The sequence below is a fragment of the Micromonospora sp. LOL_015 genome (assembly GCF_048060275.1).
Lineage (GTDB): Bacteria > Actinomycetota > Actinomycetes > Mycobacteriales > Micromonosporaceae > Micromonospora_E.
The window spans coordinates 112,258-169,928 of the sequence record NZ_JBHMIO010000002.1 but is presented as its reverse complement, the minus strand read 5'-3'; the positions used below and the strand labels follow the sequence as shown (position 1 = coordinate 169,928).

The 57,671-nt window shown below is 70.2% G+C and carries 52 protein-coding genes and 1 pseudogene (1 of these 53 running past the window's edge); 24 read left to right on the top strand and 29 right to left on the bottom strand.

Going from position 1 to position 57,671, the window contains the following annotated elements:
• The 5 genes from ACFHWU_RS03235 to dnaA all read right to left on the bottom strand — a co-directional run.
• Positions 1-283 carry the start of a DciA family protein gene (locus ACFHWU_RS03235; RefSeq protein WP_416550901.1) on the bottom strand. The gene continues 299 nt to the left of window position 1, outside the view, so only the first 283 of its 582 coding nucleotides appear in the window; the start codon lies at positions 281-283; the stop codon falls past the left edge of the window.
• A complete protein-coding gene (gene recF / locus ACFHWU_RS03230; RefSeq protein WP_416550900.1) occupies positions 273-1,421 on the bottom strand; it encodes a DNA replication/repair protein RecF in 1,149 nt (382 codons plus the stop codon). Before recF ends, ACFHWU_RS03235 begins: the two co-directional genes overlap by 11 nt.
• Before the next feature lie 5 nt (positions 1,422-1,426).
• Complete coding sequence (gene gnd / locus ACFHWU_RS03225; RefSeq protein ID WP_416589765.1) at positions 1,427-2,302, bottom strand: phosphogluconate dehydrogenase (NAD(+)-dependent, decarboxylating); 876 nt, start codon at positions 2,300-2,302, stop codon at positions 1,427-1,429.
• Positions 2,303-2,353: 51 nt separating this feature from the next.
• The gene (gene dnaN, locus ACFHWU_RS03220; protein ID WP_416550898.1) at positions 2,354-3,487 is read right to left on the bottom strand and encodes a DNA polymerase III subunit beta; all 1,134 of its coding nucleotides are present in this window, start codon (positions 3,485-3,487) and stop codon (positions 2,354-2,356) included.
• 732 nt (positions 3,488-4,219) lie between these two features.
• Positions 4,220-6,070: a chromosomal replication initiator protein DnaA gene (dnaA, locus tag ACFHWU_RS03215; protein WP_416589764.1), complete on the bottom strand. Its 1,851-nt coding sequence runs from the start codon at positions 6,068-6,070 to the stop codon at positions 4,220-4,222.
• 687 nt (positions 6,071-6,757) lie between these two features.
• Between dnaA and rpmH the strand changes: the two genes are divergently transcribed.
• From rpmH to ACFHWU_RS03170, 9 genes and pseudogenes are all read left to right on the top strand, one after another.
• Positions 6,758-6,895, top strand: coding sequence for a 50S ribosomal protein L34 (gene rpmH / locus ACFHWU_RS03210; RefSeq protein ID WP_123606641.1), 138 nt, complete (start codon positions 6,758-6,760; stop codon positions 6,893-6,895).
• A 34-nt stretch (positions 6,896-6,929) separates the two neighbouring features.
• Positions 6,930-7,313, top strand: a pseudogene (rnpA, locus tag ACFHWU_RS03205) (ribonuclease P protein component); the annotation flags it as partial.
• A 74-nt stretch (positions 7,314-7,387) separates the two neighbouring features.
• A complete protein-coding gene (gene yidD, locus ACFHWU_RS03200) occupies positions 7,388-7,678 on the top strand; it encodes a membrane protein insertion efficiency factor YidD (RefSeq protein ID WP_278172879.1) in 291 nt (96 codons plus the stop codon).
• Positions 7,675-8,745, top strand: a complete 1,071-nt coding sequence (gene yidC, locus ACFHWU_RS03195; RefSeq protein WP_416589763.1) for a membrane protein insertase YidC — start codon at positions 7,675-7,677, stop codon at positions 8,743-8,745. The genes yidD and yidC overlap by 4 nt, the downstream gene beginning before the upstream one ends.
• Positions 8,746-8,921: 176 nt before the next feature.
• Positions 8,922-9,557, top strand: coding sequence for a protein jag (locus tag ACFHWU_RS03190; protein ID WP_416568046.1), 636 nt, complete (start codon positions 8,922-8,924; stop codon positions 9,555-9,557).
• Between the two features lie 5 nt (positions 9,558-9,562).
• On the top strand, positions 9,563-10,405 hold the full coding sequence (rsmG, locus tag ACFHWU_RS03185) for a 16S rRNA (guanine(527)-N(7))-methyltransferase RsmG (RefSeq protein ID WP_416550894.1): 843 nt from the start codon (positions 9,563-9,565) through the stop codon (positions 10,403-10,405).
• 222 nt (positions 10,406-10,627) lie between these two features.
• Positions 10,628-11,824: a ParA family protein gene (locus tag ACFHWU_RS03180; protein WP_416550893.1), complete on the top strand. Its 1,197-nt coding sequence runs from the start codon at positions 10,628-10,630 to the stop codon at positions 11,822-11,824.
• Between the two features lie 27 nt (positions 11,825-11,851).
• Entirely contained in the window at positions 11,852-12,913 is a 1,062-nt protein-coding gene (locus ACFHWU_RS03175; protein WP_416550892.1) for a ParB/RepB/Spo0J family partition protein, read from the top strand.
• Positions 12,914-13,638: 725 nt separating this feature from the next.
• Positions 13,639-14,580, top strand: a complete 942-nt coding sequence (locus ACFHWU_RS03170) for a hypothetical protein (RefSeq protein WP_416550891.1) — start codon at positions 13,639-13,641, stop codon at positions 14,578-14,580.
• Here ACFHWU_RS03170 and ACFHWU_RS03165 read toward each other — a convergent pair whose 3' ends face one another.
• On the bottom strand, positions 14,581-15,594 hold the full coding sequence (locus ACFHWU_RS03165; RefSeq protein WP_416550890.1) for a D-alanine--D-alanine ligase family protein: 1,014 nt from the start codon (positions 15,592-15,594) through the stop codon (positions 14,581-14,583). It lies immediately after the preceding gene.
• 7 nt (positions 15,595-15,601) lie between these two features.
• Positions 15,602-16,915 (bottom strand): PLP-dependent aminotransferase family protein, encoded by a 1,314-nt coding sequence (locus tag ACFHWU_RS03160; RefSeq protein WP_416550889.1) that lies wholly within the window; start codon positions 16,913-16,915, stop codon positions 15,602-15,604.
• A 286-nt stretch (positions 16,916-17,201) separates the two neighbouring features.
• On the opposite strand from ACFHWU_RS03160, the gene ACFHWU_RS03155 reads away from it, so the two are divergent.
• Positions 17,202-17,852: a GNAT family N-acetyltransferase gene (locus ACFHWU_RS03155; RefSeq protein WP_416550888.1), complete on the top strand. Its 651-nt coding sequence runs from the start codon at positions 17,202-17,204 to the stop codon at positions 17,850-17,852.
• Between the two features lie 10 nt (positions 17,853-17,862).
• On the opposite strand, the gene ACFHWU_RS03150 is transcribed toward ACFHWU_RS03155, so the two are convergent.
• The 8 genes from ACFHWU_RS03150 to ACFHWU_RS03115 form a co-directional block, all read right to left on the bottom strand.
• A complete protein-coding gene (locus ACFHWU_RS03150) occupies positions 17,863-19,020 on the bottom strand; it encodes an N-acetylmuramoyl-L-alanine amidase (RefSeq protein ID WP_416550887.1) in 1,158 nt (385 codons plus the stop codon).
• A gap of 247 nt (positions 19,021-19,267) precedes the next feature.
• Positions 19,268-19,591, bottom strand: a complete 324-nt coding sequence (trxA, locus tag ACFHWU_RS03145) for a thioredoxin (RefSeq protein ID WP_123606654.1) — start codon at positions 19,589-19,591, stop codon at positions 19,268-19,270.
• A gap of 38 nt (positions 19,592-19,629) precedes the next feature.
• Entirely contained in the window at positions 19,630-20,586 is a 957-nt protein-coding gene (gene trxB, locus ACFHWU_RS03140; protein WP_416550886.1) for a thioredoxin-disulfide reductase, read from the bottom strand.
• A gap of 115 nt (positions 20,587-20,701) precedes the next feature.
• Positions 20,702-21,649, bottom strand: coding sequence for a hypothetical protein (locus tag ACFHWU_RS03135; RefSeq protein ID WP_416589762.1), 948 nt, complete (start codon positions 21,647-21,649; stop codon positions 20,702-20,704).
• A complete protein-coding gene (gene sigM, locus ACFHWU_RS03130; RefSeq protein WP_416550884.1) occupies positions 21,646-22,338 on the bottom strand; it encodes an RNA polymerase sigma factor SigM in 693 nt (230 codons plus the stop codon). The genes ACFHWU_RS03135 and sigM overlap by 4 nt, the downstream gene beginning before the upstream one ends.
• The gene (locus ACFHWU_RS03125) at positions 22,335-23,876 is read right to left on the bottom strand and encodes a protein kinase domain-containing protein (RefSeq protein WP_416550883.1); all 1,542 of its coding nucleotides are present in this window, start codon (positions 23,874-23,876) and stop codon (positions 22,335-22,337) included. The genes sigM and ACFHWU_RS03125 overlap by 4 nt, the downstream gene beginning before the upstream one ends.
• 737 nt (positions 23,877-24,613) lie before the next feature.
• Positions 24,614-26,353 carry a murein biosynthesis integral membrane protein MurJ gene (gene murJ / locus ACFHWU_RS03120; protein ID WP_416589761.1) on the bottom strand — a complete coding sequence of 580 codons (1,740 nt, stop codon included), beginning with the start codon at positions 26,351-26,353 and terminating at the stop codon, positions 24,614-24,616.
• A 260-nt stretch (positions 26,354-26,613) separates the two neighbouring features.
• Positions 26,614-27,657, bottom strand: a complete 1,044-nt coding sequence (locus tag ACFHWU_RS03115; protein WP_416550881.1) for a hypothetical protein — start codon at positions 27,655-27,657, stop codon at positions 26,614-26,616.
• Positions 27,658-27,716: 59 nt separating this feature from the next.
• Between ACFHWU_RS03115 and ACFHWU_RS03110 the strand changes: the two genes are divergently transcribed.
• Both ACFHWU_RS03110 and ACFHWU_RS03105 read left to right on the top strand, forming a co-directional pair.
• On the top strand, positions 27,717-29,240 hold the full coding sequence (locus ACFHWU_RS03110; protein ID WP_416550880.1) for a CCA tRNA nucleotidyltransferase: 1,524 nt from the start codon (positions 27,717-27,719) through the stop codon (positions 29,238-29,240).
• A 127-nt stretch (positions 29,241-29,367) separates the two neighbouring features.
• Positions 29,368-30,186: a hypothetical protein gene (locus ACFHWU_RS03105; protein ID WP_416550879.1), complete on the top strand. Its 819-nt coding sequence runs from the start codon at positions 29,368-29,370 to the stop codon at positions 30,184-30,186.
• Positions 30,187-30,206: 20 nt separating this feature from the next.
• Here ACFHWU_RS03105 and ACFHWU_RS03100 read toward each other — a convergent pair whose 3' ends face one another.
• Both ACFHWU_RS03100 and ACFHWU_RS03095 read right to left on the bottom strand, forming a co-directional pair.
• Positions 30,207-30,443 (bottom strand): hypothetical protein, encoded by a 237-nt coding sequence (locus ACFHWU_RS03100; RefSeq protein ID WP_416550878.1) that lies wholly within the window; start codon positions 30,441-30,443, stop codon positions 30,207-30,209.
• Positions 30,444-30,503: 60 nt separating this feature from the next.
• A complete protein-coding gene (locus tag ACFHWU_RS03095; protein WP_416550877.1) occupies positions 30,504-30,884 on the bottom strand; it encodes a hypothetical protein in 381 nt (126 codons plus the stop codon).
• 697 nt (positions 30,885-31,581) lie between these two features.
• Here ACFHWU_RS03095 and ACFHWU_RS03090 point away from each other — a divergent pair.
• The 3 genes from ACFHWU_RS03090 (at position 31,582) to ACFHWU_RS03080 (ending at position 32,962) form a co-directional block, all read left to right on the top strand.
• A complete protein-coding gene (locus ACFHWU_RS03090; RefSeq protein ID WP_416550876.1) occupies positions 31,582-31,779 on the top strand; it encodes a hypothetical protein in 198 nt (65 codons plus the stop codon).
• 120 nt (positions 31,780-31,899) lie between these two features.
• On the top strand, positions 31,900-32,514 hold the full coding sequence (locus ACFHWU_RS03085) for a GNAT family N-acetyltransferase (RefSeq protein WP_416550875.1): 615 nt from the start codon (positions 31,900-31,902) through the stop codon (positions 32,512-32,514).
• Positions 32,480-32,962 carry a methylated-DNA--[protein]-cysteine S-methyltransferase gene (locus ACFHWU_RS03080; RefSeq protein WP_416550874.1) on the top strand — a complete coding sequence of 161 codons (483 nt, stop codon included), beginning with the start codon at positions 32,480-32,482 and terminating at the stop codon, positions 32,960-32,962. The genes ACFHWU_RS03085 and ACFHWU_RS03080 overlap by 35 nt, the downstream gene beginning before the upstream one ends.
• A gap of 76 nt (positions 32,963-33,038) precedes the next feature.
• Here the strand turns inward: ACFHWU_RS03080 and ACFHWU_RS03075 are convergent, their stop codons facing one another.
• Together ACFHWU_RS03075 and ACFHWU_RS03070 are read right to left on the bottom strand one after the other, a co-directional pair.
• Complete coding sequence (locus ACFHWU_RS03075; RefSeq protein WP_123607432.1) at positions 33,039-34,118, bottom strand: inositol-3-phosphate synthase; 1,080 nt, start codon at positions 34,116-34,118, stop codon at positions 33,039-33,041.
• A gap of 23 nt (positions 34,119-34,141) precedes the next feature.
• Complete coding sequence (locus ACFHWU_RS03070) at positions 34,142-34,810, bottom strand: PadR family transcriptional regulator (RefSeq protein ID WP_416589760.1); 669 nt, start codon at positions 34,808-34,810, stop codon at positions 34,142-34,144.
• A 173-nt stretch (positions 34,811-34,983) separates the two neighbouring features.
• Here ACFHWU_RS03070 and ACFHWU_RS03065 point away from each other — a divergent pair, with 173 nt between their 5' ends.
• The 3 genes from ACFHWU_RS03065 (at position 34,984) to ACFHWU_RS03055 (ending at position 40,307) form a co-directional block, all read left to right on the top strand.
• Positions 34,984-35,445 carry a DUF5318 domain-containing protein gene (locus tag ACFHWU_RS03065; protein ID WP_416550872.1) on the top strand — a complete coding sequence of 154 codons (462 nt, stop codon included), beginning with the start codon at positions 34,984-34,986 and terminating at the stop codon, positions 35,443-35,445.
• 194 nt (positions 35,446-35,639) lie between these two features.
• Entirely contained in the window at positions 35,640-38,534 is a 2,895-nt protein-coding gene (locus ACFHWU_RS03060) for a transglycosylase domain-containing protein (RefSeq protein ID WP_416568042.1), read from the top strand.
• Between the two features lie 144 nt (positions 38,535-38,678).
• The gene (locus tag ACFHWU_RS03055; RefSeq protein ID WP_416589759.1) at positions 38,679-40,307 is read left to right on the top strand and encodes a glycosyltransferase family 87 protein; all 1,629 of its coding nucleotides are present in this window, start codon (positions 38,679-38,681) and stop codon (positions 40,305-40,307) included.
• Here ACFHWU_RS03055 and ACFHWU_RS03050 read toward each other — a convergent pair.
• Together ACFHWU_RS03050 and ACFHWU_RS03045 are read right to left on the bottom strand one after the other, a co-directional pair.
• Complete coding sequence (locus ACFHWU_RS03050) at positions 40,242-42,194, bottom strand: hypothetical protein (RefSeq protein WP_416550869.1); 1,953 nt, start codon at positions 42,192-42,194, stop codon at positions 40,242-40,244. The two genes, ACFHWU_RS03055 and ACFHWU_RS03050, sit on opposite strands and share 66 nt — an antisense overlap.
• Positions 42,191-42,982, bottom strand: coding sequence for a deoxyribonuclease IV (locus ACFHWU_RS03045; protein ID WP_416550868.1), 792 nt, complete (start codon positions 42,980-42,982; stop codon positions 42,191-42,193). Before ACFHWU_RS03045 ends, ACFHWU_RS03050 begins: the two co-directional genes overlap by 4 nt.
• Positions 42,983-43,134: 152 nt before the next feature.
• Between ACFHWU_RS03045 and ACFHWU_RS03040 the strand changes: the two genes are divergently transcribed.
• From ACFHWU_RS03040 to rplI, 5 genes are all read left to right on the top strand, one after another.
• On the top strand, positions 43,135-43,404 hold the full coding sequence (locus tag ACFHWU_RS03040) for a hypothetical protein (RefSeq protein WP_416589758.1): 270 nt from the start codon (positions 43,135-43,137) through the stop codon (positions 43,402-43,404).
• A gap of 241 nt (positions 43,405-43,645) precedes the next feature.
• Positions 43,646-43,936, top strand: coding sequence for a 30S ribosomal protein S6 (gene rpsF, locus ACFHWU_RS03035; RefSeq protein ID WP_363851323.1), 291 nt, complete (start codon positions 43,646-43,648; stop codon positions 43,934-43,936).
• 82 nt (positions 43,937-44,018) lie between these two features.
• Complete coding sequence (locus ACFHWU_RS03030; protein ID WP_416589757.1) at positions 44,019-44,546, top strand: single-stranded DNA-binding protein; 528 nt, start codon at positions 44,019-44,021, stop codon at positions 44,544-44,546.
• A 43-nt stretch (positions 44,547-44,589) separates the two neighbouring features.
• A complete protein-coding gene (gene rpsR, locus ACFHWU_RS03025) occupies positions 44,590-44,829 on the top strand; it encodes a 30S ribosomal protein S18 (protein WP_091551811.1) in 240 nt (79 codons plus the stop codon).
• 14 nt (positions 44,830-44,843) lie between these two features.
• Entirely contained in the window at positions 44,844-45,293 is a 450-nt protein-coding gene (gene rplI, locus ACFHWU_RS03020; protein ID WP_416550864.1) for a 50S ribosomal protein L9, read from the top strand.
• Between the two features lie 72 nt (positions 45,294-45,365).
• Here rplI and ACFHWU_RS03015 read toward each other — a convergent pair whose 3' ends face one another.
• On the bottom strand, positions 45,366-46,544 hold the full coding sequence (locus ACFHWU_RS03015; protein ID WP_416551097.1) for a hypothetical protein: 1,179 nt from the start codon (positions 46,542-46,544) through the stop codon (positions 45,366-45,368).
• A 152-nt stretch (positions 46,545-46,696) separates the two neighbouring features.
• Positions 46,697-48,691, bottom strand: a complete 1,995-nt coding sequence (locus ACFHWU_RS03010) for a hypothetical protein (RefSeq protein ID WP_416589756.1) — start codon at positions 48,689-48,691, stop codon at positions 46,697-46,699.
• A gap of 431 nt (positions 48,692-49,122) precedes the next feature.
• Here ACFHWU_RS03010 and dnaB point away from each other — a divergent pair, with 431 nt between their 5' ends.
• Positions 49,123-51,465, top strand: a complete 2,343-nt coding sequence (gene dnaB, locus ACFHWU_RS03005; RefSeq protein WP_416589755.1) for a replicative DNA helicase — start codon at positions 49,123-49,125, stop codon at positions 51,463-51,465.
• 84 nt (positions 51,466-51,549) lie between these two features.
• On the opposite strand, the gene ACFHWU_RS03000 is transcribed toward dnaB, so the two are convergent.
• The 6 genes from ACFHWU_RS03000 to ACFHWU_RS02975 form a co-directional block, all read right to left on the bottom strand.
• On the bottom strand, positions 51,550-51,939 hold the full coding sequence (locus tag ACFHWU_RS03000; RefSeq protein ID WP_416550861.1) for a zf-TFIIB domain-containing protein: 390 nt from the start codon (positions 51,937-51,939) through the stop codon (positions 51,550-51,552).
• 25 nt (positions 51,940-51,964) lie between these two features.
• Positions 51,965-52,591: a phosphoribosyltransferase gene (locus ACFHWU_RS02995; RefSeq protein ID WP_416568036.1), complete on the bottom strand. Its 627-nt coding sequence runs from the start codon at positions 52,589-52,591 to the stop codon at positions 51,965-51,967.
• Positions 52,592-52,667: 76 nt separating this feature from the next.
• Complete coding sequence (locus ACFHWU_RS02990; RefSeq protein ID WP_416550859.1) at positions 52,668-53,039, bottom strand: fluoride efflux transporter FluC; 372 nt, start codon at positions 53,037-53,039, stop codon at positions 52,668-52,670.
• A 37-nt stretch (positions 53,040-53,076) separates the two neighbouring features.
• The gene (locus ACFHWU_RS02985) at positions 53,077-53,502 is read right to left on the bottom strand and encodes a fluoride efflux transporter FluC (protein WP_416550858.1); all 426 of its coding nucleotides are present in this window, start codon (positions 53,500-53,502) and stop codon (positions 53,077-53,079) included.
• The gene (locus tag ACFHWU_RS02980; protein WP_416550857.1) at positions 53,499-54,890 is read right to left on the bottom strand and encodes a glycosyltransferase 87 family protein; all 1,392 of its coding nucleotides are present in this window, start codon (positions 54,888-54,890) and stop codon (positions 53,499-53,501) included. The genes ACFHWU_RS02985 and ACFHWU_RS02980 overlap by 4 nt, the downstream gene beginning before the upstream one ends.
• A 22-nt stretch (positions 54,891-54,912) precedes the next feature.
• On the bottom strand, positions 54,913-57,447 hold the full coding sequence (locus ACFHWU_RS02975) for a putative bifunctional diguanylate cyclase/phosphodiesterase (protein ID WP_416568035.1): 2,535 nt from the start codon (positions 57,445-57,447) through the stop codon (positions 54,913-54,915).
• Between the last annotated feature and the right edge of the window lie 224 nt (positions 57,448-57,671).

Genomic DNA, 57,671 nt, shown 5'->3' with positions numbered 1-57,671 from the left:
AGCCGCGCGCCTTGACCAGCCGGGCCAGCACGTCGCCGAACAGCTGGGGATCACGGGGGTCCGGCCCCGGACCCGAGTAGCCGCGCAGTCGTCGGCTGCCCGACCCGGCTCCCCCCGCGTCACTGCCGCCACCGGTCCGGCGGCGGGGCCGATTCGCCCCCCGACGGGCGCGGGCCGCGTCAAGCACCGCCCTGGCCAACTGCGGGCCGGTGGACGGCGGTGGCAGGATCGGTGGCTGGTTGGCAGCCTGCGCCGACTCACCGTGCTGCGGCTCATCCGACATGGCGTACCTCCCCGCGGCTGACCTCGAAGCGTGCCCCGCGCAACGCTACCGGGACGTCCTCGGCCACCGCGCAGGTCACCAGCAGTTGGCTGGCCCCGGCGACCAACTCGGCGAGCCGTTCCCGGCGGCCGCTGTCCAGTTCGGCGAACACGTCGTCGAGGACCAGGACCGGCTCGATGCCTTCCGCGCGGAGCAGGTCGTACGCGGCCAGCCGCAGCGCCAGCGCGCAGGACCAGGATTCGCCGTGGCTGGCGTACCCCTTCACCGGCAGGCTGCCGATCGTCAGATGCAGGTCGTCGCGGTGCGGACCGACCAGGGTGACGCCACGGTCGACCTCACTGCGGCGGGCCTCGCCCAGCGCGGCCAGCAGCGCTGACTCCAGCATGGACCGGTCCGCCGCCGGCGGCACCGTCCCGGCATCCGGCAGCTCGATCGACGGCCGGTAGCTGATGCCGGCCGCCGCGCTGGTGGCCGCCACCGCGTCGTACGCCTTGGCCACGTGCGGGGCAAGCGCGGTGACCAGCTCCAACCGGCCGGCAAGCAGCTCGGCTCCGTGCCGGGCCAGATGGGCGTCCCAGACACTTAGCGTGCTCAGGTCGCCGCCCCGGTCACCACCGGTCTTGCGGGCCAGGTACGCGCTGCGCAGCAGCGCGTTGCGCTGCTTGACCACCCGGTCGTAGTCGGCCCGCACGCCGGCGAACCGGGGCAGCCGGGTGACCAGCAGCTCGTCCAGGTAGCGGCGGCGTTCGGCCGGGTCGCCCCGGACGATCTCCAGATCCTCGGGGGCGAACAGCACCAGCCGCAGCGCACCGATCACCTCCCGTGCCCGGCGGGTCGGCGACCGGCCCAGCCTGGCCCGATTGGCCCGACCCGGCACGATCTCCAGTTCGACCAGCAGCTCCCGTTGGTCGTGCACGACCAGGCAGCGGATGATCGCCGAGTCGGCGCCGACCCGGACCAGCGGCGCGTCGGTGGCGACCCGGTGGCTACCCAGCGTCGCCAGGTAGCCGAGCGCCTCGACGAGGTTGGTCTTGCCGACCCCGTTCGGCCCGACCAGCACGCTGCCACCCGGTTCGAAGGTGAGCTCGACCCGCTGGTACGAGCGGAAGTCGATCAGTTCGAGACGGCGAACGTACACGGAGGTCAGGGGCTGGACTGCACGGCGTGCCCGCCGAACTGGTTGCGCAGGGCGGCGACCGCCTTCATCGCCGGAGAGTCGTCCTGCCGCGAGGTGAACCGGGCGAACAGCGACGCCGCGATCACGTTCAACGGCACCCCGAGCCGGATCGCCTCGTCGACCGTCCAGCGCCCTTCGCCGGTGTCCTCGGCGTACCCGCGCAGCGCCGCCAGTTGGGGGTCCTCGTCGAGCGCGGAGTCCAGCAGATCCAGCAGCCAGGACCGGACCACGGTGCCGTCCCGCCAGGACTTGATCACCCCGGGCACGTCGGTGATCAGCTCGCTCTGCAGCATCAGCTCGTAGCCCTCGGCGTAGGCGTGCATCAACGCGTACTCCACGCCGTTGTGGACCATCTTCGCGTAGTGTCCGGCACCGACCGGGCCGGCGTGCACGAAGCCGTGCTTCGCCGGCGGCTTGAGCGTCTCGAAGATCGGCATCATCCGCTGGACGTGCTCGGCGTCGCCGCCGACCATCAGCCCGTACCCAGCCTGCCGGCCCCACACCCCGCCGGACACCCCGACGTCGAGGTAGCCGACGCCGTGCTCGGCCAGCCGGGCCGCGCGCGGCCCGTCGTCGCTGAACCGCGAGTTGCCGCCGTCGATCACCAGATCGCCGGCGTCGAGCAGGCCGCACAGCTCGTCGACGACCGACGACGTCACCTGGGCCGGGACCATCATCCAGACGGCCCGCGGAGCGGCGAGCCGGTCGACCAGCTCGGCGAGGCTGGCGACGTCGCTGACCGCCGGGTCCCGGTCATAGCCGTACGCCTGGTGACCGGCGTCGCGTAGCCGGTCCCGCATGTTGCCGCCCATCCGGCCCAGGCCGATGATGCCCAACTGCACGGTGTGCCCCCTTCGTCGCTGCCCGATCGTCGCCCACCGGGTGTCCCGGTGTTACCGGGTTACCCGGATCGGCATGATCAAATAGCGGTAGCCGGGGATGATCTGATCGTCCTCACCGGCCGGCGAGATCACTGCGGGCTTGAACGCGTCGACGAAAGTGAACACCGCCGTGGCCGAGCCGAGGTTCTGCAGGCCGTCGATCAGGTACTGCGGATTGAACCCGATGGTCAGCGGCTCACCGGTGAACGCGGCCTCCATCGCCTCGCTGGCCCGCGCCTCCTCGGTGTTGCCGGCCTCCACGACGAGCCCGTCCGCGCTGAAACTGAGCAGCACCGGGGTGGTGCGCTCGGCGACCAGGGCGACCCGGCGTACCACCTCGACGAGAGTACTCACGCCCACCCGGGCCTCGGCGTTGTGGCTGCTCGGGAAGAGCGACCGGACCGGCGGGTAGTTGGCACCGTCCAGCAGCCGGCTGGTGGTCCGGCGGGTGCCGCCGGCAAACCCGATCATGCCTTCGCCGGCCCCGCCGTGTGCCAACGCGATGGTGACCTCGCCGCCGATCGGACCGAGCGTCTTGGCTGTGTCGGCGAGGGTACGGGCGGGCACCAGCGCGTTCAGGCTGATCTCCGGATCGTCCGGCTGCCAGTCGATCTCCCGGATGGCCAGCCGGTACCGATCGGTGGCGAGCATGGCGAGCCGGGTGCCCTCGAGTTCGACCCGGACCCCGGTCATCATCGGCAGCGTCTCGTCACGGCCGGCGGCCACCGCGACCTGGGCGACCGCGGCGGCGAACGTCGGGGCGTCGACCCGGCCGGCGCTGGCCGGCATTTCGGGCAGGGTCGGATAGTCCTCCACCGGCATGGTCGGCAGGGTGAACCGGGCGCTGCCGCAGACCAGCTCCAGATGCGCACCGACCGCCGCGATGTCGACCGGCTTGGCCGGCAGCGACTTGGTGATCTCGGCGAGCAGCCGACCGGAGACCAGGGCCGAGCCGTCCGCGTCGCCCTGCACGTCGACGGTCACCTGGCTGGAGACCTCGTAGTCGAATCCTGAGACCTGCAGGGAACCGTCGGTGACCCGGAGCATCGCGCCGGCCAGCACCGGCACCGACGGCCGGTTCGGCAGGCTCTTGGCCGTCCAGGCCACCGCGTCGGCGAGCGCATCGCGCTCCACCCGGAACTTCATCCCATGCCTCCGCACTTCATGCCGTGCCTCCGCGTCGACTCGATCGAACGATCTTTGGTGGTGCCGGACCGAGGCGGCCCCTGGGCGGCTCGACCGTCATCGGTCGACGGACCTCACCGAACGATAGGCCAGACCGCCGGGCCCGTGCGTCCGGCCCCGGACTTCTGCCGGTCGACCGGACCGGCAGGTGCAGCGGGTCGGCTGCATCCACACCTATCCCCAACGCCGGTGATTGGTTTTTGTTGTCTAGAAGATAGATCTCATCGTCTTCGTCGGGGCTGTGCACTCTGTGGATATCTCGCGTTTACGCAGGTCAGATGGGTTCGATGGCGGTGGATTACCTGTGGAGAGGGCTGGGTACAACCGGGGTCGTTATCCACAGGCTGCCCGGCCGTCCACAGCCGTGCCGAGTTATCCACCGGTTGTCCACCGGTTATCCCGAGGGTTCGTCCCCAGCTGTGGACAAGCTGCCGGCACCATGCCGGTCCGTCGTCCCCAGAACCTTCAACAGGATCCCCACAGGCACGGGTAGACCTGTGGACAGTTTGTGACTGTGAGTCATTGTCCACAGCGGTTTCCCCAGGAGTTGTCCACAGCCTGTGGACAACCGGTCGGCAGAATCCAGGCGCCATCCACCGCCGGGCGGCGGCGGCGGTGGAAAACCTGTGGATGAACCTGTGCGTGACTCGCCGGATCAACCGGTGGACGGCGCCGCCGGCAGGCGGCGGGGCATCAGGCGATCTGCTTGATCCGGTTGGTCAGCTCGGCGATCTGGTTGTAGAGGGACCGGCGTTCCGCCATCTGCTGTCGGATCTTGCGGTCGGCGTGCATCACTGTGGTGTGGTCCCGGCCACCGAACGCCTGTCCGATCCGGGGTAGCGACAGGTCGGTCAGCTCGCGACACAGGTACATGGCGACCTGGCGGGCGTTGACCAGCACCCGGGAGCGTGAGTTACCGCGCAGGTCCTCCAGGCTGACCCCGAAGTAGTCGGCGGTGGCCACCATGATCTGGTCGGCGGTGATCTCCGGGCCGGCGCCGTCCGGGATGAAGTCCCGCAGGACCTCCTCGGCCAGGCTCAGCTCGACCGGTGACCGGGTGAGACTGGCGAATGCGGTGACCCGGATCAACGCGCCCTCCAGCTCCCGGATCGAGTTGGCGATCCGGGACGCGATGAACTCCAGCACGTCCGGCGGCGCGTACAGCCGCTCCTGGGCCGCCTTCTTCTGCAGGATGGCGATCCGGGTCTCCAGGTCGGGCGGCTGGATGTCGGCGAGCAACCCCCACTCGAAGCGGGTCCGCAGCCGATCCTCGAGGGTGGCCAGCTGTTTGGGCGACCGGTCCGAGGTGATCACGATCTGCTTGTTCGCGTTGTGCAGCGTGTTGAAGGTGTGGAAAAACTCCTCCTGGGTCCGCTCCCGGTTCTCCAGGAACTGGATGTCGTCGATCAGGAGGATATCCACGTCACGGTAGCGGCGCTGGAAGGCGCTGGTCTTGTCATCACGCAGCGAGTTGATGAAGTCGTTGGTGAACTCTTCGGTCGACACGTACCGCACCGACCGGGCGTGTCCGAGGGTGGTGGCGTAGTGACCGATGGCATGCAGCAGGTGGGTCTTGCCCAACCCCGAGCTGCCGTAGATGAACAGCGGGTTGTACGCCTTCGCCGGTGACTCGGCCACCGCGACCGACGCGGCGTGCGCGAACCGGTTCGAGGAGCCGATGACGAACGTCTCGAACATGTACTTCGGGTTGAGCCGGTTCCCGCCGGTGTCCACCCCCGGTCCGGTCAGCCGGCGGTCGTCCCGGCCGGTGCCGCGGTGGTCCAGCCCACCCCGCCCCGGGCCGCTGTCGGGCGGGCTGGTCGGCAGGCTGTCGCCGACGCCGCCGTACCGTTGGTCCGGTGGGCGGTAGTCGGTCGGCGGCCGGGCCGGGCGTTGCTGCGTCGGCGGTTCGAGGTCGTGGTCGAGCCGTTGCGGACCTGGCGGTCCGGCGGCGTAGTCGTCACCGAAGAGCGCGCCCTGGTCGCCGGTCCGGGCCGCCGGCACCACCGGCAGCCGGCTGGTGGCGCCGTCCAGTGCCTCGGGTACGCCGACGCGGTGCTCCGGCGCACGGGGTCCGTCGGCTGTGTCCGGCCCGCCGCTGATCGGCTCCGGCGCCTCGGGTCCGGCGATGCCCTCGCGGTCCCAGCGGTGGTTGTCGGTGTCGCGGTGGTCCGGTCCGGGCGGGGGCGGGCCCAGCCGTGGGTCGGGCTCGTCCGGGTGGTGCAGCCGGGTCTCGACGGTCGCGGTGCCGTACACCGTGCCGACCGGTCGACCCTGACCGTCCTCCGGTGGACGGACGGTGACCGCCACCTGGATCGGTCGACCGAGCCGCCGCGACAGCGCCTCGGTGATCGCCGGGCGCAGTCGCGATTCGATGACGTCGCGGGTGAACGCGTCGGGTACGGACAACAGCGCGGTGTCCTCGACGATGGCGCGCAGCCGGGTGAGCCGCAGATAGGCCCGCTGCTGGGCGGAGACGATCTCGTCCGCCAGCTCGTCCGTGGTCGCCAACCAGACCGCGCCGAGGTCTATCGTCTCGGCCACCGTAGCGCCACCCCCATCGCATCCGAGTACCCGGCCGCCGGCACTGTCTCTGTGTCGGCCGCCGGTCGGGATCGGTCCCGCTCTCGAACAGGTACGACGAGCCATGCTGCGGGCCGCTGAACTGACCGTCATCCACAAGTTATCCACAACCTGTGTGTACTGCTGACTGCGGCTCCCCGTCGTCCGCCGAACCTGCCCCCTGCCGGCTCGGCGCCCGGTGTCGATCACCGTCGCGGGCGACCGGCCCGGCTGCCTGGTTCGTACCGATGAAGCGGTGCCAGGTGCTGTCTGATGCTTGACCGGCAATCGGGCACGCTAACAGCGTTGTCCACAACCGTTCAACCGGCGGTCGCCGGTCCCCGTTGTCGGTTTCGGTGAAAACCGTGCAGCGGCACAGGCCGCGTCGCTCCACGGTCCGATCACCGGCGGTGGCCGGCGGCGGGCCAGCCGTGGGCGCTGGTCCCCTCTGATAAGCTAGTCGGGTGCGTTGTGCCCTTACGGCGCACTGGCGCAGACCTGCACCGTCGGCCTGACCAACGGGCCGGATCAGATCTGCACCGCCGGTTCTGACCAACCGCCGGCCCGACCAACGGCCGGATCTGACCAACCGCCGGCCTGACCGACAGCCGGTCTGATCATCTGACTCCGGGCCGCCGGCCGGGAGCCACACCTGACGGAGAGTCTGACGTGAGCAAGCGCACCTTCCAGCCGAACAACCGCCGGCGTGCCAAGACCCACGGCTTCCGGCTGCGGATGCGTACGCGTGCCGGCCGTGCCATCCTCTCCACCCGCCGCGCCAAGGGCCGCGCCCGCCTGTCCGCCTGATGGTCTTCGCGGGCGTCGTGGAGATCTAACCGCCATGCTGGCCGCCGCTGAGCGCGTACGGAATCGTGCCGACTTCACCGAGGTCGTACGCAGGGGTCGGCGGGCCGGCCGTGGCTCACTCGTCGTACACCTGTTGCTGCCGTCTGCGGTGCCGGGCGACCAACCGGGGCCGACCGGTGGCTCCGGTGCCCGGGCCGGCTTCATCGTCTCCAAGGCGGTCGGCAACGCGGTGACCCGCAACCGGGTGCGTCGTCGGCTCCGACACCTTGTCCGGTCCCGGCTGGCAGCGTTACCGGGCGGTGCCCTGCTGGTCGTCCGAGCCCTCCCGCCGGCCGCCGCGGTCTCCTCAGCAGGGCTGGCCGTTGACCTTGACGCCGCGCTGTCCGCCGCGGTCCGCGCCGCCGACCGCCGTTCCCGCAGCACCTCCGGTGATCGCCCATCCGGCGTGCCGCGCACCGGACCCCGGACCCGGGCCAGCGCGGGGGACGCCCGATGACCGCCTCCGACGATCTACCTCGCCCCGCGACACCGGGTGGCCGCCTGCTGACAGGTGCGATCGTCGCGTACCGTCGTTGGATAAGCCCGGCTCTGCCGGCCCGCTGTCGGTTCTACCCGTCGTGCAGTGCGTACGCCCAGGAGGCGATCGCCCGGCGCGGAGCACTTCGGGGGGTGCTGTTGGCGGGTTGGCGCCTGCTGCGCTGTCATCCCTTCCACCCCGGTGGATATGACCCGGTACCGATGCCGGGCGGCCGCCGTGCCGATGCGACTGGAGCCCCGAATTGAGTCTCGACTGGATCTACTGGGCCATCTCGTGGATCCTCCTGTTCTGGCACTCGGCCTGGGACCGGATCGGTGTGCCGTCGACCGAGGTGCTCGGCACCAACTGGTCGTGGATCCTGGCCATCATCTTCCTGGTGGTCACGGTCCGGGTGATCCTGTTCCCGGTCTTCGTCAAGCAGATCAAGTCACAGCGGGCCATGCAGGCGCTGCAGCCGAAGGTCAAGGAGCTGCAGGAGAAGCACAAGGGTGACCGGGAGACGCTCCAGAAGGAAATGATGGAGCTGTACCGGAAGGAGAAGGCCAACCCGCTGATGGGCTGCCTTCCGATGTTCCTGCAGATCCCGGTCTTTCTCGGCCTGTTCCACATCCTGCGCCGGCTGAACCCGGAGCAGACCCGCAACGTCGACCTGTACGGCTGGACCGCGGACCAGTTCTACGAGGCATCCCGGGCCAGCCTGTTCACCGCGCCGATCGCCGGGCGGTTCGGCTCGACCGCCGACGAGCTGGCGGCGATGGGTGCCAGCGGCACCACGGTCAAGGTGATCGCCGGGATCCTGGTGATCGTCATGATCGTGACCACCTACCTGACCAGCCGACAGATGATCCTCAAGACCGGCTGGGCGGAGGACCCGCAGCAGAAGATGATCCAGCGGCTGATGCTCTACGGAATCCCGGCCTCGCTGCTCATCTCCGGCGCGATCTTCCCGATCGGCGTCATCATCTACTGGGTGGTGAACAACATGGTCACGCTTGGCCAGCAGCAGTGGGTACTGCGCAAGTTCCCGCCCCCGCCGATGCCGGCCGGCAAGGGGAAGCCGGCTGCGAAATCAACCTCGACCTCGACCTCGAAATCCGCCGGCCGGCCGGCGGCGAAGTCCGGTGCCGGCCAGTCACGCAAGCCCGGCACGACCGACGCCAAGCCCAAGCCGGCCGGTGTCTTCGCCCGGCGCGGCAACGGTGCCGAGGCCGCCGCCTCCGAGCCGGCCCCGGTCCGCGAGGGTCTCAAGCCCAAGCCTGGTGCCAAGCCGGTCAACCCGAAGAAGCGGCGGCCGGCGAAGCGTCCGGGTTGACCGGGCAGACGTGCCGGCGGCCGGCGACTGCTGGCGGGCTTCCCGGTGGCCGGCGGGGCGTCCCGCACAGCCGCAACGGCGGCAATGTAGACCTCCCGAGGGCACGGCGCCCGTCCGCCGGTCCTCGGTAACCAGCGGACCGACCGGTTCCGCCGAGCGAGTACGGAGATGACACCGTGACCGATACCAGCCTGCCCAGTGCCGACCCGTCTGTCGACGAGGAGGTTGTCCCGGCCCCGGCCGCCGACGGCGCTGACGACCGCCCCGGCGACGCCGACGACGCGGGCACCGACGAGGCTGACGAGGACGCGGCCGGCAAGGGCGCGTCAGCGCCCACTTCCGCCGCCACCGACAGCGACCTGTTCCAGCAGAGCGAAATTGCCGCCGACTACGTCGAGGGACTGCTGGACATCCTCGACTACGACGGCGACATCGACGAGCTGGTCTCCGCCGGACGCCCCGTGGTGGAGGTGGTCGGCGGGCAGCTCAGTGCCCTGGTCGGACAGCGGGGTGCGACCCTGGAGGCGCTCCAGGAGCTGACCAGGCTTGCGGTCTTCCGGCAGACCGGATCGCCCAGCCGGCTACTGCTGGACGTCGGTGGTTACCGGAACAACCGACGCAAGGAGCTGGCCGCGGTGGCGAAGAACGCGGTGGAGAAGGTCAAGGAGTACGGCGAGCCGGTGCGGCTGGAGCCGATGTCCGCCTTCGAGCGCAAGTGCGTGCACGACGTGGTGAATGCACTCGACGGCGTGCTGAGCGAGTCCGAGGGTGTCGAACCGACCCGGCGCATCGTCGTCCGTCCGGCCGACTGAGCACCATGACCGATTTGCCCGAGCAGACTGAGCGGGTGGCTACCGGCCCGGACGGGTTCCCGTCCGGGCCGGTTCCGTCTGGAGCGCCCGTTCCGTCAGGACCGGCCACGCTGGCGTCGCCCCCCGATTGTGCCCGCGAGATCTTCGGTGCCGAGCAGCTGCGGCTAGCGGTCCGGTACGCCGGCCTGCTGGCCTCGGAGGGACTGCTCCGTGGACTCATCGGGCCGCGCGAGGTACCCCGGCTCTGGGAGCGGCACCTGCTGAACTGCGCGGTCCTCGGCGAACTCGTCCCCGACGGGGCGACGGTGCTGGACGTCGGATCCGGAGCCGGTCTACCCGGGCTGGTCCTGGCCGTGGCGCGACCGGACCTCAACGTCATCCTGGTTGAGCCGTTGGCCCGGCGTACCGTTTTTCTCGTCGAGGCGGTGTCGGTCCTTGGCCTCACCGACCGGGTCCGCGTACTGCGTGGCCGGGCCGAGGAACTGCGCCGGGATTTCCCCGACGGTGCGGCACCGGTGGTCACCGCGCGGGCGGTGGCCCCACTCGACCGGCTGGCCGGCTGGTGTCTACCGCTGGTCGAGCCCGGTGGGCGGCTACTCGCCATGAAGGGCGATTCGGCCGGGGCGGAGATCACCGAGCACCGATCGGCGGTGGTTCGGTCGGGTGGCGGTGATCCGGTGCTGCGTCGCTGCGGCGAACGATGGCTCGACCCGCCGACCACCGTGGTGGAGATCGAACGGTCCGCTCCGGTGCCCGGGGCAGGTGGTCGACGCCGCTCGGGACGCGGCGACCGAGTACGGCCGCGTTCGTCGCGGCGGACCCGGGGCCGACCGCCGAACCCGCCCTGATCGCGGGGTGGAACGACGTGAAGGCTGCGACACGTCGGACAGTCGGCCGTGGCCACACCGGCCCTGTTCCCCGTAGGCTGACCGCGCGTCGATAGTCTGGACCGGGCGGCAACGCGAAGTTGCACGACTCCTGCCGCCCCGTGCCGGTCCGCACGCCACGCCCGAAGCGCGGTCGTGAGCGCTGGCGGTGCCGATCCATCCAACGCGGGCAGGGATGACACGGTGCATGACAACGGTAGTTTCGAGGATCCGCGGTTGACCGGCGAGCGCCACGGTGTCGGCGACCCCACGTTGGTTTCACGTGAAACGGCGTACCACCCGGGTTGGCCGGAGGGTGGGGCGGTGCCGGTCAGCGGGGCACCTCAGCCGCCCACGACGGCGCCGGTGCCCACCACGCCGGGCGTCCCGACCCGGGCCGGCGTGCCGCTCGTAGCGGACACGTCGGTCGGCGCCGCATCCCCGACGCCGGAGCAACCGGCGCCCAACCCGACCTCCCCGGCCGCCGACGAGCCGTACGTTTCACGTGAAACACCGAATCGGGAAGAGGATGATCCCCCCTTGGCTATGGAGGCTTTGCGCGCCGTGCAGATTCTGAACCCCAGCGGCGAGGTGACCATGCCCCGGCCGGACCGGACCCGGGTGATGTGCGTGGCCAACCAGAAGGGGGGCGTCGGTAAGACGACCACGACGGTGAATCTCGCGGTGGCCCTGGCACTGCACGGGAACCGGGTGATGGTTGTTGACCTCGACCCACAGGGCAACGCCTCGACCGGACTCAACGTCCCGCACCACGCGGGCGTACCGGACGTCTACGACTGCCTGATCGACAACGTGCCGCTGACCGAGGTGGCGCAGCCGGTCGAGGGGATACCCGACCTGTGGTGCGTCCCAGCGACGATAGATCTGGCCGGGGCCGAGATCGAGCTGGTCTCCGTGGTGGCCCGGGAGTCCCGGCTGTCCCGAGCCATCACGGCGTACCCGGTCGAGCTGGACTACGTGTTCATCGACTGCCCACCGTCGTTGGGTCTGCTGACGGTCAACGCGCTGGTCGCCGCGCAAGAGGTGCTGATCCCGATCCAGTGCGAGTACTACGCGCTGGAAGGACTCAACCAGTTGATCAACAACATCAACCTGGTCCGGCAGCATCTCAACCCGACGCTGGACGTCTCCACCATCCTGCTCACGATGTACGACCGGCGGACCCGGCTGGCCGACGCCGTCGAGCAGGACGTGCGCAACCACTTCGGGGACAAGGTGCTCCAGTCGGTCATCCCCCGCAACGTCCGAGTGTCGGAGGCGCCGAGCTACGGCCAGTCGGTGATGACCTACGATCCCGGATCGCGGGGTGCGACAAGCTACTTCGAAGCGGCCCAGGAGATCGCCGAGCGCGGTGTCGCTCGGCTCGGTCGCAATGTCTGACACGGTGGTTGGAGCGGGAGGCAGGGCATGAAGAACCGTCCGAAGGGCGGGCTCGGGCGCGGGCTCGGTGCCCTCATCCCCACCACCGCTCCGGTTCAGCCGGGTGTCGCACAGCCAGCCCCGGCTCCGGTGACTCCGTCCCCGGCCACTGCGGCCGTCTCCGGCAGCGGCGGGACCGCTGCTGCCGTCGCGACGGAACCGGCCGTCGCGACGCCCGTCGACCTGTCGCCGCCCGTCGACCTGTCGCCGGTGCCTGGTGCCCGGTTCGCCGAGCTGCCGGTCGCCGCGATCATCCCGAATCCGAAGCAGCCCCGCCAGGTCTTCGACGACGAGGCGCTCGAGGAGCTGAAGGTCTCGATCGAGCAGGTCGGGTTCCTGCAGCCGATCGTCGTACGACAGCTGGACGACGGTGAGCAGTACGAGCTGGTGATGGGGGAACGCCGCTGGCGTGCCGCGCAGGCGATCGGCCGGGAGTCCATCCCCGCGATCGTCCGGGACACCAGGGACGACGCGATGCTCCGGGACGCGCTGCTGGAGAACATCCACCGGGCCAACCTCAACCCGCTCGAGGAGGCGGCCGCGTACCAGCAGTTGCTCGACGAGTTCGGGGCGACCCACGAAGAACTCGCCAAGCGCATCGGCCGGAGCCGGCCGCAGATCTCCAACACGATCCGACTGTTGAATCTGCCGGCTCAGGTGCAGCGGAGGGTGGCCGCCGGCGTGCTGTCGGCCGGTCACGCCCGGGCGCTGCTGAGCCTCGACGATTCCGACGCCCAGGACGCCCTGGCGCTACGCATCGTCGCCGAAGGGCTCTCGGTCCGGGCCACCGAGGAACTGGTGGCGCTCGCCGGGACCGATGACTCGGCGAAGCGTACGGCCAGTCCGCAGCGTCGCCCGAAGGCCCACGCCCCGGCCCTCACCGATCTCGCCGATCGCCTGTCTGACCGATTCGACACCCGGGTCAAGGTCGACATCGGGCGGAGCAAGGGCAAGATCACGATTGAGTTCGCCACGGTCGACGACCTGGAGCGGATCGTCGGAATCATCGGAGTGGGCGACGGGGACGACACCTCAGGCGACGTCGACTGATTTGCCGGGCCGGTCCGTCGACCCGGCAGATGGCATGTCCTCGCAGGGGCTGGTGTTTCACGTGAAACACCAGCCCTTCTTCTGCGGTCCCGGCCCGCGCCGATTCAACGCCCCGGCCCCTGCCATTGCCGACCGGTCCACCCTTGCCGACCGGTCCACCCGGAGTCGGCACCCACGCACTCGCCAGTCGCCCGGTCGGAGGCGACCGCGCGGCTCGTTCCACGTGAAACGGTGGGCCGGCGGGGGCAGCTACCCGGCCCGGTAGCTGCCCGGTGGGGCCAGTGGGGCGCCCGGTAGCGATGTTTCACGTGGAACCGAACGACGGTCTCGCCCGGCCGCTCCGGAGGGCCGACCTACGGCTGTTCCGGGCGGCGCCAGACGGCTCGCCGAGCCCGGTTACCACTCGGTCGATGGATCGTTGAGAAGACCGGGCTACCGGAGGCACCAAGACGTATCCGCGGCCGACCGGGCGGCTCCCGGGTGTCCCCGGGATCGATCCGCTACGGGGCCGGGCGTTTTCCACAGGCGTTTTCCACAGGGTGCCTCGTTTCACGTGAAACAGCGGGTAGACCGGGCTGGCGCCCTGTGGATAACTCCTGTGGAGAACTGGGACGGCGAGCCCTGGCCGGCAGCCGACCAGGGACCGGTCGTCCCACCGGATGAGAGTCGCGGGCCGGCCGAAACGGGGAACGACAGGCGGCGCAGACTCGGTTAGGGTCAGCGTCGTGCCAGACACCCCTGCCTCGGTTCCCGACTTCGCGCGATGGCCATCCTTCCCCTTCGAGGGCGACCTGCGGGTCAAGCGACTCGATGACCCGGTTGACGTCGAACCGCCTCGCAAGGGTGAGGGCACGGCGGAATGCTCGTCCTGCTCCGCCCCGGACGACGCGTACATCTGGGTCAGCGAACGCTGGCGGGTCCGTGCGATGGACCGCCCGACCGGGCTACCGATGGTCCTCATCCTGGAGTCCCGGTCCCACTTCGACCTCGGCGATCTGCCGAACCTGCTCGCGGCCGAACTCGGCGTGATGACCGTCCGGCTCGAGCGGGCGATCCGGTCGCTCGACGGCGTGGCCCGGGTTCACGTGAACCGATGGGGGGACGGCTCGGCACACCTGCACCTGTGGTTCCTGGCTCGGCCGTACGGGCAGCTGCAGCTCCGTGGCACGTTCCTCTCCCTGTGGGACAGCATCCTGCCGCCGATCTCCGAGTCACGCTGGCGGGAGAACCTGGCGCTGGTCGCCGCGTGGCTGGCGGAGTTCGGCGGTCGTCAGCTCGCTGAGCCGCCGCGGATTCAGTGGCGGGCACCGTCGAACCTCACCGAACAGGCGAGCCATCCGGTCAGCGTCGACGACTTCGATGAGATCGACGGTGCAGGACCGGCCGTGGCCGAGCTCGTGGTGCCGATGGAGAGCATCGAACCAGCTGCTGATCTCGGCGAACTCGCCAGCGACGTCGCTACTACCCAGCAGGGTGAACCTCTTGCTGCCGACCCGGCCGACGTCGAGGATGCCGCTGCCCCCACCGACGACAGGGCCGCGGCAGGTGCCGGTACTGAGGCGGAGGAGGACGACGACCCGGACCCGGAGGGCGCTACGGACCAGGGCGGGCCCGAAGTCCCGGCTGCGGGCGATTCGGCGGGGTCGCCGACCGGCAGCGCCCGGTGATCAGTTTGCCGGGTCGTACGGTCGGGCCGCGGCCCGGACCACCAGCGTGGCGAGCAGCTCACCGAGGTCCAGCCCGCCAGCCTGGACCGCCAGCGGCAAGAGCGAGGTCTCGGTCATCCCGGGTGAGACGTTGACCTCCAGGACGTGCGGCCGGCCGTCGGCGTCGACGATCATGTCGACGCGGGAGAGATCCCGCAGCCCGAGTGCCCGGTGAGCGGCGACGGCGGTCGCCGCCACCTGCTCGGCAGCCGGCTCGTCCAGCCGGGCCGGCGCGTGCCACGTCGTCAGTCCGGCGGTGTAGCGGGCAGCGTAGTCGTAGACACCGTTGCGTGGCACGATCTCGACGGCCGGTAGCGCCTCCGGGCCGGCGCCCCGGTCGACGACCGATACGGCGACGTCCATCCCGGTGACGTACCGCTCCACCAACGCCGTCGAGTCGTACGCGAAGCAGCCAACCATCGCTGCGGAGAGTTCCGCCGCCTCGCGTACCACCGCCGCGCCCAGCCCGGAGCCACCCTGCGCCGGCTTGACCATCAGCGGCAGGCCGAGCCGTTCGACGATCCGCTCCAGCACGGCGACCGCACCCAGTTCGGAGAACCGGTCGTGGGGCAGCGCGACCCAGTCCGGGGTCGGGATGCCCGCCTCGCGCAGCACCGCCTTGGCCGACGGCTTGTCCCAGGCCAGGCGGGCGGCGCGGGCGTCGCAGCCGATGTACGGCACGCCGCAGAGATCCAGTACGCCGCGCAGCGAGCCGTCCTCACCGGTCGCCCCGTGCAGCGCGATGACCACCGCGTCCGGCGGGTCGGAGCGCAGCGCTGGAATCAGCGAGACGTCGGCGTCGCGCATCTCGGCCTCGACGCCGACCGAGCGGAGCGCGTCCAGCACCCGGCGACCGGACTTCAGCGAGACGTCGCGTTCGTACGACAACCCGCCGGCGAGAACGAGCACACGCGGATCCGGGGCGGCGGACGACGACGATGATTCGGTTGCGGTGGGGTCCAACGCTGGGCTCATGCCCGAATCATGCCAAGTCAGGCCCGGGCGCGTCCGCGCCGGGGCGCTGGCGTCGGCCAGATCCGCCGGAGACCGGTCCGAAGACCTCGCGCATCGCCGACTCCCGCTCCATCACGCCGGCCAGCCGCCGGACGCCTTCCCGGATCCGCTCCGGCGGGGGGTAGGAGAAGTTGAGCCGCATGTTGCCGGCCCCGGAGCCGTCAGCGTAGAAGCCGGTGCCGGGAACGTAGGCCACCCGGGCGGCGATGGCCCGGGGGACCATGGCTTTGGCGTCCAACCCGTCCGGCAGCGACGCCCAGACGAACAGGCCGCCGCTCGGTCGGGTCCAGGTCGTCCCGGCCGGCATCAGGTCGGTCAGCGCGGACAGCAGTGCGTCCCGCCGCTCCCGGTAGACCTCCCGGTACGTCTTGAGCTGCTCCCGCCACGGCATGGTGGCCAGGTAGGTGGCGACCGCGGCCTGGGCGTAGGCACTGGGGCAGAGGATCTGCGCCTCACTGGCGATGACCAGCTTCTCGCGTACCGCGTGCGGGGCGAGAATCCAACCGACCCGCAGCCCTGGCGCGAAGGTCTTGGAGAAGGTGCTCAGGTAGAAGACGCCGTGCCGGCGTCGGGCCCGCAGCGGCGCCGGCGCTTCGCCGTCGAAGCTCAGCTGGCCGTACGGGTCGTCCTCGACGACCAGCAGGCCGGCGCGTTCGCAGATGTCGAGTACCCGGTCGCGGCGCTCGTCGGTCAGCGTCACGCCAGCCGGGTTCTGAAACGTCGGGATGGTGTAGAGGAACTTCGCCCGTCGGCCGGACCGGGCCACTTCGGTGATCGCCTGCTCCAGCGCCTCGGGGATCAGCCCGTCGGCGTCCATCGGCACGTGCACCACCTGGGCCTGCGCCGCCTGGAACACGCCGAGGGCGCCGACGTAGGTGGGGCCCTCGGCGAGGACCACGTCGCCCGGGTCCAGGAAGAGCCGGGCGACCAGATCGAGGGCCTGCTGCCCGCCGACGGTCACCACCACGTCCTCGGGGGAGGCCCCGGACGAAACGTCGATCCCGGACAGCGACATCACTTCGCAGATCCGTTCCCGCAGGTCGAGGGTGCCCTGGCCGATGCCGTACTGCAGGGTCGAGGTGCCGGTCTCGGCGGCGAGGCGGCCGAGCATTTCGCCGACCGCGTCCAGCGGCAGCGCGGCGACGTACGGGGCTCCGCCGGCGAGCGACACCACCTCCGGCCGACTGGCGACGGCGAACAGCGCCCGGATCTCCGAGGCGGTCATCCCCCGGACCCGGCGGGCATAGCGGTCGGTGTAGTCGTCGAGCGTCGTGCCGGTCATGACCTCACCTCGAAACGCGTCGCACCGGTGGTGCCGGGTCGGGCCGCGACACGCACTGATCGTCTGATGGTAGTCCGGCGTGTCGCGGTCCGGCGTGGGCATTACCACACCGACCATATGTCGGACCAGCGAACCCGGATTGGCCTGCGAAGACAGCGACCGGACGCCCGACCTCTCCCCGGACGCGAGGTTGCGGCGTACGATCGCTCGTTGGGGACAGGAGACGGCGCGTGGTGAGGCTCGGCGGGTTTCAACGCTTGACCGGTTCGGTGGTGGGGGATCGCCAATGTCGCGACGTCTGGTCAGTCTGACGCTGGACACGCTGGAGGAGCTACCCAGATCCTGCCGGCGGTGTGTCTTCTGGGAGCTCGATCCGGTGGCGGCCGACCGCGCCCGGACCTCCGGCGACCCGGCGCTGGAGAAGGAGGCGTGGGTCTCCCAGACTCTCCTGGAGTGGGGTTCCTGCGGCAAGCTCGCCTACGTCGACGGCATGCCGGCCGGCTTCGTGATGTACGCGCCGCCGGCCTACCTGCCGAGGTCGATGGCGTTCCCGACGTCCCCGGTCTCCGCCGACGCGGTACTGCTGACCACGGCGCACGTGGTGCAGCCGTTCGCCGGCGGTGGCCTTGGGCGAATGCTGGTGCAGGGCGTGGCCCGGGATCTCACCAAACGGGGCATCAAGGCGATCGAGGCGTTCGGTGACGCCACCGCCGACCCGGCGGAGACGTCCGGTCGGGGCTGTCTCGCCCCAGCCGACTTCTACCTGTCGGTCGGCTTCAAGACGGTCCGACAGCACCCCCGGTTCCCCCGGCTACGGCTGGAGTTGCGGACCGCGTTGTCGTGGAAGTCGGACGTCGAGTACGCCCTGGAGAAGCTGCTCGGCTCGATGACTCCGGAGCACCTGCTGCGCCCGGCCACCCACGCGGCGACGAACTGACTGACGTGGTTCAGGCCTCCGCCGTCGCGTCGACCACCGCGCGCAGCGTGTGTACGTCGATCGACCCGGTCGGCACGTCCAGCTCCACCGGGTAGTACATCCGCTGCACCGCCGCTACCAGTGCCTCTGCCACTTGGTCGCGAAACCCGGGCCGGATCAGCCGGGCCCGGTCGGCCGAGCAGGTCAGATAACCCACGTCCACCCGTACCGCCGGCATCCGGGTCAGCCGTAGCAACTCCCAGCTCTTCGCGTGGACCCGGCAGTCGCGCAGGCCGGTACGTACCGCGATCTCCCGCTGTACCAGCCCGGCCAGCCGCTCGCCGACCGTCGACGTGACCCCGTTGCCGGTGCCGTAGTGGTAGGTGGCCACCCCGTCGGCGGCCGGGTTGGCATGCCCGTCGACGTGCAGGGAGATGAACAGGTCCGCGCCGACGTCGTTGGCCAACTGGGTCCGCGCCGGGTCGCTGAGCACCGAGGTGGTGGCCGGACCCCGGGTGAGATGCACCCGCATCCCGGCTGCCGCCAGCCGCCCCTCCAACCGGGCGGCGAGGTCGTACGCCAGCTCCGCCTCGGACCAGCGCCGGCCGCTGTCGATGACCACAACGCCGGGATCGGATCCCCCGTGACCAGGGTCGACGACGATCGTCTTGCCCACCAGGTTGGGGCCGGACTCGCGGAACGCGTCGGCTTCCCGCAGCCACTGTGGGCGTCCGCCGACCACCTTGCGGCCCAACCTGCGCATCGCGTGCATGGTGTACGGCCCGCAGCCGCCGTCGGCGGTCAGTCCCACCTCCCGCTGGAACTGGGTGACCGAGCGGGCGGTGCGCCCGCCGTACACGCCGTCGGCGCGGCCCACGTCGTAGCCCATCTCCAGCAGACGTTCCTGCAGCGCCCGGACGTCCTCGCCGACCAGCGGCTGCGATATCGAGTGGTAGAGCGCCCGGTCACCGAGCCGCCAGCGGGCGGCGTCCAGCGCCCGCCAGGTCTCCGCGCCTACCCGGCCGTCGATGCTCAGTCCACGGAGTTGCTGGAAGGCGCGTACGGCGTGCTCGGTGCGGGCGTCGAAGACGTCGGCCCCCGGGGTTGGCTCGAGCAGCTCCAGGTTGACCAGGATGGAGCGGATCTCGGCCACGGCGGGACCCTGATCGTCACGGCGGATCGGGCGCACGGGACGTGGACCTCCCCCCTGCAGGCGCGGACGATCCGGAGCGTAACCCGGCCGGCAGGTGCCCGTACCCGGGTTACGGCGAAGCGGACCGTACGGGGAGCGCCCGGTGTTCGGACGATCAGCCCGGGAACGAACCAACCAGCAGCCCTATAACGGCGTCGCCAGCAGCCCGAAAACGGACCAGCCGGCCCACCCGTCAGGTGGGCCGGCTGGTCCGCCGTGCCGCGCGGGGCAGCCCCACTGAAGTTCAGAAGGCCGACTCGATCAGCTTGACCAGGTCGCCCTTGGGCCGGGCGCCGGCCACCGACTGCACCGGCTCACCGGCCTTGAACACGGTGAGCGTGGGAACCGACATCACCCGGTACCGGCGGGCGATCTCCGGGTTCTCGTCGATGTTCAGTTTGACGATCGACACCTTGTCACCCATCTCGGTGGCGATCTCCTCGAGCAGCGGTGCGACCTTTCGGCACGGCTGGCACCACTCGGCCCAGAAGTCCACCAGCACCGGCTTGTCGGACATCAGTACGTCGGTGGCGAAGCTGGCCTCGGTGACCGCTCGGGTAGCTCCCACGGGAAAATCCTCCTCCTCGACCGCCGGCGCGCCGGCGGTCAGACCTCTTCGAGTGTGGCGAGGTAACGCTCGGCGTCGAGCGCCGCCGCGCAACCGCTGCCGGCAGCGGTGATCGCCTGCTGGTAGGTGTGGTCGACCAGGTCACCGGCGGCGAACACGCCCGGCACGCTGGTCCGGGTGCTTGGCGAGTCGACCAGCACGTAGCCGTTCTGGTCGAGCTCAACCTGGCCGCGGAACATTTCGCTCCGTGGGTCGTGACCGATCGCGACGAAGACCCCGGTGACGTCGAGTGTCCGGGACTCGCCGGTGTGCGTGTTGCGCAGCCGGATCCCGGAGACCTTACCGTCGGCACCGAGGATCTCCTCGACGACACTGTTCCACTCGACCCGGATCTTGTCGTTGCCGAGCGCGCGGGTCGCCATGATCTGGCTGGCCCGGAACTCGTCGCGGCGGTGCACGATGGTCACCGACTCGGCGAACCGGGTGAGGAAGGTGGCTTCCTCCATCGCCGAGTCGCCACCGCCGACCACCACGACGTGCTGCCCCCGGAAGAAGAAGCCGTCACAGGTTGCGCAGGAGGACACCCCGTGGCCGAGGAACTCCTGCTCACCGGGGACGTTCAGGGGACGCCACGCGGAGCCGGTGGCCAGGATGATCGCCTTGGCCCGGTAGCCGGTCTCGCCCACGTACACCGTGCTGGCCTCGGTGGCGCCCGGGGTGCCGGTGTCGGCCAACTCGACCCGCGTCACGTCGTCGGTGACGAACTCGGCACCGAAGCGCTCGGCCTGCTTGCGGATCGAGTCCATCAGCTCCGGACCCATGATGCCGTCCGGGAAGCCGGGGAAGTTCTCCACCTCGGTGGTGGTCATCAGTGCTCCGCCGGACTGCACCCCCTCGATGACGAGTGGGCGCAGGTTGGCGCGTGCGGCGTACACCGCAGCGGTGTAACCGGCCGGCCCCGAGCCGATGATGATCAGGTTGCGGACCTCGTCCACTGCCGACTCCCAAAGTCTGATTTCTGCGCAACGGCGACCGTTGACGACAACGCCTCGGAGCCGGGGAGTAATCCCGCTCCGGTGCCGCGTGTCCCACGTCACGCGGCCGGCAGGGTCACCCTACCTGTGCCGAGTACCTGGTGTCCGCGCCGGCCGCAGGCGTACCGCAGCCGGTGCCGCTCACCCAGATCCAGCTGGCACCGAAGCTGTCACTGAACGAGAGGACCAGCGCCGGTTCACCTTCGAAGGCCGCGAAGTCCACCAGGTCGACGCCGAGTACGCCGTTACCGTGCTCGGCGGTCACCGCGGCCACGCAGTCGGCCAGTGCGGCCGGGTCGGCGAGGCGGGCCAGTGCCGTCGAGGCGGGCGACTCCTGCAGTACGGTGTCCTCGCCGGCAGCCGGTTGCCCCCCGTCGACGCCGCCACGCCCGACGGCCTCGAACATCGGCACGATCGTCGCCCGCTGGTAGTCGGTGCCGCTGGCCAGCAGCCGAGGTGCGGAGGCCTCCATCATCGTGCCCGGCTGGTCCTCCTGTCGGGTCTCGGCGCTCTGGCTTTCAGCGCTGCCAGCATCGTCCGATGGGCTACCCGCCGTGGTGCTCGCGTCGTCGGCGGACCCGGCACCGAGCAGCTGGCCGACTCCGAGGCCGGCGAACGCCACGGCGGCCGCCGCGACGGTGATCGGAGCGGCGTACCGCTGCCAGCGGCGGCGACGGTCCCGCCGCACCCGGGCCGCCGCAAGCGGCACCGGCGCCGCGACGGTGGCCAGATCCGGGCTGATCGCCGGGTCCGAGGCCGGCGGCGGTAGCGGCTCGGCGGCCAGGGCGGCGTGCACCCGGTCGGCGACGTCGGGTGGGATCGGCTCGACGACGCTGCCCCACTCGGCGAGCATCGTCTGGACCAGCTGGGTGGCCTCGACCAGCTCGTCGTGGGCCGCCCGCCAGGACGGTCGTTCCACGATCAGCCGGGCCACGGCGACCTCGTCCGGGGTGCCGTCGAGCGCCCCACCGACATAGTCGGCGAGCAGCTCTCGATCGACCTCCTGGAACCGGTCGGCGGTCACCGTTCCTCCTTGCCACCGTCGCCACGTGCGGACCCTGATGGGACGTCGTCGAGCCGCTGCGGGTTCCGTGGGGTGAGCGACGACACCTGGGCGCGTGGTGGTGCCACCTGCGCGTTCGCCCGCTGTGGCCGCAGATGCCCGAGAAGCCCGGCCAGCCGGGCCCGTCCCCGGGCGCAGCGGCTCTTCACCGTGCCCTCGGCGACGCCGAGCATCACCGCCGCGTCGGCGACCGGGTATCCCTGCACATCGACCAGGATCAACGCGGCCCGCTGTTCCGCCGGCAGCTCGGCCAGTGCCTGGCGGACGACCAGGGCGGTGTCGTGATCGACCGGGGGTGCCACCGGCTCGGTGCCTCGTACACCGTCGCCGTCCCGGCCACCGTCGGGCAGCGGCACCGTGGGGTGGGACTTGCGGCGGCGTACCCGGTCCAGGCACGCGTTGACCACGATGCGGTGCAGCCAGGTGGTGACCGCAGCGTCGCCCCGGAACCGGGCGGCCGCGCGGTGTGCCGACAGCAGCGCGTCCTGCAGCGCGTCGGCGGCCTCCTCGCGGTCGCTGAGCGTCCGCAGGGCAACGGCCCAGAGCCGGTCCTGATGCCGCCGTACCAACTCACCGAACGCCTCCGGGTCGCCGTCGACGTGTGCCCGGAGCAGCTCCTCGTCGCCGAGGTCGACCCGGCCTCCGGTCATGGCCCCTCGACCGTGATCTCCTGAACGCCGATCTGGTACTTGTCGTTGCCGATCGGAGGCAACTTGGTGATCCACACCAGGAGGTACTGGTAGGTCTCGTCGGGAGAGAATCCGCTGAAGGTGAGGGTCGCTCCGTCGGCGTTCTCGAACCGGGCGCCGATCCGGTCGGTGAACGTCTCGAGGATCTCGTCGTCGCCTTCCCGGGTCGCTCCCGGGTCGTTCGGACCGGCCAGTAGCTCGGCGGTGGCACCGGACGCGGAGAGCTCGACCTTCACGCTGGTCACCGCCCGTGGCTCCTGCAGGTCGATCAGCACCCCCATGCCCCGCTTCAGGTTGCCGAAGTTGGGGTTGCGCTCGTAAGCGTCGGTCTCCCATCCGGTGTTGGTGTCGCCGTCAACGGCGGCCTCCGCCCCGTCGAGCTCGTCGCGGGCACCGTCGGCGTCGACGATGCGGACCTGGCCGCCGGAGAGGGCGATCGGCTGTGGCTGGGCCGGGGCACTGGTCTCGGTGGGACCCGGGGTCGAGGTTACCTGGGTCTCGGGCGGCGTGGACCGACCGCCCTCGCCGTCACGGTCGTTGCCGAGCGCGCTGATCCCGAAGTACAGCCCGGTCACCGCGATGACCAGCAGCCCGGCGACACCGGCGGCGATCTTGCGACGGGAAGCGAGTGGGGTGCCGGTCGGCTCGTCGTCGTCGGCCGCCGAGAACCGCAGCGGTCCGACGCTGCCGAGGTAGTGCTCTTCGGTGCCGGCGTCGAGCCGACCCAGCTCGGCGGCGAGCACCTCCGAGGAGGGCAGCGCGAGTCGCGGGTCGAGCAGGTCCATGGTCAGGTCGTCGAGGTACGCCGGAACACCGGAGCGCACCTGACGGGGGGCGGCGACCGCCCCGGTCGCATCCCGGACCGCGTCCGGCAGCGTCGTGCTGCCGGCCTCGTGCTGTGGCCAGTGGCCGGTCATCGCGAAGTAGAGCACACCGCCGATCGCCCGGATGTCGGTTTCGTAGGTGTCGGAACTGTCGGCCCGTGCGTCGGCCAGCACCACCCGGCCGTCGTGGCCGATCATCACCGTGCCGGGGTGGATGTTGCCGTGCACCATGCCGGTGGCGTGCACCGCAGCGATGGCGGAGGCGACCGAGTGAGCGATCATGGTGGCCCGGGCCGCGTCCAACGGACCGGCGGCGGCGATCACCTCGCGCAGCGAGTCGCCCTCCACCCACTCACGGACGACGTAGGCCCGCTGCCCCTCGTCGATGGCGTCGTAGACGCCGACCAGGTTGGAGTGGATGACCCGACTGGCCCGTACCGCGGCCTGCAGCATCTCCATGGCGGAATCGCCACCGGGGTAGCGCAGCACCACCGCGACCGGACGGCGCAGCACCACGTCGACCCCACGCCAGACCTGCCGGCCCGCACTGTCGTTGTTGACGTGCTGAGCCAGCTGGTATCGCTCGGCGAGGATCTCGCCGGCGGAGGGCGCATCGAAGGCCATCATCGGCGGACTGGCCTCGTCCGCCTCCTGGCCTTCGCCGACCTGGGTCACCCGTCCTCCCTGTGGATCGTCTCGGTCGAACCCTGGTGCTGGTCGTCCGGTGTTCTGCCGGTTGTCCGATTATCCTGCCGGTCGCGCTTGCCGTGCTGGTCGTCGTGCTGCCGGCACCGGCCGGCCCGCAGCGGTGGAACGTCACCGTTCACGACCCGGTGTCGCACATATCCGTCCAGAACGACTTTACCTGCGTTGCGGCACCACCAACATGTCAGCTTCCCGCAGCTCCCGCAATGCCGACCGGCGATCGACCTGCCGTCGGGCGGACCATCGGTCAATGCCGCCCCGCCCGTACGGCCAGCCGCACGCCCGTCCGGTGAGTAGCTACCGGGGGTGACACTGGCCCGGCCGCATAACCTCCATCGCAAATATACGTTGTACCGCCCGGGTGCCGCTCCCAGCCCGCCGCGACAGCCCGCCGCCACCGGACCACCGAGGCTCCGACACCGCCCGTAACGAGGATCCTGGTTTTGAGTTATCCACAGGCGCTGACCTGGTGTCGAGCGTGTCCAACCCGGTTATCCACAGGCCTGTCCACAGGCTGATCGCAGCCAAGCAACGTCCAGTGACACTGCGTCAACGTGCTTGACGCGCTCATCCAACCTGCCAACGGCAACACCTGGATCTCCCCACTACCTGACCCGCACCGACCAACCGATCGCCAGGCTCCTATCAGTTGCGTGTTGGCGAAGGCGCACCGTGCAAGATGCGGTTGATCATCCTGAAATGGCTAGTCAGCGGGTGAGCCGACGGCGGACCATTCCGAGCACCTCGGTGATCTCGGTGATCTTCAGTACCACGGCCAGCCCGAGGTACGACGTACCGATCACCGCGCCACCGATCGCCAGTTGGACTGCGGCGGCCGGCCAGCTCAAGTGAGCCGGGTCGCCGGGCAGCAGCTTGACCACCAGTAGCCCAACCACGGCGGCACCCAGCGCAGCGACCACCACTCGGCCCAGAGTGCCCATGATCTGACCCAGCCCGATCCGGCCGACCCGTGGGCGCAGCAGGACTACCGAGACCACCGCCGCCGCAACGTACGAGATCGCGTTGCCGAGCATCATGCCGGCCGCCGCGAAGGTAGCAGAGAAGGCCAGGTAGAGCCCGACCTGAACGAGTACCCGGAGGATCACCACTGGAATATTGATCAGAGCCGGTGTGCGGGTGTCCGGCAGCGCGTAGAAAGCGAAGGTGAACAGCTGGCTGATTGCGAACGGAACCAGGCCGACCGCGGCTACGAGCAGCACGGTCGACGTGGCCACTGCGTTGTCGCCGGTGAAGGCGCCGTATCGGAAAACCACGACCGAGATTGGCCCGGCCAGCACGGCATAGCAGACCGCGATTGGGGCGAGTACCGCGGTGACCGTCCGGGTACCCCGGGAGAGGTCGGCGGTGAAGTCCCGAAACCGGCCGTCTGCGGCTGCCGCGCTGATCCGTGGCATCAGCGCGGTGATGACTGAGACGGCGATGATGCCGTGCGCCATCATCAGCAGGAGGAATACGTTGTTGTAGATCAGCAGGCCGGCGCTGTCCTCGCCCGCCGCCCGGGTCAGCAAATTGACTACCACGAACAGCCCGAGCTGGTTGACCGCAACGTAGCAGAACATCCAGCCACCGAGTTTAGCCAGCTCGCGTAGACCCAGCTTGCGGAAGTCGAAGCGCAGCTTCCACCGGAAACCGACCTTGCGAAGCGCCGGCAGCAGGCCGGCTGCCTGGACTGCTACACCAAGCAGAGCACCGCCACCGACCAGCAGGATTCGACCCGCGTCCATCTGGTCCGGCCGCAGCGCCCGGGCTCCGTAGACCAGGATGTAGAGGCCGAACGCACCGATGACCACCAGGTTGTTGAGGATTGGCGCCCACATCGGCGCGGCGAAGTGACCCCGGGTGTTCAGGACTGCGGCAATCAGCGCACTCAGGCCGGTGAAGAACAACATCGGCAGCATCAGGTACGACAGCTTGGTGACCAAGTCGGTGTAGTCCGCGTCCTTGCCGCTGGCGTAGAGCGCGGTCAGCACCGGTGCGGAGGCCATCGCGATCAGCGCGGCGGTGGCCAGGGCGATCACCGCCAAGGTCAGCAGGCGCTGGGCGTACGCCTCGCCCCGGTCCGGGTCGTTCTTGCGTCGCCGGACTAGTACCGGAATCAGAACGCTGGTGAGGACACCGCCGAGCAGGAACTCGTAGACCTGATTCGGCAGAAACTGCGCGGTGGTGAAGACGTTGCCGACTAGGTTACCCAGCGCCGCGCCGACCATTAGATTACGGACGAATCCCGTACCCCGGCTGACTAGGCTGCCGATCGCCATCACCGCGCTGTTCGCTGCGGCGCTGGTCTCGGCGACCACCTCCTGTGGGGGTGCGGTGGCTTCAACGGCCGGCTGGTTCAGAGGCTCTGCCGAGATGACGGTAGCCCCGTCCTCCGGCACCTGTCCGCCGCCGTGCGCGTTGGCGCTGCGGTAGAGTCCACCGGCCATCTTCCTGCCTCCAAGGGTGGGCCGGACATTCTTTCCAGCCAAAACGTTCACAAGGGGTGGGATAGGCGCGTACTCCCCGCCGAGCTTGCTGAACGCTTCGATCGTGCTTCAGCACTGGGCCAGCCGAAGATACTCTGGGCGACGGTAGCCTCGGCCGCCCCGACCGGGGTCGGCGTTCGTGCTCCGGTACAACCCGCCACTCATCGGACCTCCCACCCCGCCGGTACGCCGGAACCGCCGCGCCGGACGCAGGACCGAGCCTATCGGCCGTCGTCGTCGGCCGGGACGATGCCCGACAGTGCGTCGACCACCCAGGCGGCCTCGGCCGGCACCACCGGCTCGGTCAGCGCGTCCAGCACGGTCGGATGGTCGCAGCCGGCGTCGGCCAGCGTCCGACCGAGCACCGGCACCACCGCCAGGTCACCGGTGTCGCGGGCCCGCCGGGCCAGTTCGGCGACGGCCGGGGTACGCCACGGAGTGTCGAGCACCCGGCGGTGCCGGGCCGCCGCTCGGCGTACCAATTCGGTGACCTCGTCGAACGGAAAGGACTCCGCACCGAGGACGCGGGCCGGTGCGCCGGGGCCGTCCGGCTGCCCGGCGGCCACCCAGCCCCAGCCGGCGGCGTACCGCCAGTGCGTCCGGGCGCCGTGGTCGAGATGGTCGCGCACCTGCCGGGCCACCGACTCGTCGTCGAGAATCCGGGGGTCGACCGTGGCCGGTGCCGGCCACCAGGACGGGTCGGCGAACAGCTCCAGTGGCGGCTGCACCGGGCCGGTCCTCGCATCGGTGCCGTCCGGGTCGCCCGCCGGACCGTCGCCATTGATCGCTGAGCCATCAGGTGCCGCCGGGTCTTCGGTTCCCGACGGCCCGGCGCGGCGTAGCGCGCGCAGCGCGGTGGCCAGCATGGTGGCTGCCCGGTCCTCCTCCAGCGGGTCACCGGCCGGTGGTGCGTACCGGTGCAGCAGCGCCACCAGCAGACCGGGATGTGGCCACGCCGGATCGTCCAGGGCGAGCAACCGGCCGATCAGGTCCAGTTCCGCCCAGCGCAGCACCGCCGCGTACGGCCGGCCCGGGTCCAGCCGGGCCAGCGGCAGCGGCTCGGTCGCTCCCGGCTGACGCAGGCTGAGCAGGCATTCGCCGTACCCGAGGTCGATCTCCAGCACCAGGCCGTAGCCGTCGGCGACCGGCAGCACCACCCGGGTCTGCGCGTGATGGGCCGGTACGGGTCCGTCCACTGGCGGCAGGTACGCCGCCCAGAAGGTCGGATCGGTGGTCAGGCTGGCCAACGGTTCGGGAATCGGCACGGTGACTCATCCTGCCCGGCGGGGGCGGCGGCGGCCACAGCGGCTACTCTGGCGATCCCATGTCCGAAACCTCCGCGCCTCGCGCCACCGATGCTCGCGCCACGGACGCTCGTGCCGCCGCCGGGTCCGACCGCACTGCGGCGACCCCGGGTGACCTGACCGCCGTGCAACGCAACGCCGTCGCCGAACTGCTCCGGGTCTCCCCGGTCGCCGACGAGCTCGGCAACCGGTTCGCCGCCGCCGGCCACGAGCTGCACCTGGTCGGCGGCTCGGTCCGCGACGCGCTGCTCGGCCGACTCGGCAGCGACCTGGACTTCTGCACCGACGCGCACCCGGACCAGACCCTGGCGGTGGTCAAGGGCTGGGCGGAGGCGATCTGGGAGACCGGCCGCGAATTCGGCACCATCGGCGCCCGTCGGGGTGGGATGACCCTGGAGATCACCACCTACCGGGCGGAAGCCTACGACGGGGTGACCCGTAACCCGGTGGTCGCCTACGGCACCAGTCTCGCCGACGACCTGCGGCGGCGCGACTTCACCATCAACGCGATGGCGGTCAGCCTGCCCGAGCACCGGTTCACCGACCCGTACGGCGGGGTCAGCGATCTGGCCGCGAAGATCATCCGTACCCCGGGGACGCCGCAGGACTCGTTCGGCGACGACCCGCTGCGGATGCTGCGGGCCGCCCGGTTCGCCGCGCAGCTGCGGTTCGCCGTGCATCCGGACGTCCGCGCGGCGATGGCCGCGATGGCGGCCGACCTGGACCGGATCACCGCCGAACGGATCCGGGACGAGTTCAGCAAGCTGCTGTGCGGTACCGACCCGGTCGCCGGGTTGCGGCTGCTGGTCGACTCCGGGCTGGCCGACCGGTTCCTGCCCGAGCTGTCCGGGCTGCGGCTGGAGATCGACGAGCACGCCCAGCACAAGGACGTGTACGAACACACGCTGACCGTGGTGAGCAACGCCGTCCGGCTGGAAAGCGACGGCTGCGACTTCGTCCTGCGGATGGCGGCGCTGATGCACGACATCGGCAAGCCGGCGACCAAGGCGGTCGGGTCGGACGGTCGGGTCAGCTTCCACCACCACGAGGTGGTCGGTGCCCGGATGACCCGGCACCGGATGAAGGCGCTGCGCTACCCCAAGGAGGTCACCACCCAGGTGGCCAAGCTGGTCGGCCTGCACCTGCGGTTCTACGGGTACGGCCGGGGCGAGTGGACCGACTCGGCGGTCCGCCGCTACGTCACCGACGCCGAAGATCTGCTGCCCCGACTGCACAAGCTGACCCGGTCCGACTGCACCACCCGCAACCGGCGAAAGGCCGCCGCACTGGCCGCCGACTACGACGCGCTGGAGGAGCGGATCGCCCGGATTCAGGCAGAGGAGGATCTGGCCCGGGTCCGGCCGGATCTGGACGGCAACGCGATCATGGAGCTGCTCGGCGTACCGCCGGGACCGGTCGTCGGCCGGGCCTGGCGGCATCTCAAGGAGGTCCGGCTGGAGCGCGGCCCGCTGGACCGCGACGAGGCCGAGGCGGAGTTGCTCCGGTGGGCACGGGACGAAGGGATCCTGTCCGACGCCGGTTAGCCACCCGTAGCGCCCGAATCGGTGGTTACCGGGCTTGTGCCGCTCGACTACCGTCGCAGGACGGACGGTGCGGCGATCTTGCTGGCGGTCGCGCGCCACGGACAGCTGATCAACCGGGAGGGCCCAGATGCAGCCGTGTGCGGTCTGCGGCGGTGTGTCCGTCAACCAGGCCGGCTACTGCCTCCAGTGCGGCACGTTCCGCGGTGTTCCGTCCAGCCAGGCCGGCTACCCCGGACACCCGCCGCCGCAGCCGCCGGCGCCGGTCTACCCCGGCAGCGGTGCGCCGAGCTATCCGGGCTACCCGATGGCGCCGCAGCCGCCCGACCGCGGCCGGTCCTACCTGGTCCCGCTGGTGGCCCTCGGCGCGACGTTCGTTGTACTCGTGGCGGCGATCGGCGTGGTGATCGCGGTCCGCGGCACTGGCGACGGCAACCGGGTCACGGCCGATCCGAGCGTCTCCCCGACCTCCGGCGCCTCCGTGACTCCCGGCGCCTTGCCGACTCCGAGGGAAGCCTCGCCGCCGCTGGTCGACCCCTGCGTGGTCGGTACCTGGCAGGTGGACTCGTACGAGGAGGACATCGCGCTGGAGGAGCCGTTCGGCAGGACCAGGTTCAGCGGCGTCGGCCCCGGTGCCCGGGTCGAGTTGCGCGAGGACGGGTCGGGCACCACCGACTACGGCGACGGCACCACCTTCGAGGGATTCGTAGCCGGGACCGTCGTCACCCTAACCATCAGCGGACGGGTCACCTACCGCTTCCGTGCCCTGGAGGGCACGGTCTCCTTCAGCGACGTTGACGCGGACGGCACGGTCACGTTGAGCGCCCCGGGTGTCGACTCGGAGAGCCAGCCCCTGCTCGTCGACTTCGACCCGGCCAGCTATCAGTGCGACGGCGACACCATGACGCAGCGCACGACGCTCTACACAGCAGAGATGTCCAAGCGCTGAGAGTCAGGTGACAAGTCCACTCAGCAGTTCGCCGTCCGGTACCGCCGCGCCGGCCTGGTCCCGTAGTAGCGCTCGCAGTGGATGTCCTGAACCCACGGGTCGGAAGCGAGCGACATCAGCTGTGACCGCAGCTCGTGGTCGCTGTCCACGATGATGCTCTCGACGTAGTCCTCGCGGAGGAGCCGTCGTGGGCTCCAGGTGACCTGGAGCCGCCACCGTCGGCCCAATTCAAGGTCAAGCGTCCTGGTCTGGGACATGAGGGTTCCTTCCTCGTAGAATTGGTGATGCCGTCGTCAGATGGCGGGCGTCGAGGGCGGTCAGCCTGGTCGGCCGGGGCGCCGGCCGGATCGGGTGCGGGGATGCGGCGTCGGTGTCAGGAGAGGCAGCCCGACGAAGAAGACGCAGACTCCGGCCAGAGCCGCCGCTGCCAGGGTCAGCCACCAGTACGGTACGGACGCCGCACGGCAGACCGCAGCCACCACGACCGTGGTGAGCAGAGTCGACGCGCAGACAATCGCCAGGTTGATCGTTTGGTGGAGTTGTCCCTTCACCTCGACGGCGCCGCGCAGGGTCAGCAAGCGGTTGCGGACGCTGACCGTCATCTTGTCGGGCTGTATCGGGACCTGTTCAGCCTTGGCGCTGGGCTCCTCGTGTGCGAGGTCGATCTCCCGAGTGTCCCGCTGGGCTCCGTCTGCCATCCGTACTTCTCGCATCCTCGTAGCAGATGTGCACTGAACGTGATCGGTCTTCGTGTAGCAGTCTATGCAACTGAGAGTTCCTCTGGGTGCGCATGACACGCTGACGATACATGCATGAAGCACCTATCTGGCTGCCACAACCCGTCAGATCAAGGGGTGACTGGTATGTAACTCAGTGTGACTTTGCTCCGGGTTGGCCGTCGAATCGATCCCTGGTCGCCGGTAGCGGAGCGCATTCATCCGCTTTGAGTGAAGCCTAGGGCCTATCTTTCGTGGTCGAGGGCTGTGGGATGTGAAACTCGAGATTGATTCGCTACTCAGGAAGCGCTAGCTTGACCGGACCAAGATCTAGCAGGTTGGTGGATGTCAGTTCGTGTGTCTGAGGTGCATCACTCGTACGTAAGAGGGGCACATATTCGATGCAGATGTGGCATCATCTACAGCGTACGCCCGTTCGGTTACCCTGAGTGGCGGCGTGCGTGGGGCCAATGGTCCTGATTGTCGGGACGACGTCCGTGACCAGCTCGTCACGCAAAGGAGACAGGCAGTCATGAGTCCACTACCAAATGCTCCTGACGGAGTGCGGTCGGCCGCATCGGGTCGGCCCTCGAACGGTTCGACCGAACACACCGGTGCCGGGGGCCGCCGCGAGGAGTCCTCCACAGGCGGGACCGCGGCTGTCGGAGCGCTGACCCGCGTGACGGCGAACTTCACTCCGAGGGCGATCTCGGCCTTGGAGAAGATCGCCGTTGAGACCGGCGATTCCAAGACCGACATCCTCAACCGGTCCGTGCTGCTCTACGACGCGATCCTCGATGCGGTCGAACGTGAGGGCGGTACCCTGCACGTTACCTACCCGGACGGCACCCGCGAGCGGTTGCGGTTCATCGGCTGACGAGATTCAGCCGAGCCCAGGTCTGCCAGGCCGGTCGCGCTGCGTCCCAGGTGACGCCGGCGGGGATCGGCCGGGCCTCGAGCTGTCGTCCAGCCGCCGGTCCGATGGGACAATCGGCGGGTGCAGGTGCTCGTCCGCTCGACGCTGACCCCCGCCGACCTGGCCGCGATTCGGCAGCTCGACACATCGTTCGTCGCCACCTCGATGTACCACGTCGTCGCCCGCCACGACGGTTTCACGCTGCGGGAGGTTCCGGTGTCGCCGCCGGTGCGCAAACGGTACGACCTGACCGAAGGGGTAGCCGAGGGCGGTCGGCCATGGGACCTGTACGCGCTCGCGATCGCCGGCGACCAGCCGGCCGGCTTCATGGCGACCACCTACCAACGGTGGAACGGGCGGCAGGTGGTCAACGAGCTGCACGTGGCACCGGCGTACCGCCGGCGCGGGGTGGCCCGGGAGCTGATCGGCATAGCGCAGGTCACCGCCCGGGAGAACGCCGCCCGGGAAGTCTGGTTGGAGACCCAGAACGTCAACGTCGCGGCGGTACGCGCGTACCGCCGGCTCGGCTTGACCCTGACCGGCATCGACACCACCCGCTACCCGCCGCCGTACGCCGACGAGGTGGCCCTGTTCATGTCGGCCGCGGTGCCGCCCGCACCCGGTGACCCGGCCCGTCAGCCGACCGGCGGACAATCGGCGGATGCGATGGGCGGTGCTGGACTCACCGATCGGTGAGCTGTCGGTGGCGGTGGACGACGTCGGCGTGTGCCGGGTGCTGTTCGGGCGTACCGACGAGGTGGTCGACGTCGCGCCGACGGACCTGGTGCTGTGCGCGGCGCTCGACCAACTGCGCGGCTACTTCGCCGGTGCGTCCACCGGTTTCACGGTGCCGCTGTCGGTGCGGCGGGGCACGGAGTTCGAGCGGGCCGTGTGGCGGCGGATGACCGACATCCCGTACGGACAGACCGAAACCTACGGTGCGGTCGCCGCGGCGGTGGGCGACCCGCAGGCGGCGCGGGCGGTCGGGGTGGCCTGCAACCGCAACCCGGTCCCGGTGATCGTGCCCTGCCACCGGATCGTCGGAGCCGGCGGCAAGCTGGTCGGCTTCGGTGGCGGGCTGGCCCGCAAACGGCATCTGCTGGAGCTGGAGGCGGCGGTGGCGCTGCGCCAGGCATGGACCTGAACGGTTCCGGGCGGCCCCGCTACAGCGGGACCGCCCGGCGATGCGAGGTGCCGATCGACCGGCGAACGGCCGGGGATCAGCGCTCGATCTTGTTGACGATGAAGTCCTCGACCGCCTGGCGGGCGTCGTGGTCGGCGTACTGCTCCGGCGGCGACTTCATGAAGTAGGACGAGGCCGACAGGACCGGGCCGCCGACGCCCCGGTCGAGGGCGATCTTCGCGGCGCGCAGCGCGTCGATGATCACGCCGGCGGAGTTGGGCGAGTCCCAGACCTCAAGCTTGAGCTCGGCGTTCAGCGGGGTGTCACCGAACGAGCGGCCCTCCAGCCGGATGTACGCCCACTTGCGGTCGTCCAGCCACGGCACGTGGTCGGACGGGCCGATGTGCACGTCGCTCTTGGCCATCTCGTGCGGCACCTGGGAGGTCACCGACTGGGTCTTCGAGATCTTCTTGGAGACCAGTCGGGTGCGCTCCAGCATGTTCATGAAGTCCATGTTGCCGCCGAAGTTCAGCTGGTACGTGCGCAGCAGCTCGACGCCCCGGTCCTCGAACAGCTTGGCCAGGGCCCGGTGCACGATGGTCGCGCCGACCTGGCTCTTGATGTCGTCGCCGACGATCGGCAGCCCGGCGTCGGTGAACTTCTGCGCCCAGGTCGGGTCCGAGGCGATGAACACCGGCAGGGCGTTGACGAAGGCGCAGCCGGCGTCGATGGCAGCCTGCGCGTAGTGTCGGGCGGCCTGCTCGGAGCCGACCGGCAGGTAGCAGACAACCACCTCGGCGCGCGCGTCGCGCAGCGCCTGGGCGATGTCGACCGGCTGCTGGTCGGATTCCTGGATGACCTCCTGGTAGTACTCGCCTACCCCGTCGAGGGTGGGGCCACGCTGCACCAGCACCCCGGTGGGCGGTACGTCGCAGAAGGTAATGGTGTTGTTCTCGCTGGCGTTGATCGCCTCGGCGAGGTCCATGCCGACCTTCTTGGCGTCCACGTCGAACGCCGCGACGAACTCCACGTCCGAGACGTGGTAGTCGCCGAAGGTGACGTGCATGAGACCCGGGACGCGGTCGTTGGGGTCGGCGTTACGGTAGTACTCCACGCCCTGTACCAGGGACGAGGCGCAGTTTCCGACACCGACGATGGCGACGCGGACGGAGCCCATCGCGTTTGCCTCCTTCTTGTTCTTCACGGCCGCTCCGGCTCGTCTCCGGGCTGTCCCGGCGGAGCCTCCCTGGTCTGTCCAGGCGGGGGCGGATCGTTCTCTGCGGGTTCGAACTTCATGGGTTCGGGGTGGCCGGTGCGTGGGGCCCGGCCGGACCGCTCGCTGGCGATCAGCTCCTCCAGCCAACGGACCTCGCGTTCGCAGGCGTCGAGTCCGTGCCGTTGGAGTTCGAGGGTGTACGCGTCGAGCCGCTCTGCGGCTCGACCGAGCACCTCGCGGAGCCCTTCCCGGCGCTCCTCGATCTTGCGCCGCCGCCCCTCCAGAATCCGCAGCCGGGTGGCCCGGTCGGTCCGGGAGAAGAAGGCGAAGTGCACGCCGAACCCGGTGTCCTCGTAGGTCTCCGGACCGGTCTGGGCGATCAGGTCGGCGAACCGTTCCTTGCCTTCGGCGGTGATGGTGTAGACGACCCGGCCGCGGCGGCTGGTCAGTGCCGGGATCTCCGCGTCGGCGGTCGTGGGGTCGTCGGCTTCGGCGATCACGCCGTTGGCCTGCAGCCGGCGCAGCGTGGGGTAGAGCGAGCCGTAGCTGATCGCGGCGCGGATCGCCCCGAGTTTGGCGGCGAGCTCCTTGCGGAGCTCGTAACCGTGCATAGGGGACTCCTGAAGCAGGCCGAGGATGGCGAGTTCGAGCACGCTGCCCCTCCTACCTCGTGGTCTGCCCGGCATCGTCGACTCGATGTATCGAGCCGATACATCGACACGGTAGACGGAAACCCGACACCGGGCAAATGGTTCCCTGCGTACGGTCGGCTACTGATCGTGACCGTAGTCGCCAAGGTCAGCCGGGACCGCGTACGCTCGTGGCCATGCGTTCGCAGCGTCAGGTCGTCGACTACTCGCTTCAGCGACGAGCCGTGCTGCGCGAGGTGTTCTCCGGCCGGGTGAGCAGCCACGAGGTCTGCGATGCCTCGCCCTACCTGAAGAGTGCTGCCCGGTTCCACGGCGAGCCGACCGACGAGAGCTGCCCGATCTGTCACCGCGAGAACCTGACCCACGTGCACTACATCTATGGCGATGAGCTGAAGCAGTCCGCCGGACAGGCCCGAAACCGGGCCGAGTTGTCGTTGCTGGCGATGACGCTGCGTGAGTTCCAGGTGTACGTCGTCGAGGTGTGTCGCGTCTGCAACTGGAACCACCTGGTGGAGCAGTATCTTCTCGGCCGGGATGGCCTAGGCGTCGGCGGTGACGGCGAGGCTGACGACGCCGTCGCCGTGTCTGGCGGCGGCCGCCCATCAATGACCAAACGAAGGCGAGAGGCCCGACGGTGAACCTGATTGCCCGGTCGCTACGTAGGCACCAGAGAGTAGGCAGGGCAACGTTTCTGGTTAACCGGACAAGTCACGATATTTCTGATGAAGTGGCTTTCGGCTGCTGGTGTCGCTCCGGCACCGGTAGTGGGCCAACTCACGGCAGACCGGTGGTGGCGCTGGAGCGCACCACCGCAACCGGCAGGGTGTGACACATGAACTCGTACGGCGACCCCAACTCCGCCCACGGGCGTGCCTACAGTCCAGGCAGCGGTGGCGGATACGGATCCGAGCCGGATGACTACCACTGGGCCGGGGCGGACGACGCCGGGCCGGCCCGCGGCCACTCCGCGCGGGGCGACTCCGAAGCAGGTTGGCACGGCGGAGAAACTTTCCGCGGACCGGCCAGCCCCGGCACCGGTCGGGCCTCGGTCGGTGGCCGGGCTCCGGTCAGCGGCGCCTCCGCCGGACGGGCCTCCGCCGGACGAGCGTCGGTGGGTAGCGCGTCGGTCGGCAGCGCATCGGTCGGCGGCGGCCCAGCCGGTCGGGCCTCGGTCGGTGGCCGGGCTCCGGTCAGCGGCGGTGCCCCGGTCGGTGGTGCCGCCGGTCGCGCCGGAGTCGGCCGGGCGACCGTCGGGCGGGCCAGCGTACGACCGGTGTCACCGGCCGGTGGGTTCGGCGGCGGTCCGGGTGGTCCGGGTGGACCGGGTGGACCGGGCGGTCCTGGTGGACCCGACGGCCCGTCCGGGCCGGGTCGCCGTGGCCGGGGCGGTCGCGGCGGCGACCCTGCCGCGGCGAAACGGGCCAAGCAGCGTCGGCGAATCAACCTGCTGATCGCGTCGTTCGCGGTCCTGATCATGCTCACCGGTGGTGCGGTCGTCGGCGGCACCTACTACTCGACGACGGTGACCCTGCCCGAGGAGCTGCCGCTGCCGCTGGCCAGCACGATGTACGCCAGCGACGGCACCACCCGGATCGCCAAGCTGGGCGAGTTCAACCGGGTGTTCGTCACCGTCGACCAGATCCCCGAGCACGTGCAGCGGGCGGTGGCCTCCGCCGAGGACCGCAAGTTCTACGAGCACTCCGGCGTCGACTACGTCGGTATCGCCCGGGCGGCCTGGAACAACTTCACCGGCGGCACCCGGCAGGGTGCCTCGACGATCACCCAGCAGTACGCCCGAAACGCGATGGACCTGCAGGAGGTCTCCTACGCCCGGAAGGTCCGCGAGGCGGTGCTGGCCTCGAAGCTCACCGACCGGTACGACAAGTCCGAGATCATGGGCTTCTACCTCAACACCATCTACTTCGGCCGCGGCGCCTACGGCATCGAGGCCGCAGCGCAGCAGTACTTCGGCAAGCCGGTCGCCGACCTGTCGGTCGCCGAGGGCGCGGTGATCGCGGCAGTGATCAAGCAGCCGGAGCCGGACGCGACCACCGGGCACCAGGGCTACGACCCGGCGGTCAACGAGGCCGAGGCCAAGGTCCGCTGGGAGTACGTGATCGGTGGCATGGTCGAGATGGGTTGGTTGCCCGAGGCCGAGCGACCGACCGAGTACCCGGAGATCCGGGAGGTCGACCCGAACAGCTGCATCATCGACTGCGGGATCAACACCCCCGAGGGCAACGTCATCAACTACGTCCGCGACGAGATGGTGCAGATGGGCATTTGCACGCCGGACACCTGCTCGCAGGAGCTGCGGCAGGGCGGCTACCGGGTCGTCACGACGATCGACGCGAAGATGCAGAACGCCGCGGAGAAGGCGATCTGGCGTGAGGCCAAGGGGTCGGCCATGGAGGGCCAGCCGGAGAACCTGATGGCGGCGATGGTCGCGATCGATCCGGAGACCGGCCGGGTGCTCGCCTACTTCGGCGGCGACAACGGCACCGGGCACGACTACGCCGGCCGCAACTACGAGAACGGCCAGTGGACCGGTGGTCACTCGCCCGGCTCGACGTTCAAGATCTACACGTTGGCCGCCGCCCTGGACAACGACATCTCGGTCGACTCGCACTGGACGGCCGAACCGTTCAAGGTCGAGGGCACCGAGATCCAGGTGCAGAACGCCGGCCGGAACGCCAGCTGTGGCGAGTGGTGCTCGCTGGAGTTCTCCACCGTCCAGTCCTACAACGTGCCCTTCTACCACGTCACCGAGCAGATCGGCGCCGACAAGGTGGTCGGCATGGCCAAGGCGGCCGGCGTCGCCACCATGTGGAACACCGCCGACAACAAGCCGTACGACCTGACCACGGCCGACCCGAAGGAGGTCGCTCCGTCGCCGTTCTTCAACGTGGTCGGGTACGGGCAGTACCCGGTGACGGTGCTCGACCACGCCAACGGGGTGGCAACGCTGGCCAACCGCGGGGTCTACAACAAGGCCCACTTCGTGATCTCGGTCGAGAAGAAGAACCTGGTCAGCGGTGAATGGGTGACGGCCGGAGGCGAGCAGCTCAAGCCGGAGCAGCGGATCCGGCAGGAGGTCGTGGCGGACCTGACCGACGTGCTGACCCAGATCCCGAACAACATCAACAGGGACCTCAACGGTGGGCGTCCGGTCGCTGGCAAGACCGGCACCTGGGAGCTCAACGAGTCCAGCGGCGAGAACGGCGATGCCTGGATGGTCGGCTACACCCCGCAGATCGCGACGGCGGTGTGGGTCGGCAACGTCGGAGACCGCAAGGCGATCCGCGACAAGAACAACAACAAGATCGGTGGTAGCGGACTGCCCGCCATCATCTGGCAGCGCTTCATGAACGAGGCACACAAGGGAATGGACGTCGAACAGTTCCCGGCTGCCCGGGAGATCGGCAGCGTCGACGCCGGCAACGGCAAGTCGCCGGCCCCGCCGCCGCCGGACCCGCAACGACCGGGTCGCGGCGGAATCTGCGACGGCCCGCTGGGCGACCTGTTCTGCCCGGGCGGTGACAACAACGGGAACAACGACGGCGACCAAGGCGACGACGGTGCCGGTAACCCCACGGGAACTCCTGGTAATGGGGCCGACCCCAACGACGGTGACGACCAGGGTGGCGACGGCGGCATCGGGTTCGACTTCGGCGGTGGTGCTGGCGGCACCACCGTGCCGCCGACACTGCCGCCACCGACACGCTGATCGACGGACGTAGATCGCCAACCATCGCGCCGGCCGGTGACCAGGTCAACTGACCTGATCACCGGCCGGCGCGGTACATCGGTGAACTCGACATGCCGGTCCTGGGCAGACGAAAGCAGGTCGAGTACGGCAGGATGCCTGTTCATGAGCGTGCAGCCGCCGAACGGTATCGATGGAGTTGAGCGGGCCGAGCAACCTGGACCGGCTACCGCAGCCGAGGGCGAAGCGGTCGAGCGGCCACCCGTCGACCACCCGTCGCGCGCTGACCGGTTCGTCCGCGGCCTGTCCGAAGCGATCGGGGGCCCGCTCGGCCGGCACGCCGCCGGCCAGGACCGGCCCGCCGGCCGGCCCGGCCGGTTCTGGACCGCCGCCCGGATCGTTCTCGCGCTGATCTGCCTCAGCCTCGCGGCGCACTGGGTGCAGAAGTCGCCCTGCATGGACGGCGCCTGGCAGGACAACATCCAGTACACCCGGTTCTGCTACACCGACGTACTCGCCCTCTACTACGCCGAAGGGCTCAACGAAGGCAAGGTCCCCTACCTCGACCACCCCGTCGAGTACCCGGTGGTGACCGGCTACTTCATGGGGGCGATCGGGCTACCGGTGCACGCGCTCGGCACAGACCGACCCGAGCTCAACCAGGCGATGTGGTTCTACAACGCCAACGCCCTGGTGCTCTGCGCGCTGGGGGTGGCCGCCGTGGCGGCGATCCTCGCCCTGCGCCGCCGCCGGCCGTGGGACGCCGCGATGTTCGCCCTCGCCCCTGCGCTGGTGCTGACCGCCACCGTCAACTGGGACATGCTGCCGATCGGGTTCGCGATGTTCGGCCTGTTCGCCTGGGTTCGGCAGCGTCCGCTGCTCGCCGGCGTCCTGCTCGGCATCGGCGGCGCCGCAAAGATGTGGCCGCTGTTCCTGCTCGGACCGATCCTCGTCCTCGGCCTGCGGTCGGGCCGGATCCGGGCCATCGTCACCGCGATCGTCGCGGCGGTCGGCACCGTGGTCGCGGTCAACCTGCCGGTCTACCTCTTCGCCCACGACGGGTGGCGGCGGTTCTTCGAACTCAACTCCGAACGGCCAATCGACTGGGGAACGCTGTGGTACATCGGGCGCTACCTGGACGGCAAGTGGGCCGGCGGTGCGTCCGGCAGCCAGGGTCCGTTCCAGTGGCTCGGCGACAACATTCCGACGCTGAACACCCTGTCGTACGTACTGTTCGGCCTGGCCTGCCTCGGTGTCGGCGCGTTGGCTGTGCTCGCGCCGCGTCGACCCCGGCTGGCCGCGTTGGCCTTCCTGGTGGTCGCCGCGTTCCTCATCTTCAGCAAGGTCTGGTCACAGCAGTTCACCCTGTGGCTGCTGCCGTTGATCGTGCTGGCCCGGCCGCGCTGGGGTGCCTTCCTCGCCTGGCAGGCCGCCGAGGTCGGGTACTTCCTCGCCTTCTACGGGCAGCTGCTCGGCACCGCGACCGGCAGTCAGATCATTCCCGACGGGGTCTTCGTGCTGGCCGCCACGCTGCGGCTCGGCACGGTGGTGGCGCTGTGCGTGTTCGTGATCCGCGACATTCTCCACCCGGAGCGGGACGTGGTGCGCCGCAACTACTCCGACGACCCGGACGGCGGCGTCTTCGACGGTGCGCCGGACGCCGGCTGGGTGCCCGAGGTCCGCCGCTGGTTCAACGACCAACGCGAACCCCGGCCGGCCGCCGGAGGATCACAGTCGGTAGACGACGGTGTCGCCGATGTCGACCCGGTCGATGCCGAGCCCGTCAACCGGTAGGTCGACGGTGGTCTGCCACGGCGTCCCGGGCACCTGGTCACGCCGGAGCACCACGGTACGCACGCCCAGCTCGCGCAGGTATCCGATGCTGGCCTGGTCGGGGAACGTCCGGGTAATCTCCCGTACCTCGGCCAACTGGTCCGGGGTGAAGCCGCTGCCGCCGTTCACCACCGGCTGGAACCGGGTCGTCGACCAGAGCATCACGTGCTGGTCGAGATTCTGGCTGCTGGGCAGCACCAGAATCGGGCCGTCGTCGACCCGCATGATCTGCGGCTGCTCGGGCACCTCCGGGTGCGGGGTGACGTTCAACCCCTCCACCAGGACCAGCAGCAGGGGCAGCAGGGTGGCCAGCCGCAGCAGCGCACCGGGCCGTTCGGTAACTCGTAGCCGGGCGATGTCGTCGACCCGACCGACGAACGCCGCCACCGCGCCGGCGGCGAGGATCGCCAGCAGCAGCGTGGTCCACAGCATCATCCGGCCCGGCGTGCGGATTCCGTCCCAGCCGGGGACGTACTCGAAGAGCAGGCCGTAACTGTAGGTGCCGCCGAAGAAGCTGCTGCCCATCGCCAGGATCCCGGTGAGCAGCACCCCGCCGAGCAGCAACAGCCGTTGCCGCCAGGTCCAGATGGACAGCACCAGCCCGGCGAGCGCCAGCGCGTACAGCACGAAGCCGGGCAACAGAGTCATCTCCGGATGCCAGGGCAGTGCCGCGCGGGCGTCGGCGTGCCGGTCGCCCCAGATCAGCGACTCCGCCGGCGCGGTGAAGAACCCGGACACCGGCGGTGAGTACGCGGCCAGGTCGGCCATGGTCCGAGCGGCGTTCGGGTGCAGTTCGGCGACCCGGAAGTACGGGATCGCCAGCAGCACCCCGACGGCGGTGAACAGCGCGCCGCCGGCCAGGTCGGTGAGCAGCAGTACGGCTCCGAACGGCTTTCGCTGCGGCCAGAACCAGGTGCGCCGTACCAGGTACATGGCCAGTGAGGCCAGGCAGATGATCGCCAGGATGTAGATGAACGGCAGTCCGATACCGAATCCGAGGCTGATCTGCCAGGCCGCGGTCAGCCAGCCGGCCAGCGCCCAGCTGACGCTGCGCCGCTGCGGTCGGTAGCCGTACCGCAGTGACCAGCCGTGTCCCCGGGCCAGCATGGCCAGCGCCAATGGAATGCCGCCGTTGGAGACGATGTGCAGGTGCCCGGCCTGTGACAGCAGCCACGGCGCGTACGCGTAGCCGGCCGCACCGACGGCTGCCGCGGTCCGCCCGGTGCCGAGCTGGCGGATCAGTGCGTACGCGCCGAGCGCCGCCAGGGCGTGGGCCAGCACGAAGATGATGTTGTAGCGCAGGACCGCCGCCACCGGCCCGTCTCCGATCATGCCGGCGGGCGCATAGCCGAGCAGGGTGTCGGAGAAGGCGAAGCTCCACGACTGCGGGTAGAAGGTGTTCGACTGCCACAGCTGGGTGGGGTCGGTCAGCAGAACATGCCCGGACCAGGCCATCTGCCAGGCCTGCAAAGTCGGATCCCAGGTGTCCTGCGGGATCGTGTAGAGCGGGTAGCGCAGCGTGGGCCAGGTCATCGCCACCGCGACGACGAGCGCCGCGACGGTGGCCAGGCTCCATTCGTGGATCAGCACCCGGACGACGGCCTGCCGGGCCCGCACCAGCCGACCCGGCCGGCTCTCCGGCGCCGGACCGAACGCGGTGAACGGATCGTCGGTCGGCTCGGCCTTGCTCTCCGGCGGATCGTCGGTCGTGACGGACTCGGCCTCCGGCCGGCCCACCGTCGTCTCGTCGAGTTGCTGTTTGGCGCCGTTGGTCGATGCCGGGTCGGGGCGGACCGGGTCGGCCGTGCTGGCCCGGTCGCCGTCGGCGGCTGCTCGCTTGCCGGTCATCGGGCCGTATCCTGCTGCCCCAGCCGATCTCGCAGGAAGGCGATGTCCGCCGCCTGGCCGTCGGTGCCACCCGGAGTCTCGACGATGACCGGCGCGTCGGCGGATCGGATCACCGCGACGATCAGTTCCGGGTCGATCATGCCGGCCTGGAGGTTCTCGTGGCGGTCCCGGCTGCTGTCGAAGGCGTCTTTGGACCCGTTGGCGTGGATCAGGTCGATCCGGCCGGTGATCGCCTTGACCCGGTCGACGATGTCGAGCAGCTCCTCGCCTGCGGCGTGGGCGTGGCAGGTGTCCAGGCAGAAACCCGGCCCGAACTCGCCGATCGTGTCCCACAGCCGGGCCAGCGCGTCGAACCGTCGAGCGCAGGCGTTCTCCCCGCCTGCGGTGTTCTCGATCAGCACCGGCACCGGAAATCCGCCCTGGTCCCGTGCGTAGGCGAAGGTCTTGCGCCAGTTGTCGAAACCCACCGCTGCGCCGTCGCCCCGGCTGACGTGGCCGCCGTGCACGATCAGACCCTTCGCCCCCACCTGGCGGGCACCGGTGGCATGGCTCAGCAGGAGCTTGCGACTCGGAATCCGGATCCGGTTGTTCGAGGTGGCGACGTTGATCACGTACGGAGCATGCACGTAGCGGTCCACGTCCGAGCTGGCCAGCTGAGCCGCGTCGGTGCGCGGCTGCGGGGCCTTCCAGCCCTGCGGGTCGGAGAGGAAGAACTGGACCGCGTCTGCCCGTCGGTCGGCGGCTGCGGTGAGCGGGTCGCTGGGGTCGACGTGGGCTCCGATACGCATGGGCCGAGCCTACGTGGCAAGCCTGACGATCCGGGCACCGGCGGTTCGTGCGTCCACCGGTTCGTACCGGTGGACGTGGGCCGGCCGCCCGGCGAGCCGGCCGCGTCACCGCCGCCGATCGCGGTCGTTGCTCCCGGTAGAGAACCGGCCCGGTGCCTCCGCCGATCGGCGGAGACACCGAGGTCTTCGTCCTCATCTTCGTGCCGGGACCGGTGCCACCGTTCGTGCTGGGAGAGGACGTGCCGATAGAACTGTCGCTTGCGGAGGGCGTGGCGGACCCCTGGCTCGCCGGTCTGACCGGACAAGATCATCCAATCGGACTATTAGCGCTCCTTGCGCTAATTGCTGTGATTGGCGTGTCTGTAGCAGCAATAAGGGTTATAGTTGTGCAACACGGGCAGAGGTTCAAGCACCTGCCCTGACCAGCGCACAACTGCACAGGCTCCGCGGGGCGCCTCACGTCCAACCTCGTCGGTGTGGTCGTTCCTCCCCAGGTCCCACCCAAAGAATGCGGACAGGGGCGCCCCGCGGCTCGTGCCCGCAGCCGGCTATCCTTGTCCGGTTGCGCCGACGTCAGTTGCCTGACTGGTCGTCGGCGTCACGACGCTGGACCTCCTGCCACGGAAGGACCGTGGCCGTCAGCCCACAGGAGGTGAGTACGTCTTGCGTCATTACGAGATCATGGTCATCCTCGACCCCAGCCTCGAGGAGCGCACGGTCGCGCCCTCGCTCGACACGTACCTCAACGTGATCCGCACCGCCGGAGGCTCAGTCGAGAAGCTCGACGTCTGGGGTCGCCGCCGCCTCTCCTTCGAAATCAACAAGAAGGCGGAAGGCATCTACGCGGTCATCGACCTGCAGGCCACCCCGGATGCTGTCGCCGAGCTGGACCGCCAGCTGCGACTCAACGAGTCGGTGCTGCGCACCAAGGTCATTCGGCCGGAGACGCGCTGACCGCGTCCCACCGGTCCGCCCGACAGCTCTCGTCGGTCCTGTCACACGGCTCTGGCAGCCTGGTGACGAGGACGTCGACTGAGTGCGCGAGGAGATGGTCATGGCAGGAGATACCACCATTACGGTCATCGGCAACCTGACCGATGACCCTGAGTTGCGCTTTACCCCGTCGGGAGCAGCGGTCGCCAAGTTCCGGGTGGCCTCGACCCCCCGGTACATGGACCGAGCTTCCGGCGAGTGGAAGGACGGCGAGCCGCTCTTCCTGTCCTGCACGGTGTGGCGCCAGGCGGCGGAGCACGTCGCCGAGTCGCTCCAGCGGGGTGCCCGGGTGATCGTCTCGGGTCGGCTGCGGCAGCGGTCGTACGAGACTCGTGAGGGCGAGAAGCGGACCGTCATCGAGTTGGAAGTCGACGAGATCGGCCCGTCGCTGCGGTACGCCACGGCGAAGGTGCAGAAGATGTCCCGATCCGGCTCCGGCGGCGGCTTCGGCGGCTCCGGTGGCGGTGGCAACCAGGGCGGCGGCTTCGACGACCCATGGGCCACGGCCGCGCCGGCCGCCTCGTCCGCCCGTTCGGGCGGCGGGAACTTCGACGAGGAACCTCCTTTCTGATATGGCTTCCAACGCCCGCGATCGCAAACCAGGAGCACGAGCAATGGCCAAGGCTGCGGCACTTCGCAAGCCGAAGAAGAAGGTGAACCCGCTCGACAAGGACGGGATCACCTACATCGACTACAAGGACACCGCACTGCTGCGCAAGTTCATCTCCGACCGGGGCAAGATCCGTGCCCGGCGGGTGACCGGGGTGACCTCCCAGCAGCAGCGACAGATCGCCCGCGCGGTCAAGAACGCCCGCGAGATGGCGCTCCTGCCGTACACCACGACGGCCCGCTGAGCGGAGGCACCGATATGAAGATCATTCTCACGCAGGAGGTGTCTGGGCTCGGTTCCCCCGGGGACATCGTCGAGGTGAAGGACGGCTACGGCCGTAACTACCTGCTGCCCCAAGGGTTCGCGATCTCCTGGACCAAGGGTGCCGAGAAGCAGGTCACCTCGATCAAGCGGGCCCGTTCCGCCCGGGAGATCCGCGACCTCGGGCACGCCAACGAGGTCAAGGGTCAGCTGGAGAGCCTGAAGGTCACCCTGACCGCTCGGGCCGGCGAAGGCGGTCGACTGTTCGGCTCGGTCACCCCGGCCGAGGTCGTTGACGCCGTCCGTACCGCCGGCGGTCCGGCCCTGGACCGGCGGCGGCTGGAGCTGCCCGGCCACATCAAGTCGGTCGGTACCTACCCGGTGAAGGTCAAGCTGCACCCGGACGTCACCGCCAGGTTCGACCTCAGTGTGCTGCAGGCCAGGTAGCTTCCGGCAACCACTGCGAGCGAGACATCCGGCTCAGGGGCCGCACCAGACGGTGTGGCCCCTGAACCATGCTCAGCGCAGAATGCTGGAGACGACGACCGGCTCCCCGGACCCGAGGTAGAAGATGCCCGGGTAGCCGGCGGTGGCGAAGCCGTGACTGGTGTTGCGGCGCAGCACCGAATCGGTCAGTTCGAGGGTGCCAGACCGGTCGTTGCTGACAAAGAAGATGGCCCCGCCACCTTCCCGCGCCTCGTTGTCGGCGATGACGGTGCCGGCGATCGAGACGGTGAACCGGTTGCCGTCGGTGTAGATCGCCCCACCGCTACCGCCGCCCGGAGTGCCGGGCTTGGCTGGATTCGCACCGTAGCCGGTTGCCGAGTTGTGCGTCAGTACGCTGTTCAGCACGATCCATGAGACACCGATGCTGCTCAACGCACCGCCGTTGGCACACACTCCGCCGTCGCCGGGTGCCCCTCCGAAGGTGCTCTGCACCACGTACACCGGCTGGTCCTGCCACTGGTCCAGCACCCGGATCGCCGCGCCTGCGAGATCCGGTCCGGTCGGGTCGCACCGGTTACCGACGAATCGGGAGTTGACCACCCGGAACTGGCCGCCCCGGACGAAGATCGCGCCACCGCCGCCACCGTCGACCTGCTCACCGGTGGAATCGCCGTCGGCAAAGGTCAGGTTCTGCACGACCAGTTCGGGATGGTCCTGATCATTGCAGTGTGAGGTCGTCCAGCCCTGCGCCTGGTCGCAGGTGTTCATGTACAGAATTCGTCGTTGCCCGGCGCCGCTGAGGGTGACCAGCCCGCCGCCGTCCAGCACCACCTGCCGACTGGCCGCGTTACGGACCTTCGCCGTCCGGTCCATCGTGATCACCACCGGTTCCGGCCCGCAGGCGAAGGTGATGATCCCGCCGGCTGCGACCGCCGCGACGACCGCCTGGGAGGTGCAGCTGGCCGGCGTACCGTCGCCGATCGTGCGGGTTGGCCGGCTGGTGTCCACCGCGCGGGCCCGCGCCGGCACCTGGGCTCGTCCATCGGGGTTGCCGGTCGCCGTCGTCCGGTCGGGAGCCTCCGACGGCACCGGGGCCGCGCCCAGCCCGGCCGCGCCGGACGGTGGTGGTGTGCCGTCCGACGGGACAGCGGCCGGCGTGGTGGTAGCGGACGACGCCCCAGGCTGCGCTTTGGTGGGAGGCGGACCGGCACCGACCGCCGAGCCGTCGCCGGCCGCGCCGCACCCGGTCACCAGCCCGGTCACCAGCCCGGCGAGAAGCGGCCCGGCCACGGTCAGGTTGATCCTCCAGCTGCGGCTGAACACTGGTCGATCCTAGGAGCGTGGCACCCGCGACGAACAGCGCGAACTGTCGGGGATCCGGGGCCCGCCCGGTAGGTCCGGCGTCAACCGATCGGCTGGCCGGTGATGGCGCTGGTGAGCACGGTCGACATGCCGCCGCCGATCACCGCCGACGCCAGGCCGACACTCGAGGCGCGCCACGTGCCGCTGACCCACCTGATCGACACCGCCAGGACCAGCGAGATCATCAGCGCGTACGCGAAGTCCGGCGCGGCGGCCAGCAGCGAGTTGATCGCCTGCGCCCGAGCGGAGAGGCAGCCGCCGTCCACCCCGAGAACGCAGTCGGTGGTCGCCGGGGTGCCGTCCAGGGTGAGGCTCCAGATCAGAAACGCCACCACCGGCAGGGCGTACCAGGCGGCCGTGTACAGCAGCGATGACAGGTAGCCGCCCTGGTCGGCGTCGATCAGTTCGTCGTCGATCCGGTACGTCAGCCGACGCTGCGACGGCGGCTCGTACCTCGGCCGTGGTCGTTGCTCGGGCAGCACCCGGGAGCGGGGCGCGCTCGGCAGGGCGATCGGTGACCGGGGTGCCGAAGCCGGCGTCTCCACCCACCTGGGGTCGTCTTCCGCCAGCCGGGTCCCCGACCAGAAGGTACCTTCCCGGCCTGGCTCGACCTGTGGCCACGGATCGACCGGCGGAAGGATATCGGCGTCGACGTCGCCGACCTCGGCCGCGCGCCTCTTGCGCGCCCCGGTGCGGCTACCGGCCGGCCAGCTCTCCGGGTCGTCGCCCCGGTGCCACTGATCGGTCTGGTCGCCGATTTCGCGCCAACTGTCGACCGGTTTCGGGCGGTACGCCCTGCGGCTGAGCTCCCCGGCCCGGCCGGTGGGCGGCTGCGCCGGGCCGGCACCGATCGCCCGCGGCGAGGACGCGGTACGCGGCCAGGTGCCGGTCTCGTCGGTGAACTCGCGCCGGGGCGGTTCGATCTCGCGACGGGCGGGCCGGTCCCATCGCCCGGCCTGGTCCTCCTCCCGCGACCACCCGCCGGTGCGCTCGCTGGCCCGGGACCACTCGCTGGTGTAGTCGGCGCCCCGGGACCATTCGCTGGTGTGGTCCGTCGCGCTGGACCATCCACTGGTGGGGTCGGAACGCCTCGGCCACTCGCCGGTGTGGTCCGATCCACCGGACCACCCGCTGGTGGGCTCGTCGTCGCGTAGCCACTGCGCCGCGTGGTCGTCGTCGAGCCGACGCCGGATGTTGTCGCGGTCGCGCCGTCGGCGGCCGGGACGGTCGGAGTCGGACGGCGGGCCGGTACGACGGGACGACCGACGACTGCGACCGTCGTACCCCTCCAGGTCACCGGGGTCACCTGGATCACTGGGCGATGCCGACCACCGCGCCGACGCGGTCGACCAGGTAGCGGGTGGCGTAGTGGCTGGACCGCCCGGGTCGAGCGGACCGGCACCCGACACCGGCCCGTATCGGCTATCGGGCGACTCACGCCGCCAGCCCGCTGGATCGCCGGACACCGGGCTGCCGGAGATCGGGTTCCCGGACACCGGGCTGCCGGAGATCGGGTTCCCGGACACCGGGCTGCCGGAGATCGGACCGCCGGAGATCGGGTCCTCGGCCGCGCGGCGCCGGCCCGGTGCCCGCCGGGGCCGGTCCCAGGCAGGGGCGTCCATCTCAGGCCCGGCCGCTGGCAGCGCCGGCCGGCCACGGGACCGGCGGGTCCGTACCGGCTGCTCGGGGATCTGCCACGATTCGTCGCGGTGCCGCCCGGCCCGGCTGGCCGGCGGATCCCGGTGGACCGGCTCACCCGCTGGCGGCGTCGGGCCGGCGGGCAGCGCCCACCGGCCCGACGCCGGGCTGCCCCAGTCTGCCTGGTGCTGGGCACCGTCGCGCTGGTCCTCGTCGCGGCCGCGTCGGTCCTCGTAGCGGCGCCGGCCGCGGGGCGCCGCGTCATCCTCGGCCGGGTCGTAGCGCCGTGACCGACGAGAGCGTGGTGCCGGGTCGGCGTCGGTGTCGTCGGGCCACCGGGCAGCCGACCGCCGCTCGCGTGGAGGGCGGTCGCCGTACTCCCAGTCCCGGTAGTCCACCGCCGGAGCCTCGCCCCTTCGCTATCGAGCCGTGATCGGCTGGGCCGGCGAATCAGTTCCCGCCCGATAGTAGCCGGTGGCCAGGTGGGCAGCCCGGTGCAGATTTTTGTCCACCGGCTGTGGATCGCAAAGTCCCAGCTCAGCGGGCATCTCCTCGAGGTGGCGGCAAGTTTTCCACAGGCTGTGCACAAGGTTGTGCACAGCCTGGGCCCTCCTGTCCACAGCTTGTCCAGAGGTTCATCCACCGCCGTGTTTGGGCATGCCGCCGCAAGTCCGTATCGTTTCCCGGAGCCCTCCCACGCCGATGCGACGTCCCCTGGTCGCCCGGTCCCTGGTGGGTCCGACCGCAGGTCGTCGACGACGCACGAGCAGACGATGTCGTACCCGCGCAGTTGACTCGCGGCAGTGATGTAGTGAAGGGGGGTGCCCGGATGTCCATCACGGACGACCTGCAGACCGAGCCCCGGCCACCGGCCCGCCCGTCCGGTCCACCCGGCCCGCCGGCCAAGCCACCCGGTCCACCCACCGGCGGTGAGCCCTTCGACCGCACGCCACCCCAGGACGTCGCCGCCGAACAGTGCGTCCTCGGCGGAATGCTGCTCTCCAAGGACGCCATCGCCGACGTCGTGGAGATCCTCAAACCGAACGACTTCTACCGCCCGATCCACGCCACGGTCTTCGACGCGGTGCTGGACCTGTACGGGCGAGGCGAGCCGGCGGACGCGATCACCGTCTCCGCCGCGCTCGCCAACTCAGGTGACCTGGGCCGGATCGGCGGCGCGCCGTACCTGCACACCCTGATCGCGAGCGTGCCCACCGCGGCCAACGCCTCCTACTACGCCAGGATCGTGGCCGAGCGCGCGGTGCTGCGCCGCATCGTCGAGGCCGGCACCAAGATCGTGCAGCTCGGGTACGGTTCCGCCGCCGGCGGTGGCCGGGACATCGACGACGTCGTCGACCTCGCCCAGCAGGCGGTGTACGACGTCACGGAACGGCGGGTGAGCGAAGACTTCGCGGTCCTGGCCGACATGCTGCAGCCGACTCTCGACGAGATCGAGGCGGTCGGTGCCCAGGCCGGCATGATGACCGGAGTGCCCACCGGGTTCACCGACCTGGACCGGTTGCTCAACGGGCTGCACCCCGGGCAGTTGATCATCGTCGCCGGCCGGCCCGGCCTCGGCAAGGCGCTGGCGCTGGACACTCCGCTGCCCACCCCGACCGGCTGGACCACCATGGGTGAGGTCGCGGTGGGTGACCGACTACTCGACGCCGCCGGTCGACCTACCACGGTCGTCGGCACCTCTGCCGTCCTGCTCGGCGGACGGTCCTACCAGGTCGAGTTCTCCGACGGCTCGGCCATCGTCGCCGACGGTGACCATCTCTGGCAGGTGACGCACCGGCCCGCCGTGCCGGTACCGGCAGCGGCTGCCGCGGCGCTGGCCGCTGTCACCCCGGCACCGGTCTCGGCCGATCCGGTCCTGGCCGGCCGATCCCGGCCAGGACCGGCCCGGTCCGCACCTGCACGGGCCACCCAGGTACTGACCACCGAGGAGATCCTGGACCTGCTCGACCGGTCACCTGCGGAGCATCCCGAGGTCACCGTCGCGAACTGCCGTGCCCTGGCGCTGCCCGACCGCGACGACCTGCCGGTGCCGCCGTACCAGTTGGGGGTCGATCTTGCCGGTGGTGACCCGGCTGCCGACCACCGCCAGGTCGACCGGCGGATCCCCGACGCGTACCTGCGGAGTTCCGAGCGGCAGCGGCGGGCGCTGCTGACCGGTCTGTTGGACACCGCCGGCACCCGCAACCCGGGCGGGCTGGACGAGTACCGGACCACCTCGCGTTCGATGGTCGAGGCGGTACGCGAGTTGGTGGCGAGCCTCGGTCTGCACTGCACGGTGTCCGTGACCACCGTCCAGGGCCGGATGACCTCGCCATCCACCGTCTACACGGTGAGCATCCAGACCGACGACGAGCAGCAGCGAGGAATCACCTCGGTCCGACCGGTCCGCAGCGTGCCGGTGCGCTGTGTCACCGTGGACAACGCCGACCACCTGTATCTCGCCGGCCGGACGATGATCCCGACGCACAACTCGACCGCGTCGATGGACTTCGCCCGCAACGCGGCGATCCGGGCCGGTCACGCCAGCGCGATCTTCTCGCTGGAGATGAGCAAGGTGGAGATTGTCATGCGGCTGCTCTCCGCCGAGGCGAAGGTGCCGTTGCATGTCCTGCGCTCCGGCCAGCTCTCCGACGACGACTGGACGAAGCTGGCCCGGCGGATGGGCGAGATCAGTGAGGCGCCGCTCTTCGTCGACGACACGCCGAACATGAACTTGATGGAGATCAGAGCCAAGGCGCGGCGGCTACGGCAGCGGCACGACCTGAAGATGATCGTCGTCGACTACCTGCAGCTGATGACCTCACCGAAACGCACCGAGAGCCGTCAGCAGGAGGTCGCGGACCTGTCCCGTGGGCTCAAGCTGCTGGCCAAGGAGGTCGAGTGCCCGGTGATCGCGGTCAGCCAGCTGAACCGTGGCCCTGAGCAGCGTACCGACAAGCGGCCGCAATTGTCCGATTTGCGCGAGTCGGGGTCGATCGAGCAGGACGCGGACGTGGTCATTCTGTTGCACCGAGATGACTACTACGACAAGGAGTCGCCTCGGGCGGGCGAGGCGGACTTCATCGTCGCCAAGCACCGGAACGGGCCGACCGACACGGTGACCGTCGCCGCGCAACTGCACCTATCCCGGTTCGTCGACATGGCGATCTGAGCCACCATGCCGGGACGGCCGCCCGATTCCAACGGCGCGGCGGCCCGGACCAGCGCAGCGTTCCGGACCGCCGGGGGCACAGGCTCAGTCGAACAGCTGGTTGAGGAAGCTCTTCTGCCGCTTGTGCCGGTAGTGCCCGTGGTAGCCGTGGTGCCCGTAGGCGGCCGCCGGCGGGTAGGCCGGGGCCGGCGGCGGGTAGGCCGGGGCCGGCGGCGGGTAGCCGGGCTGGTGGTGCGTCGGCGGGGGTGGCGGAGGCGGCGGGTATCCGCCGGCCGGGCTCGGTGCCGGGCGGGGCGGTTGACCGGGCTGCTGGCCGCCGGCACCACCGTTCCAGGCTGCCTCCGCGTCCAGCAGGCGCTCCAGCTCGCCCCGGTCGAGAAAAATGCCGCGACACTCGGTGCACTGGTCGACGGTGATCCCACTGCGCTCGTACTGCCGCATGGCGCCGTGACACTTGGGACAGTTCATCTGCATGACTTGACGGTACCGGCTGGGATCCTCACCTGCCGACCGGCAACGCGGTGACCTCGTCGTCGGACACCTGGTGGAAATCCTGGTAGTGACAACCGACGGCGCGAAAGTCCGTTGGCCGCAGCGGGCAGACGACCTCGTCGACCACGTCTTGAAGCGTGCCGATCGCCTCGGCCGAGCCGACCGGCACCGCCAGCACCACTCGGTCCGCACCGAGGCTTCGACTCACCGTGACCGCTGCCCGGGCCGACGCGCCGGTGGCCAGCCCGTCGTCGACCAGAACGGCGGTCCGGCCGCGCAGGTCCAGCGGCGGCCGGTCGCCCCGGAACAGCCGCTCGCGGCGGCGCAACTCGGTGGTCTCCGCGGTGGTGATCCGGGCGATCTGTCCCGGGTCGAGCTGGTCGGCGATCTCCGGGTTCAGCACCCGCACCCCGCCCGGCCCGATCGCGCCGAAGGCGACCTCGGACGCCGACGGCAGACCGAGTTTGCGGATGACCAGCACGTCGTACGCTACGTCGAGCTGGTCGGCGACCACCGCCGCGACCGGTGCTCCGCCCCGCAACAGTCCAAGGACGACGACGTCCGGTCGCCCCCGCAACTGCGCCAACTGCCCGGCCAACTGCTCCCCGGCGTCGCGGCGGTCCCGGTAATCCATCTCCATGTCCTCAAGGTGTACGCCGTTTCCCGCCCGCCCGCCGCCCGGTCGGCGGATTCCACACCGACGGTCGCGGTCACCCTGCCAGGATGTCGCCGGCCAGGCGGCCGACCAGCAGCGCGGCGAATCCGGCCAGCAGGGTGCCGGTGGCGTAGCCGGCGGCCGTCCAGCGATCCCGCGCGGAGCCGCCGGCCAGCTGGACCACCTCGTAGGCGAAGGTCGAGTACGTGGTCAGCGCGCCGCAGAAGCCGGTGGCGAGTAGCCGGGCCAGCCAGCCGGCACCGGTCAGTCCGGCACCGGCGAGTACGCCGATCAGCGCGGCCCCGGCCAGGTTGACCAGGAAGGTGCCCCAGAAGCTGGGCTGACCGAGCCCCACCACGACCCGGTCGGTGAGGTAACGAACCAGCGCGCCGACCGCCCCGCCACACATCACCAGGAGCAGACTCATCCCGTACCTCCCGAATGTTCCGGATGATCGGGGCGGGTCACCGGACCCGCCGCGCGATCCGGTCGGCGAGCGGCCGGGCCGCCGCGCCGCCGAGCCAGACCGCGACCAGCGCGCCCGCCAGGGTGCCGAGCGCGTAGCCTGCGGCCAGCCAGGGCCGTCCGGCGGTGAGCAAGTCGGCGACCTCCAGAGTCTGGACCGAGAAGGTGGTGAAGCCGCCGAGTACGCCGGCACCGAGGAACGGCCGGAGCAGCAGGTGCGGGTGAGGCACGGCGGTGACCACCCGCATCAGGACACCGATCAACGCACATCCGACGAGATTGGTGACCAGGGTCGGCCAGGGCAGCCCAACCTCGGCCGGGCCCGGCCAGCTGGCGGCGATGCCGTAGCGGGCGGCCGCTCCGGCCGCGCCGCCGACAGCCACCGCGGCGAGGACCGCCGGTGCCGCCGACCCCCGGGGGATCACCGGTCGGGCCCGTACGCCGGCACCAGCCCGTCACGGTCCGGCGCGAACGCCTGCGCCGGCACCTCGGCGACCCGGAGCACAGGGATCCAGCTGAACAGGGCGACCGGGTAGAGCAGGTAGCCGAACCGGGTCGACGGCAGCAGCAGCGTCGCCGCCAACAGGCCGAGGCCGCAGATCAGGGCCGCGGTGGCGGCGGTCTGCGGCGGCCGGCGGACCAGCCGTACCGCGATGGTGAACCCGGCGAGCAGCAGCAACCCGCTGGCGACGATCCGTCCGCCGGGCATCCAGGTGGCGATCAGCATGCCGGGCAGCGGCGAGGCCGCCGGGCTGGGGACCATGCCGGCACCGAGTGGGAAGCCGAGCACGTTGTGGATCAGCGCGGCGTGGTCGACCACTGCCACCGGCAGCAGGGCGAGCAGCGGCAGAGTGATCCCACCGGCCGCGACCCGGCCCACGGCCCGTCGACTACCGGTGGCGGCGTGGCAGAGCAGCACCAGCAGGACCGGCCAGGCGAACAGCTTGAGCGCGGCGGCCGCGCCGATGGCCGCCCCGGCTGCCGCGTACCGGCCGCCGGCGCAGAGCACCAGGGCGAGCAGGGCGAGAGCCAGCACCGGAAGGTCGTCGCCACCGGTGCTCATGGCCAGCGCGGCGATCGGCAGTACGGTGCTGAGCTGAGCGGCGCGCACGAGTACCCGATCGCCGGCCGGGCCGGCCCGGCGGCGCGCCAGAGTGAGGGCCGCGGCCAGGGCGGCGAGGGTGGCGACGGCGAACCAAACCCGGGCGTCGGTCCACCAACCGGTGCCGGCCAGCGCCCGGGGCAGCCCGAAGATCGCCATCCCGGGCTGGTACGGCAGGTATCCGAGTAGCCGTTCGTCCGCCGGCAGCGCCGCGATCTGCTGTTCGGACAGGTACGGGCTGCCGTCGGCGAGCAGCCGGGAGGCACCGCCATCGTCGACCACAACCACCTCTTCCTGGGCCCGGTCGGTGCGGCCATCGGCCCGCTGCTCGGCCTGCAGGACCAGGGGCACCGCGACCACCGCCGCCCAGGTGGCTCCGGTAAGCCACGCGCGGGCGACGCCGCCGGTCAGCCGCAGCCGCTGGCGGGCCGCGGCGCGTCGGACGACGAGTTGGCCGACCACGACGAGGGCCGCGGCCGCGTAGCCGACAACCGCGACGGCCCCCCAGGCTCGGTGCGGGGCGAGCGTGGAGGCGACCGCGGTGACCGCCGCGAAGACTGCGGAGAGCAGATAGAGGGCCAGGTCGCCGCCGAGGCCGTCGGCGCTTCGGTCCAGTTGCACCCAGCGGCGGGTGGCGACGGCTCGCCACCGCCGGGCCGGGCCAGCCGGGCGGCGCTGGCGAGCTGCGGGTCCGGCCGCCGTGACGGTCACGCCGGCAAGTCTGACAGAACGGTCAGGCCGGCAGGTGCGGTACCTTCTCGTTCCGTTGCCGCTGGCCGGCGCGGCGGGTGTGGTCGATGCGGACGACGGCGCCTGCATCGTGCAGTGGACTGGCCAGGCTGCCGGGGCGGCCGTCGGACCCGCACTGTAGCGCGGTGAGCAGCCGGTGGGCCGGCATCGGCCGGGCGAACAGGTGTCCCTGACCAGCGGTGCAGCCGATCGTCCACAACGCGCGGCGCTGTGGCTCGCTCTCCACGCCCTCGGCGACGACGGCCAGGCCGAGGCTGCGGCCGAGGTCGACGGTCGACCGGATGACGGCGGCCGATTCGGAGGAGGCCTCCATGCTCATCACGAATGAACGGGCGATCTTGAGCTCGTGCACCGGAACCCGGGACAGCATGGACAGCGACGAGTAGCCGGTGCCGAACTCGTCCATGGCGAGCCGTACCCCGGCGTCACGTAGCTGGCCGAGCACCTGGTCGACCACTTCGAGTTGGCTGAGGGTGAGGGTCTCGGTCAGCTCCAGGATGAGCCGCTCGGGCGGGACGTCGTGGGCCTGCAAGCGGGCCAGTACGGCACCGGGGAACCGCCGGTCGAGCAGGCTGCGCGGGGACAGGTTGACCGCGACCGGCAGAACGAAGCCGGATTCGTGCCAGGTGGCGGCGGCGATCAGGGACTGCTCCAGGACCGCGTCGGCGAACGCGGGGAGCAGACCGGAGCGCTCGACGGTTTCCAGGAAACGCTTCGGGTCGAGACGGCCCCGGTCGGGGTGCTGCCAGCGGGCGAGCGCCTCTGCGGCGATCACCTCCCCGGTGCCGAGGTCGACGATCGGTTGGAAGTCGACGTTGAACTCGTGCTGGGCGACCGCGCGACGCAGGTTTCCGCCGAGCGCCAGCCGGCCGACGTCGGCGGTGTCCCGGCTGCGGGCGTAGACGGCGGTCCGGCCGCCGGATCGCTTCGCCTGGTACATCGCCACGTCGGCGCGGCGCAGCAGTTCGGCCATTCCGCCGCTGCCCGGTGCGACGGCGATGCCGCCACTGGCTTCGACGTTGATCCGCATGCCGTCAAGTTCCATCGGTTCACAGATCGCGGTGAGTAGCGCGTCCGCGCGGTGCGCGGCGATCGCGGGAGCCGGCAGCGTGGTCAGCAGTACGGCGAACTCGTCGCCGCCGAGCCGGGCCACCAGGTCACCAGGCTGCACGTTCGCGGACAGTCGCCGGGCGACCTGGATCAGCACCTTGTCGCCGGCGCCGTGGCCGAGCGTGTCGTTGATCTCCTTGAAGTGATTGAGGTCGACGAGGAGCAGCGCGGTGATCCCGCAGGTGCGCCGTCGGCCGAGCAGTTCGGAGCCGTGCTCCATCAGCCGGCGCCGGTTCGCCAGCCCGGTCAGTTCGTCCTGTGCGGCCTCGCGGGCGTGCCGTTCGGCGTCCTGGTTCAGCTGCCGGTAGAGCGAGGCGTTGCGGACCGCCGTGCACAGTGCGGACGCGAAGGTAAGCAGCGTGTAGTGCTCCCGGTCGGAGAACTTGACCGGGCCGGTCAGGCAGAGCCGCAGGGTGCCGACACTTAGGGTGCTGCCCGGACCGGCGAGCGGTACGGCGATCACGGTCCGCATGTGCGGGGTGGGGGCGCTGCCGGTGGGGCCGTCGTACTGCACACCGTCGCTGTTGCCTTGAACCAGCCGGGCAGGTTCGTTGAGTTCGATCTCGACCCGGTCGGTGGAGAACAGGTCGGCGGCCTGCACCACCGCGATGGACAGCACCGCGTCGAGGTCGACGACGTTGAGCGCGTCGGTGGCCCGGGCGAGCCGCTGCCAGGCCTGCTGGTCGTCGCGGGCCCTGGCATGTCCGGCGTAGGCCAGGTGGATGCAGAGCACTACGGGCGGAATCGTTACCAGTAGCCACTGGTCCGCCTTGAGGATCAGCAGGATGGCGACGATCAGCGGGAACCGGATCACCGCGCTGGAGAGCCGGAGTCCGAGGTTGTGCCGGAAGATGGCGCACAGTCCGGTTCCGGTGTCGCGGGCGATGACCGGGATGGTGAGCACCTCGTCGAGCACGACCGCTACGACATAGGCGGTGACGAGTGGACCGAAGAACGCCGTGCTGTAGATCGCCAGCTCCGGATCCCAGTTCGGCGTGTGCAGGACGGCACCAGCGGCGGCGGCGACGAGCATGTTCTTCGCGACGGCGAAGGTCGCCTTTATCCGGGCCATCCGTTGCACGATCATCGCGAGGCCGACGCCCAGGCCGGTGCAGAGCACCACCAGGGTGGCGGGTGCCACCGCGAGTCCGACCAGGATGGCGACTTCACTCCAGGCGATGGCGTGGGCCGTCGACCGGATACGGACGAACCATTTGACGGTGACCCCGACCGCGGCGAGGAAGACCAAGGCGGCGACGAGCGCCAATTCGTCGGCAGTGCTGACCAGCGACCCGGCGACGAGGTAGAGCGACGAGACGCCGACGGCCACCGCACAAACGGCGACGAGACCGACGAGCAGCACCAGCTGCCGATCGGTCTCGTTGTCGTGTCGAACCGTGCGGGTCACATCTGTTCCTGATCTTGTTGCGCTGCGTGGCCCGCAGAACTACTGCTCGTCATCGGTAGACGACAGTATCAGTACCATTCGTTGCTGCGCATGGTCTTCCCCTCCACTCGATTGGGCAGTTGATGCTGCCGGCTCTTGCTGACAGGAGAATCATAGAGTTGCGATATGCCACTTGCATACGGATAAATGTCCATATGCGCATGATTAGTCAAGATGGCGGCGGT

What these genes read in the sequence shown, in the direction of transcription:
- dnaN (WP_416550898.1), bottom strand. Translation starts at nt 3,487, where the DNA reads ATGAAGTTCCGGGTGGAGCGCGATGCGCTCGCCGACGCGGTGGCCTGG.
- yidD (WP_278172879.1), top strand. Translation starts at nt 7,388, where the DNA reads ATGACCGCCTCCGACGATCTACCTCGCCCCGCGACACCGGGTGGCCGC.
- rsmG (WP_416550894.1), top strand. Translation starts at nt 9,563, where the DNA reads ATGACCGATTTGCCCGAGCAGACTGAGCGGGTGGCTACCGGCCCGGAC.
- ACFHWU_RS03175 (WP_416550892.1), top strand. Translation starts at nt 11,852, where the DNA reads ATGAAGAACCGTCCGAAGGGCGGGCTCGGGCGCGGGCTCGGTGCCCTC.
- ACFHWU_RS03165 (WP_416550890.1), bottom strand. Translation starts at nt 15,594, where the DNA reads ATGAGCCCAGCGTTGGACCCCACCGCAACCGAATCATCGTCGTCGTCC.
- ACFHWU_RS03160 (WP_416550889.1), bottom strand. Translation starts at nt 16,915, where the DNA reads ATGACCGGCACGACGCTCGACGACTACACCGACCGCTATGCCCGCCGG.
- ACFHWU_RS03155 (WP_416550888.1), top strand. Translation starts at nt 17,202, where the DNA reads ATGTCGCGACGTCTGGTCAGTCTGACGCTGGACACGCTGGAGGAGCTA.
- sigM (WP_416550884.1), bottom strand. Translation starts at nt 22,338, where the DNA reads ATGACCGGAGGCCGGGTCGACCTCGGCGACGAGGAGCTGCTCCGGGCA.
- murJ (WP_416589761.1), bottom strand. Translation starts at nt 26,353, where the DNA reads ATGGCCGGTGGACTCTACCGCAGCGCCAACGCGCACGGCGGCGGACAG.
- ACFHWU_RS03110 (WP_416550880.1), top strand. Translation starts at nt 27,717, where the DNA reads ATGTCCGAAACCTCCGCGCCTCGCGCCACCGATGCTCGCGCCACGGAC.
- ACFHWU_RS03105 (WP_416550879.1), top strand. Translation starts at nt 29,368, where the DNA reads ATGCAGCCGTGTGCGGTCTGCGGCGGTGTGTCCGTCAACCAGGCCGGC.
- ACFHWU_RS03100 (WP_416550878.1), bottom strand. Translation starts at nt 30,443, where the DNA reads ATGTCCCAGACCAGGACGCTTGACCTTGAATTGGGCCGACGGTGGCGG.
- ACFHWU_RS03095 (WP_416550877.1), bottom strand. Translation starts at nt 30,884, where the DNA reads ATGGCAGACGGAGCCCAGCGGGACACTCGGGAGATCGACCTCGCACAC.
- ACFHWU_RS03080 (WP_416550874.1), top strand. Translation starts at nt 32,480, where the DNA reads ATGCGATGGGCGGTGCTGGACTCACCGATCGGTGAGCTGTCGGTGGCG.
- ACFHWU_RS03075 (WP_123607432.1), bottom strand. Translation starts at nt 34,118, where the DNA reads ATGGGCTCCGTCCGCGTCGCCATCGTCGGTGTCGGAAACTGCGCCTCG.
- ACFHWU_RS03065 (WP_416550872.1), top strand. Translation starts at nt 34,984, where the DNA reads ATGCGTTCGCAGCGTCAGGTCGTCGACTACTCGCTTCAGCGACGAGCC.
- ACFHWU_RS03060 (WP_416568042.1), top strand. Translation starts at nt 35,640, where the DNA reads ATGAACTCGTACGGCGACCCCAACTCCGCCCACGGGCGTGCCTACAGT.
- ACFHWU_RS03055 (WP_416589759.1), top strand. Translation starts at nt 38,679, where the DNA reads ATGAGCGTGCAGCCGCCGAACGGTATCGATGGAGTTGAGCGGGCCGAG.
- ACFHWU_RS03050 (WP_416550869.1), bottom strand. Translation starts at nt 42,194, where the DNA reads ATGACCGGCAAGCGAGCAGCCGCCGACGGCGACCGGGCCAGCACGGCC.
- ACFHWU_RS03045 (WP_416550868.1), bottom strand. Translation starts at nt 42,982, where the DNA reads ATGCGTATCGGAGCCCACGTCGACCCCAGCGACCCGCTCACCGCAGCC.
- rpsR (WP_091551811.1), top strand. Translation starts at nt 44,590, where the DNA reads ATGGCCAAGGCTGCGGCACTTCGCAAGCCGAAGAAGAAGGTGAACCCG.
- rplI (WP_416550864.1), top strand. Translation starts at nt 44,844, where the DNA reads ATGAAGATCATTCTCACGCAGGAGGTGTCTGGGCTCGGTTCCCCCGGG.
- dnaB (WP_416589755.1), top strand. Translation starts at nt 49,123, where the DNA reads ATGTCCATCACGGACGACCTGCAGACCGAGCCCCGGCCACCGGCCCGC.
- ACFHWU_RS03000 (WP_416550861.1), bottom strand. Translation starts at nt 51,939, where the DNA reads ATGCAGATGAACTGTCCCAAGTGTCACGGCGCCATGCGGCAGTACGAG.
- ACFHWU_RS02995 (WP_416568036.1), bottom strand. Translation starts at nt 52,591, where the DNA reads ATGGATTACCGGGACCGCCGCGACGCCGGGGAGCAGTTGGCCGGGCAG.
- ACFHWU_RS02990 (WP_416550859.1), bottom strand. Translation starts at nt 53,039, where the DNA reads ATGAGTCTGCTCCTGGTGATGTGTGGCGGGGCGGTCGGCGCGCTGGTT.